General features: G+C 73.5%; 45 protein-coding genes and 2 pseudogenes (2 of these 47 cut by a window edge). 29 read left to right on the plus strand and 18 right to left on the minus strand.

The window, feature by feature from the left end:
* The 16 genes from ABT297_RS02325 to ABT297_RS02400 form a co-directional block, all read left to right on the plus strand.
* Nucleotides 1-109 carry the 3' portion of a hypothetical protein gene (locus ABT297_RS02325; RefSeq protein WP_350543693.1) on the plus strand. The gene continues 23 nt to the left of window position 1, outside the view, so the window shows 109 of its 132 coding nt (coding positions 24-132); the start codon falls outside the window, past its left edge; it ends in the stop codon at nt 107-109.
* 35 nt (nt 110-144) lie between these two features.
* Nucleotides 145-2913: an ATP-binding protein gene (locus ABT297_RS02330; protein WP_350543695.1), complete on the plus strand. Its 2769-nt coding sequence runs from the start codon at nt 145-147 to the stop codon at nt 2911-2913.
* Between the two features lie 129 nt (nt 2914-3042).
* A complete protein-coding gene (locus tag ABT297_RS02335; protein WP_350543697.1) occupies nt 3043-3297 on the plus strand; it encodes a DUF6412 domain-containing protein in 255 nt (84 codons plus the stop codon).
* 684 nt (nt 3298-3981) lie between these two features.
* Nucleotides 3982-4734 (plus strand): membrane protein insertase YidC, encoded by a 753-nt coding sequence (gene yidC / locus ABT297_RS02340; protein ID WP_350543699.1) that lies wholly within the window; start codon nt 3982-3984, stop codon nt 4732-4734.
* 171 nt (nt 4735-4905) lie between these two features.
* Entirely contained in the window at nt 4906-6039 is a 1134-nt protein-coding gene (locus ABT297_RS02345; protein ID WP_350543701.1) for an inositol-3-phosphate synthase, read from the plus strand.
* Complete coding sequence (locus ABT297_RS02350) at nt 6036-6890, plus strand: SCO3242 family prenyltransferase (RefSeq protein ID WP_350543703.1); 855 nt, start codon at nt 6036-6038, stop codon at nt 6888-6890. The genes ABT297_RS02345 and ABT297_RS02350 overlap by 4 nt, the downstream gene beginning before the upstream one ends.
* A gap of 307 nt (nt 6891-7197) precedes the next feature.
* The gene (locus tag ABT297_RS02355; RefSeq protein ID WP_350543705.1) at nt 7198-8064 is read left to right on the plus strand and encodes a sugar phosphate isomerase/epimerase family protein; all 867 of its coding nucleotides are present in this window, start codon (nt 7198-7200) and stop codon (nt 8062-8064) included.
* The gene (locus tag ABT297_RS02360; RefSeq protein ID WP_350543707.1) at nt 8061-8681 is read left to right on the plus strand and encodes an EboA domain-containing protein; all 621 of its coding nucleotides are present in this window, start codon (nt 8061-8063) and stop codon (nt 8679-8681) included. Before ABT297_RS02355 ends, ABT297_RS02360 begins: the two co-directional genes overlap by 4 nt.
* Nucleotides 8681-9532, plus strand: coding sequence for a TatD family hydrolase (locus tag ABT297_RS02365; protein ID WP_350543709.1), 852 nt, complete (start codon nt 8681-8683; stop codon nt 9530-9532). Before ABT297_RS02360 ends, ABT297_RS02365 begins: the two co-directional genes overlap by 1 nt.
* Nucleotides 9532-10686 carry a metabolite traffic protein EboE gene (eboE, locus tag ABT297_RS02370; protein ID WP_350543711.1) on the plus strand — a complete coding sequence of 385 codons (1155 nt, stop codon included), beginning with the start codon at nt 9532-9534 and terminating at the stop codon, nt 10684-10686. The genes ABT297_RS02365 and eboE overlap by 1 nt, the downstream gene beginning before the upstream one ends.
* 85 nt (nt 10687-10771) lie before the next feature.
* A complete protein-coding gene (locus tag ABT297_RS02375; RefSeq protein ID WP_350543713.1) occupies nt 10772-12148 on the plus strand; it encodes an alkaline phosphatase family protein in 1377 nt (458 codons plus the stop codon).
* Nucleotides 12149-12280: 132 nt separating this feature from the next.
* Nucleotides 12281-13237 (plus strand): ABC transporter ATP-binding protein, encoded by a 957-nt coding sequence (locus ABT297_RS02380; protein ID WP_350543715.1) that lies wholly within the window; start codon nt 12281-12283, stop codon nt 13235-13237.
* Nucleotides 13221-14087, plus strand: coding sequence for an ABC transporter permease (locus ABT297_RS02385; protein WP_350543716.1), 867 nt, complete (start codon nt 13221-13223; stop codon nt 14085-14087). Before ABT297_RS02380 ends, ABT297_RS02385 begins: the two co-directional genes overlap by 17 nt.
* A gap of 1 nt (nt 14088) precedes the next feature.
* The gene (locus ABT297_RS02390; RefSeq protein WP_350543717.1) at nt 14089-15003 is read left to right on the plus strand and encodes an ABC transporter ATP-binding protein; all 915 of its coding nucleotides are present in this window, start codon (nt 14089-14091) and stop codon (nt 15001-15003) included.
* Entirely contained in the window at nt 15000-15713 is a 714-nt protein-coding gene (locus ABT297_RS02395) for an ABC transporter permease (protein ID WP_350543718.1), read from the plus strand. Before ABT297_RS02390 ends, ABT297_RS02395 begins: the two co-directional genes overlap by 4 nt.
* Nucleotides 15714-15906: 193 nt before the next feature.
* Nucleotides 15907-17355, plus strand: a complete 1449-nt coding sequence (locus tag ABT297_RS02400) for an MFS transporter (protein WP_502885473.1) — start codon at nt 15907-15909, stop codon at nt 17353-17355.
* A gap of 72 nt (nt 17356-17427) precedes the next feature.
* On the opposite strand, the gene ABT297_RS02405 is transcribed toward ABT297_RS02400, so the two are convergent.
* Together ABT297_RS02405 and ABT297_RS02410 are read right to left on the minus strand one after the other, a co-directional pair.
* Nucleotides 17428-18183, minus strand: coding sequence for a 3-ketoacyl-ACP reductase (locus ABT297_RS02405; RefSeq protein WP_350543722.1), 756 nt, complete (start codon nt 18181-18183; stop codon nt 17428-17430).
* On the minus strand, nt 18180-19487 hold the full coding sequence (locus ABT297_RS02410) for a hypothetical protein (RefSeq protein WP_350543724.1): 1308 nt from the start codon (nt 19485-19487) through the stop codon (nt 18180-18182). The genes ABT297_RS02405 and ABT297_RS02410 overlap by 4 nt, the downstream gene beginning before the upstream one ends.
* 89 nt (nt 19488-19576) lie before the next feature.
* Between ABT297_RS02410 and ABT297_RS02415 the strand changes: the two genes are divergently transcribed.
* Both ABT297_RS02415 and ABT297_RS02420 read left to right on the plus strand, forming a co-directional pair.
* On the plus strand, nt 19577-19939 hold the full coding sequence (locus ABT297_RS02415) for a hypothetical protein (RefSeq protein ID WP_350543726.1): 363 nt from the start codon (nt 19577-19579) through the stop codon (nt 19937-19939).
* 141 nt (nt 19940-20080) lie between these two features.
* Nucleotides 20081-21022, plus strand: a complete 942-nt coding sequence (locus ABT297_RS02420; protein ID WP_350543728.1) for a putative endonuclease domain-containing protein — start codon at nt 20081-20083, stop codon at nt 21020-21022.
* A 119-nt stretch (nt 21023-21141) separates the two neighbouring features.
* On the opposite strand, the gene ABT297_RS02425 is transcribed toward ABT297_RS02420, so the two are convergent.
* From ABT297_RS02425 to ABT297_RS02450, 6 genes are all read right to left on the minus strand, one after another.
* Nucleotides 21142-22743, minus strand: coding sequence for a DUF2334 domain-containing protein (locus tag ABT297_RS02425; RefSeq protein WP_350543730.1), 1602 nt, complete (start codon nt 22741-22743; stop codon nt 21142-21144).
* Between the two features lie 10 nt (nt 22744-22753).
* Nucleotides 22754-23926, minus strand: a complete 1173-nt coding sequence (gene wecB, locus ABT297_RS02430; protein WP_350543732.1) for a non-hydrolyzing UDP-N-acetylglucosamine 2-epimerase — start codon at nt 23924-23926, stop codon at nt 22754-22756.
* A gap of 71 nt (nt 23927-23997) precedes the next feature.
* Nucleotides 23998-25308 carry a glycosyltransferase gene (locus ABT297_RS02435; protein ID WP_350543734.1) on the minus strand — a complete coding sequence of 437 codons (1311 nt, stop codon included), beginning with the start codon at nt 25306-25308 and terminating at the stop codon, nt 23998-24000.
* A gap of 3 nt (nt 25309-25311) precedes the next feature.
* Nucleotides 25312-25479 (minus strand): LPXTG cell wall anchor domain-containing protein, encoded by a 168-nt coding sequence (locus ABT297_RS02440; RefSeq protein WP_350543736.1) that lies wholly within the window; start codon nt 25477-25479, stop codon nt 25312-25314.
* A gap of 178 nt (nt 25480-25657) precedes the next feature.
* On the minus strand, nt 25658-26476 hold the full coding sequence (locus ABT297_RS02445; protein ID WP_350543738.1) for a serine/threonine-protein kinase: 819 nt from the start codon (nt 26474-26476) through the stop codon (nt 25658-25660).
* Between the two features lie 139 nt (nt 26477-26615).
* Nucleotides 26616-29618: a helix-turn-helix transcriptional regulator gene (locus ABT297_RS02450; protein WP_350543740.1), complete on the minus strand. Its 3003-nt coding sequence runs from the start codon at nt 29616-29618 to the stop codon at nt 26616-26618.
* Between the two features lie 63 nt (nt 29619-29681).
* Between ABT297_RS02450 and ABT297_RS02455 the strand changes: the two are divergent.
* Nucleotides 29682-30470 (plus strand): annotated as a pseudogene (locus ABT297_RS02455) (PP2C family protein-serine/threonine phosphatase); the annotation flags it as partial.
* Nucleotides 30471-30657: 187 nt separating this feature from the next.
* The gene (locus ABT297_RS02460) at nt 30658-33297 is read left to right on the plus strand and encodes a putative bifunctional diguanylate cyclase/phosphodiesterase (RefSeq protein WP_350543742.1); all 2640 of its coding nucleotides are present in this window, start codon (nt 30658-30660) and stop codon (nt 33295-33297) included.
* 43 nt (nt 33298-33340) lie between these two features.
* On the opposite strand, the gene ABT297_RS02465 is transcribed toward ABT297_RS02460, so the two are convergent.
* On the minus strand, nt 33341-35995 hold the full coding sequence (locus ABT297_RS02465) for an MGH1-like glycoside hydrolase domain-containing protein (RefSeq protein ID WP_350543744.1): 2655 nt from the start codon (nt 35993-35995) through the stop codon (nt 33341-33343).
* Between the two features lie 154 nt (nt 35996-36149).
* On the opposite strand from ABT297_RS02465, the gene ABT297_RS02470 reads away from it, so the two are divergent.
* The 4 genes from ABT297_RS02470 to ABT297_RS02485 all read left to right on the plus strand — a co-directional run bounded on the left by ABT297_RS02470 (nt 36150) and on the right by ABT297_RS02485 (nt 42321).
* Complete coding sequence (locus ABT297_RS02470; RefSeq protein WP_502885474.1) at nt 36150-38066, plus strand: amylo-alpha-1,6-glucosidase; 1917 nt, start codon at nt 36150-36152, stop codon at nt 38064-38066.
* A gap of 217 nt (nt 38067-38283) precedes the next feature.
* The gene (locus ABT297_RS02475) at nt 38284-39543 is read left to right on the plus strand and encodes a glycosyltransferase family 4 protein (RefSeq protein ID WP_350544101.1); all 1260 of its coding nucleotides are present in this window, start codon (nt 38284-38286) and stop codon (nt 39541-39543) included.
* A 155-nt stretch (nt 39544-39698) separates the two neighbouring features.
* A complete protein-coding gene (locus ABT297_RS02480) occupies nt 39699-41357 on the plus strand; it encodes a protein kinase domain-containing protein (RefSeq protein WP_350543748.1) in 1659 nt (552 codons plus the stop codon).
* 70 nt (nt 41358-41427) lie between these two features.
* A complete protein-coding gene (locus ABT297_RS02485) occupies nt 41428-42321 on the plus strand; it encodes a Gfo/Idh/MocA family protein (RefSeq protein ID WP_350543750.1) in 894 nt (297 codons plus the stop codon).
* A 120-nt stretch (nt 42322-42441) separates the two neighbouring features.
* Here the strand turns inward: ABT297_RS02485 and ABT297_RS02490 are convergent, their stop codons facing one another.
* Nucleotides 42442-46428, minus strand: coding sequence for an SCO7613 C-terminal domain-containing membrane protein (locus tag ABT297_RS02490; protein ID WP_350543752.1), 3987 nt, complete (start codon nt 46426-46428; stop codon nt 42442-42444).
* Between the two features lie 145 nt (nt 46429-46573).
* Between ABT297_RS02490 and ABT297_RS02495 the strand changes: the two genes are divergently transcribed.
* Entirely contained in the window at nt 46574-46837 is a 264-nt protein-coding gene (locus ABT297_RS02495) for a hypothetical protein (protein ID WP_350543754.1), read from the plus strand.
* A gap of 4 nt (nt 46838-46841) precedes the next feature.
* Here ABT297_RS02495 and ABT297_RS02500 read toward each other — a convergent pair whose 3' ends face one another.
* The 3 genes from ABT297_RS02500 to ABT297_RS02510 all read right to left on the minus strand — a co-directional run bounded on the left by ABT297_RS02500 (nt 46842) and on the right by ABT297_RS02510 (nt 50046).
* A complete protein-coding gene (locus tag ABT297_RS02500; protein WP_350544104.1) occupies nt 46842-47474 on the minus strand; it encodes a response regulator in 633 nt (210 codons plus the stop codon).
* Between the two features lie 201 nt (nt 47475-47675).
* The gene (locus ABT297_RS02505) at nt 47676-49370 is read right to left on the minus strand and encodes a DUF5931 domain-containing protein (protein ID WP_350543756.1); all 1695 of its coding nucleotides are present in this window, start codon (nt 49368-49370) and stop codon (nt 47676-47678) included.
* Nucleotide 49371: 1 nt separating this feature from the next.
* Nucleotides 49372-50046, minus strand: a complete 675-nt coding sequence (locus ABT297_RS02510; protein ID WP_350543758.1) for a uracil-DNA glycosylase — start codon at nt 50044-50046, stop codon at nt 49372-49374.
* Nucleotides 50047-50284: 238 nt separating this feature from the next.
* On the opposite strand from ABT297_RS02510, the gene ABT297_RS02515 reads away from it, so the two are divergent.
* Nucleotides 50285-51421, plus strand: coding sequence for a hypothetical protein (locus ABT297_RS02515; RefSeq protein WP_350543760.1), 1137 nt, complete (start codon nt 50285-50287; stop codon nt 51419-51421).
* On the opposite strand, the gene ABT297_RS02520 is transcribed toward ABT297_RS02515, so the two are convergent.
* Nucleotides 51408-52043, minus strand: a complete 636-nt coding sequence (locus tag ABT297_RS02520) for a class F sortase (RefSeq protein ID WP_350543762.1) — start codon at nt 52041-52043, stop codon at nt 51408-51410. The genes ABT297_RS02515 and ABT297_RS02520 overlap by 14 nt on opposite strands.
* Entirely contained in the window at nt 52040-52489 is a 450-nt protein-coding gene (locus ABT297_RS02525) for a GVDTG sorting domain-containing protein (protein ID WP_350543764.1), read from the minus strand. Before ABT297_RS02525 ends, ABT297_RS02520 begins: the two co-directional genes overlap by 4 nt.
* 250 nt (nt 52490-52739) lie before the next feature.
* On the opposite strand from ABT297_RS02525, the gene ABT297_RS02530 reads away from it, so the two are divergent.
* Together ABT297_RS02530 and ABT297_RS02535 are read left to right on the plus strand one after the other, a co-directional pair.
* Nucleotides 52740-54023 (plus strand): citrate synthase, encoded by a 1284-nt coding sequence (locus ABT297_RS02530; protein WP_350543766.1) that lies wholly within the window; start codon nt 52740-52742, stop codon nt 54021-54023.
* A 123-nt stretch (nt 54024-54146) separates the two neighbouring features.
* Nucleotides 54147-54806, plus strand: a complete 660-nt coding sequence (locus ABT297_RS02535; RefSeq protein WP_350543768.1) for a hypothetical protein — start codon at nt 54147-54149, stop codon at nt 54804-54806.
* 365 nt (nt 54807-55171) lie between these two features.
* On the opposite strand, the gene ABT297_RS02540 is transcribed toward ABT297_RS02535, so the two are convergent.
* Nucleotides 55172-55561, minus strand: coding sequence for an STAS domain-containing protein (locus ABT297_RS02540; protein WP_350543770.1), 390 nt, complete (start codon nt 55559-55561; stop codon nt 55172-55174).
* A gap of 35 nt (nt 55562-55596) precedes the next feature.
* Complete coding sequence (locus ABT297_RS02545; protein ID WP_350543772.1) at nt 55597-56562, minus strand: sodium:calcium antiporter; 966 nt, start codon at nt 56560-56562, stop codon at nt 55597-55599.
* A 500-nt stretch (nt 56563-57062) separates the two neighbouring features.
* On the opposite strand from ABT297_RS02545, the pseudogene ABT297_RS02550 reads away from it, so the two are divergent.
* Nucleotides 57063-57325, plus strand: a pseudogene (locus tag ABT297_RS02550) (SAM-dependent methyltransferase); the annotation flags it as partial.
* 23 nt (nt 57326-57348) lie between these two features.
* Here the strand turns inward: ABT297_RS02550 and ABT297_RS02555 are convergent.
* Nucleotides 57349-57671, minus strand: partial view of a P-loop nucleotide/nucleoside kinase family protein gene (locus ABT297_RS02555; protein ID WP_350543774.1) — the 3' portion only. It continues 304 nt past the right edge of the window; the window shows 323 of its 627 coding nt (coding positions 305-627); its start codon lies off the right edge, out of view; it ends in the stop codon at nt 57349-57351.

Here is a 57671-nt window from a genome sequence, read left to right on the forward strand (position 1 = left end):
CAACCAGCTCCAGCACCGTCAGCAGGGCCTGCTCGGCCTCGAACAGCGGGAGCGCCCGGCCGTTCGCGACGAGCGTCGTCCATGGTGGCGCAGGTCGCGTCCGTCATAGCCGGGGCATCGGCCTCCCGCCGGTAGGCTGGTCGCGTGCGGGCCAGCCGTAGCGGAATGAGCCAGGTGATGGTCGGCCGCGACGAAGAGCTGCGCCGGTTACGCCGCCTCGTCGACGGGTCCGAGCCTTCCATCGCCATGCTCGGCGGGGAGCCGGGCATCGGCAAGAGCCGGCTGGTCCAGGAACTGATCGCGGGGCTGCCCGAGACGGTTCCGGTGCTCGACGGGCAGGCCGATCCCGGCACCCTCAGCCGCCCCTTCGAGGTCCTGCTCGACGCGATCGACAGCTGCCACCGCTGCGAGGGCCTCGACCCGGAGGTGCTGCGGATCGTCACCGACGCGTCCCGCTCGATGATCGACCGGATTCAGGCCGGCCTGGAGATCGTGCGGCAGCTGACCACGCCCGGCTCGTCGATCGTGGTGTTCGAGGATCTGCACTGGGCCGACTCGGAGAGCGTCGCGCTGTTCGAGCGGATCGCCGACCTTCCTGGCAGCCGGCTGCTCATCGGCACCTACCGGCCCGACGAGGTCACCCGGCGGCACCCGCTCGCCGACCTGCTGACCCGGCTCGAGCGGCGATACACGGTCACCAATGTGCGGCTCGATCGGCTCAGCCTCGCCGACACGTCGATGTTCCTCAAGTCAGCCACCGGCCGCCCACCCGCCTACCGCACCGCGCTGTCGCTGCACAACCGCACCGGTGGCAACCCGTTCTTCCTCGAAGAGCTGCTCAAGGCCAACGGCGACGGCGACCTCGACACCCTGTGCGACCGGCCGCTGCCGTGGAACGTGGCCGAGGCGCTGCGCCGCCAGCTCGACGACCTCGACAACGACGAGAAGCGCATCGTCGAGGCCGCCGCCGTCCTCGGTCGCAAAGTCCCGTTCGACCTGCTCGCCGCCGTCACCGGCTTCGCCGAGAACGAGCTCATCGACGGCCTGCGCGCCCTGGTGCGCCGCGGCCTGATGGTCGAGACTGGCGACGACGAGTTCAGCTTCCGGCACGCCCTGACCCGCGAGGCGCTCGTCGACGAGATGCTCGCCCGCCAGCGGCGCCGCCTGCACGAGCTCGCCCTGGAGACGCTGCTGTCCACCGGCAGCAAGGACTACGCGCTCGTCGCGCACCACGCCCGGGGCGCCGGGCGCTATCTCGACATGGTCGAGGCCGCCCGCCGGGGGTTGCACGTCTACATGGCGATGGGCTCGCCGTACCAGGCGCTGCAGCTGGCCGAGACGGGCCTCGACGAGCTGCCCGACGACGTCGAGCTGCTGTCCTGCGGCGCGCGGGCCGCGTGGCTCGCCGGGCTGCTCGACGACGCGCAGGAGCTCGGCCGCCGGTGGCTCGACGCCGCCGCCACCCGCGAGGAGCGCGCCGACGCCCTGCGCCTGCTGGTGCGGCTCGGCTGGGAGGTCGGCAGCAGCGCGAGCATGCAGGAGCGCGCCGCGCAGTTGCGGGCCGAGATCGCGCACCTCGACGACGGGCCGGCGAAGGCGCACGCGTTCGCGGCGATCGCCCAGGCCTACATGCTGCACGACGACAGCGAGCGGGCCGTCGCCTGGGCCGACATGGCGATCTCCCTCGGCGAGGAGCTCGGCCTGCCCGCGGTCTGGCTCGCAGGCAAGGTCGAGAAGGGCTCCGCCCTGGTCAGCGTCGCGGCGGGCGTCGAGGAGGGCGTCAAGCTGCTCAACGAGGCCACGCGGGAGGCCGAGGAGGCCGGCGAGTGGCTGCTGGCCGCCCGGTCGCTCAACAATCTCTACAACCTGCTGCCCGGCGGGCCCGCCGACTGGGCCGCGGCGCTCGAGCGGATGCGCACGTTCGCGGAGCGGGCCGGGTTCGAGTCGCTGGCCGTCGCCGCGTACTTCCAGGGCCGCGCCCGGCTCGCCGTCCAGGAGGGCAACCTCGGCGCCGCCCTCGCCGAGCTGGAGGCCGCCCGGCGCCGCGACCGGGGCCTGCTGCGCACCCGCAACGGCAGCGACTACCACGGCGTGCTCGTCGCCGGCCTGCTGCTGGAGGCGGGCGAGCTCGACAAGGCCGACGTCGTCATCCGGGGCCTCGTCGAGCACTCCACCGACGTCTACCCGATGCTCACCCAGACCTCGGTCCCCGGCCTGCAGTTCCACCTCGCCTGCCGGCTCGGCCGCGCCGCGCAGGCCCGCGAGCTGCTGGGCACCATCCTCGACGCGGTCCGCGCCACCGGCGTCACCGGGCGCGACTTCGCCCACGACCTGATCTCCGCCGGCCTGTCCGCGGGCCTGTCCGCCGACGAGCTGCGCCCGATCGCGACCGCCATCGACCACCCGCTGTTCGACGACGCGTACCGCTGGCTCGCCGACGCCCAGATCGCCGAGGCCGCCGGCGACCCCACCGACGCGCTGCGCCTCTACCGCGCCGCGGTCGCCGAGCCCACCATGCTGCTGCCCGCCCAGCGCGGCACCGGCCATCTCGGCGCCGCCCGTTGCCTGCTCGCCCTGGGCGACCCGGAGGCGGCCCGCGACCAGGTCCGCGCCGCCGAACCCCACCTGGCCCGCTGGGCCGGCTGGCGCGTGGCGGAGCTGACCGGCCTGCGCGGCCGCCTGGGCCTGGCCGCCCCGGTCGCCACGGGCGCCGGCGACGAGGCCCTGACCCCGCGCGAGCGCGAGGTCGCCGCCCTGCTGGCCGAGGGCCTCACCAACGCCGAGCTCGCCCGCCGCCTGTACATCTCGCCCCGCACCGCCGCCGTCCACGTCTCGAACATCCTCAACAAGCTCGACCTGGAGTCCCGCACCCAGATCGCCGCCTGGGTGAAATCGCGCGCCACAGCTTCCTGATCCGCGCGCCGCGGTGGCCTCGGGCGGCCGGGCTCGCGGCCGGGCGAGGGCCGGCCGGGCCACGGCCGGGCGAGGGCCGGCCGGGCCACGACCGGGCGAGGGTTGCCCGGGCCGCGTAGCATTGCACGCATGTCGTGGTCATTGACCACCCTGTTCGCCGCGTGGGCCTCGGCCGTCACGCCGGCCGACGTCGTCGCTGTCGCGACGGCGGTGCTGGTCGCGCTCGCCGTCGTCCTCGCCGCGAGGCTTGTCGCCGGGGCGCCGGCTGCGGCCGCACAGCTGCGCGCCGTGCCAGCGCGCGCCCGTGCCGCCCGCGGCCACTCCATCCGCTCGGTCGACCCGGATGCGGCCGGTCGGCCGCGTCCCCGCGCACCGGGAATCTGACCCGCCGCGCTGGCCCGCGCCGCGCTGGCCCGCGCCGCGCACCTGTCTGGCCGCAGGGTGCCTTGCGGTAGCCGGTGTGCCCTGCGACGCGGCGATGCCACGAGCGGATTGCGCGCTGGGCGTGCACGTGCCGCGTTGCCGCATGCGGGTTTCGCGCCCTGACGTGCGGGTGCCGCGCCGCCGCGTGCGGTGTCGCGCTATCACGTCCGGGTTCCGCGTTGGGCGTGCGGTGTCGCGCCCTCATGTCCGGGTTGCGCTTTGACGTGCGGGTGCCGCGGCGCCACGTGCGGTGTCGCGCTGTCACGTGCGGGCTTTGCGCTGGGCGTGCGGTGTCGCGCCCTTATGTCCGGGTTGCGCGCCTTGACGTGCGGGTGTCGCGCTGTCACGTGCGGTGTCGCGCTGTCACGTGCGGGCTTTGCGCCGGGCGTGCGGTGTCGCGCTGTCACGTACGGGTTTCGCGCCGGCTGCGCGGGTGTCGTGGTGCCGCATGCGGTGTCGGGCACGACGTGACGTGCGGTGCACCGCATCGCCGCAGGACGCGAGAGACGCGTCCGCCTGAGACGAACTTCGTTGCCGGCTTGTCGACCGTGCGCTGATCCATTCGCGCGGGTCGCGGCCGGGGCTCATCAAACGCGCCATCGGGCGCGTCCGGTTTGCTTCGTTGACCGAGAAGGGTCACGTTCCGTGGTTGATCATGTTCTTGTCGTGCTGGCTGGGCTGCTCGGGTCCGTGCCGGCGGCCATCGTCGTCGCCACCCTGCTGCTGCGGGTGCTGTTGCTGCCGCTGAGCCTGCGGGCCTACCGGGCCGAGCGGGTTCGGGCCCGGCTCGCCCCGCGGATGGCCGAGCTGCGCGAGCGGCACTCGCACGAGCCCGTCGTCCTCGCCGAGAGGACCGCCGCGCTGATGCGGGGTGAAGGGTCCGGACCTTTTGCCGGTTTGCTGCCCTCGCTCGCCCAGGCGCCGTTCGTCTGGCTGCTGTACCGGGAGTTCACCGGGACCGCCATGCACGGGCACGCGCTGCTCGGCGCCGACCTCACCGCCCGGCTCGTCGCGTACCCCACGCTCCTGGCCGGGTGGCTCGTCGTCGCCGCGCTCGGCGTGATCGCGCTGTGGAACGTGCGGCAGCTGCCCGAGGGGTCGCCCAGGTTCGTTCGGGCGCTGTCGTTCGGAACCGTCCTCTTCGCGCCGTTCGCGCCGCTCGCCGCCGGGCTCTACCTCGTTACGACGGGTGTCTGGACGGCTGCGGAGCGGTGGGTGTTCCGCCGGCCGCTGCCGGGGGAGCCGGAGCCGCGAACCGGCGGAGCCGGGCGGAAAGCCGACGGGCCGGGGCCCGACGCCGGCGGTCCGGGGCGGAAGGGCGCCGGGAGCAGGGGGCGGAGGGCCGCGGAGCCGGGGCGCGAAAGCGGGGCGAAAAGACGGCGGGCTCGGCGGCCATGAGCAGGCTTTAGGGGTACGACGCCGAAGTTTTTTTGATCTCGGCAAAAGTTCGGTCGCCTATGGCGGAAGAGGGTGGAAGGGATCTAGGCTCGTAATCCAGCGACAATCGGCGATGTCGCCCTCACCATGACCCCCTATCGTCACACGATTCCTCACCACTAGGAGGAGCCCGTGCGTACGGGTGTGTGGCTGGTTGGCGCGCGCGGATCCGTTGCCGTCACCAGCATTGTCGGCGCCGCGGCGCTGCGGGCCGGGCTGACCGAGCCCATCGGATGTGTCACCGAGCATCCCGCCCTGCGCGGCGGGGCTTTACCCGGGTTCGCCGACCTCGTGTTCGGTGGCCATGACATCGCCACGACCGGGCTGCTCAAGCGGGCCGAGGCGCTGGCCGCCGCCGGTGTCCTGCCGGCGCGGCTGGTCGCCGCGCTCCACGGTGAGCTGTCCGCGGCCGACGAGGAGATCCGGCCGCTGCCGCACGCCGGGACCCAGGGCGGCGTCGCCGAGGCGATCGCGGCCGACCTGGCCGCGTTCCGTGAGCGGCACGGGCTGGAGCGCGTGGTCGTCGTCAACGTGGCGTCCACCGAGGCGGCCCCGGTGCCGCACCCGGCGCACGCCTCGCTGGAGGCGCTGCGCGAGGCATTGCAGACCCCGGATGTCGTACTCCCACCGAGTTCCCTCGTCGCGTATGCCGCGCTGACCGCGGGCTGCGCATACGTCGACTTCACCCCGTCGACCGGCGCCCGCCTGCCGGCGTTGCACGAACTGGCGCAGCGGCAGCGCCTGCCGTATGCGGGCCACGACGGCAAGACCGGCGAGACCCTGCTCAAGTCGGCGCTCGCCCCGATGTTCGCGATGCGCCGGCTCAGCGTGCGGTCCTGGTCGGGCATCAACCTGCTCGGCGGCGGCGACGGCGCGACGCTCTCCGAACCGGCCGCCAACGCGGCCAAGTCGGCGAGCAAGCAGCGCGTGCTCGGCGAGACCCTCGGGTACGTCCCGGACGGGCACACCCGCATCGAGTACGTGCCGGACATCGGCGACTTCAAGACCGCCTGGGACCTGATCACGTTCGCCGGGTTCCTGGGCACGCCGATGCGCATGGAGTTCACCTGGCACGGCTGCGACTCCGCGCTCGCGGCCCCGCTGGTGCTCGACCTCGCCCGCCTCACGGCCGCCGCGCACCGCAGCGGCCGGGTGGGGCCGCTGCCCGAGCTGGCCTTCTTCTTCAAGGACCCGCTCGGCGACGTCGAGCACGGCCTGGCCGCCCAGTTCGAGGCTCTCGTAGCCTTCACGGCGAGCCTGCGATGAGGTCGCATCCGAGCTGGCGGGACCTCGTGGAGCTGGTCCGGGCGCCCGCGGCGCTGTCGGTGCCCGGCGACGTCATCGCGGGGGCCGCGTCGGCGGGGCGGCTCGGGCCGCGCACGGCCGGGCTCGCCGGGGCCGGTGTGCTGCTGTACTGGGCCGGTATGGCCGCCAACGACTGGGCCGACCGCGAGGTCGACGCCGTCGAGCGGCCCGAACGGCCGATCCCGTCCGGGCGGATCCGGCCGGAGACCGCGCTCGGCGTGGCCGTGGGCCTCACCGCGGCCGGGGTCGCCGCCGCGGGACTCGCCGGCGGGCGGCGCGCGCTCGCCGTAGCGGTGCCGCTGGCCGGGGCCGTGTGGGCGTATGACCTGGGGCTCAAGGCCACGCCCGCGGGGCCGGCCGCGATGGCCACCTGCCGGGCCCTCGACGTGCTGCTGGGCGCGGCCGGCGGGCGGCTGCGCCGGGCCGCGTGGCCCGCGGCGACGGTGTTCGCCCACACGTACACGGTGACCGCCCTGTCCCGGTCGGAGGTCGAGGGGGCCACGCCCGCACTGCCGGCCGCCACGCTCGCCGGGACCGCGGCGGTCGCGGCCTCGGCGGCGGTCGGCGCGCGGGCGCCGGTGCCGGCGGCGCTGGCCGCGGTGTACGCGGTCCGCTACGGGGCGCCGCAGGTCGCCGCCCTCCGTAATCCAGACGCGGCCCGGGTGCGGGCGTCGGTGGGTGCCGGGATCCTCAACCTGCCCGCGCTGCAGGGCGCGCTGACCGCCAGGGCGGGACGCCCGCTGGCCGGGCTCGCCGTCGCCGCCGCGGCCCCGCTGGCCCGCCTGCTCTCCCGAAGGGTGTCGCCGACGTGAGCGGTTCGGAGCGGAGCGTAGAGGCCGCTCACGGTAGGCGCTGGTTTGGCTCATGCTGCGGCCGGAGCGGAGCGGAGGTTGACAGCGTGAGCGGTCCGGAGCGGAGCGGAGGGGCCGCTCACCGTAGGCGCTGGTTTGGCTCATGCTGCGGCCGGAGCGGAGCGGAGGTTGACAGCGTGAGCGGTCCGGAGCGGAGCGGAGGGGCCGCTCACCGTGGGCGCTGGTTCAGCTCATGCTGCGGCCGGAGCGGAGCGGAGGTTGACAGCGTGAGCGGTTCGGAGCGGAGCGGAGGGGTGGTGGTGACGGCGTGAGTGGTGGACTGCGGTTCGGATACGGGACCAACGGCTTCAGCAACCACCGGCTCGACGACGCGCTCGACGTCATCGCCGAGCTCGGGTATGAGGGCGTCGCGCTCACCCTCGACCACCACCACCTGGACCCGTTCGACGCGCACCTGTCCCGGCATGTGCGCGCCGTGGCCAACCGGCTGGACCGGCTCGGCCTGGGCGTGGTGATCGAGACCGGCGCGCGGTACCTGCTGGACAAGTGGCACAAGCACGCCCCGACGCTGCAGGACGACGAGCCGGGCCCGCGGCTGGAGTTCCTGCGCCGCGCCGTGCGCATCGGCTCCGACCTCGGCGCGGAGGCGGTCAGCTTCTGGTCCGGGGTACGCCCGCCCGGGCTCGATCCGGACGATGCCTGGCGGCGGCTGGTGGGTGGCTGCGCCGAGGTGCTCGCCGCGGCCGAGGGCGCGGAGATGATGCTCGGGTTCGAGCCGGAGCCGGGCATGCTGGTCGAGTCGATCGCCGACTGGGAGCGGCTGCGGGCCGACCTGGGCGCGCCCGTGCGCTTCGGGCTGACCCTCGACATCGGCCACTGCCGGTGCCTGGAGCCGGTGCCGGCCGACGAGTGCGTGCGCCGGGCGGCCGGATCGCTGGTCAACGTGCAGATCGACGACATGCGCCGGGGCGTGCACGAGCACCTGGAGTTCGGCGCGGGCGAGGTCGACTTCCCGTCCGTATTGCGCGCGCTGGCCGACATCGACTACGGCGGGCTCGTCGCCGTCGAGCTGCCTCGCCACAGCCACGCCGCGCCGAGCGTGGCCCGTGACTCGCTGGCGTTCCTGCGCGCCGCCGAGCAGCGGTCGCTGGATCGCTTCCAGGAGGTGCCATGAGGACCGAGGACCTGCACGCGGAGCTGGTCGCCGAGCTCGCCGACACCGCCTGGCTCGACACCGCGCTGGAGACCGTGGCGCGGCAGCCGGCGGCGATCGCGCGGCTGTTTCCCGCGGCCGGGCGCCGGTGCGGCCGCGGGATGCTGAGCGATCACGGCCGGATCCCGCCGGGCTGGAGCGTCGACGACGCCGCCCGGGTACTGCTGCTGGCCGGGCTGCCGCGCGAGTCGGCCGCTGCCGAGGTCGAGCAGCTGTACCGCTACGGCGACGCCGCCGAGAAGCGTGCCGTGCTGCGCGCCCTGCCGCTGCTGGACCTGCCCCCGTCCGTCGTGGAACCGCTGCTGCTGGACGCGCTGCGCACCAACGACACCCGGCTCGTCACCGCCGCGCTCGGCCCTGCCGCGCGGCACCTGGACGCCGCCGCCTGGCGCCAGGGCGTGCTCAAGGCCGTGTTCATGCAGCTGCCGCTGGCAGGCGTCGCCGACCTCGACGAGCGCGCGGACGCCGAGCTCGCCACCATGCTCGGCGGCCTGGCGCGGGAGCGCCGGGCGGCCGGGCGGAGCATGGCCGCCGACGCGACCGAGCTGCTGCACCGACTTCAGGAGAGGGTCTCGTGATGCGCATCTTCGACCCCCACATCCACATGACGTCCCGGACCACCGACGACTACGAGCGGATGGCCGCCGCCGGGGTGCGCGCGCTGGTCGAGCCCGCGTTCTGGCTGGGCCAGCCGCGCACGAACGTCGGCTCGTTCACCGACTACTTCGACTCGCTCGTCGGCTGGGAGCCGTTCCGGGCCGCCCAGTTCGGCATCCGGCACCACGCCACGATCGCGCTCAACCCGAAGGAGGCCAACGACCCGCGCTGCCGCGAGGTGCTGGGCGTGCTGCCGCGGTACCTGGAGAAGGACGGCGTCGTCGCGGTCGGCGAGATCGGGTACGACTCGATGACCCCGGAGGAGGACGAGGCGTTCGCCGCGCAGCTCGCCCTCGCCGTCGAGCACGAGCTGCCCGCGCTGGTGCACACCCCGCACCGGGACAAGGCCCGCGGCACCGAGCGCACCCTGGCCGTCGTGCGCGAGTCCGGCATCGACCCGGGCCTGGTCGCCGTGGACCACCTCAACGAGGTCACCGTCGGCGCGGTCGCCGGCAGCGGCTGCTGGATGGGCTTCTCCATCTACCCCGACACGAAGATGACCGCCGCGCGGATGGTGCACATCCTGCGTGAGTACGGCCTGGAGCGGATGCTGGTGAACTCCGCCGCCGACTGGGGGCGCTCGGATCCGCTGCTGACCCGGCGTACCGGCGAGGAGATGCTGGCGGCCGGGTTCTCCGACGACGACGTGGACCGGGTGCTGTGGCGCAACCCGGTGGAGTTCTACGGGCAGTCGAAGCGACTCGACCCGTCCGCGGTGGACGCGGGGCCGATGACGTTCGAGGGCAACTCGATCCTGCGCGGGGGATCCTGATGCGGCTGCGGCACCCCGACGGGCAGCTGGTGCACCTGGCGTACGGCACCAACGTCCACCCGGCCGAGGACCTGCGCGGGATCCTCGCCCAGCTCGACACGTACGCGACGCCGATGCGCGAGCGGCTCGGCACGGACGTGCTCGGCCTCGGGCTGTGGCTCGGCGCCGGCGTGGCCGCCGAGCTCGCCGCCGAGCCGGCCCTGCGCCGCCGGCTGCGCCGCGAGCTCGACGCCCGCGGCCTGGAGGTGGTGACGCTCAACGGCTTCCCCTACCGCGAGTTCCACGCCCCAGTCGTCAAGCGCGCCGTGTACCTGCCGGACTGGACCGACCCGGCCCGGCTGCGCTACACCCTCGACCTGGCGCGGATCCTGGTCGACCTGCTGCCCGACGACGCGGTGCGCGGCTCGATCTCGACCCTGCCGCTGGGCTGGCGCGACCCGTGGGACGGCCGGCGGGTCGCCCGGGTCCGGCGCGCGCTGGACGCGCTGGCCCAGGGGCTCGCGGCGCTGGAGGTGCTCACCGGCCGTACCGTCCGCGTCGCCTTCGAGCCCGAGCCCGGCTGCGTCATCGAGAACACGCTGCAGGCCACCGTGCACCTGTCCCGGGTGGACCGGCAGTGGGTGGGCGTCTGCGTCGACCTGGCGCACCTGGCGTGCGCGTGGGAGGACCCGGTCGCCGCGGTGCAGCGCCTCGCCCGCGCCGGGCTGCCGGTGGTGAAGATCCAGGTGTCGGCCGCGCTGGAGGTCGCCGATCCGGGCGGCGCCCGCGAGGTCGTGGCGCGCTACGCCGAGCCGAGGTTCCTGCACCAGACCCGCACCGCCGGCTGCCGGCACCAGTTCGACGACCTCGACGAGGCGCTCGAGGCGCGAGTCGACGGGCCGTGGCGGGTCCACTACCACGTGCCGCTGCACGCCGAGCCCGAGCCGCCGCTGCGCTCGACCACTGGCGTGCTGCGGGCCGGCCTCGGCGCGCTCGTCGGCGGGCCGATCGCCGCCTGCGACCACCTCGAGGTCGAGACGTACACCTGGAACGTCCTGCCCCCGGCGCAGCGCCCGGCCGGCCCGCAGGCCCTCGCCGACGGCATGGCCGCCGAGCTCGCCTACGCCCGGGACACCCTGCAGGACCTCGGCCTCAAGACCCTGGAGCCCAAGTGAGCGGTACGGAGCGAAGCGTAGTGGCCGCTCATCAGGAATGCAGGTGCGGCTCATGCCGCTGCCGGAGCGAAGCGGAGGTTTCGGCATGAGCAAGCCCCTGGTGGTACTGGACGTCGTCGGGCTGACCCCGCGACTGCTGCCGCACATGCCCAACCTGTCGCGGCTGGGCGCCGCCGTGCCGCTCGAGCCGGTGCTGCCCGCCGTCACCTGCTCGGTGCAGTCGACGTTCCTGACCGGCGAGACGCCGGCCGGGCACGGCATCGTCGGCAACGGCTGGTACTTCCGCGACCTCGGCGAGGTGCTGCTGTGGCGGCAGCACAACGCGCTCGTCGGCGGCGACAAGCTGTGGCACGCCGCCCGCCGCGCCGAGCCCGGCTACACGGTGGCGAACGTCTGCTGGTGGTACGCGATGGGCGCCGACGTCGACTGGACCGTCACCCCACGGCCGATCTACTACGCCGACGGGCGCAAGGAGCCCGACTGCTACACCTACCCGCCGGCGCTGCACGACGAGCTCACCGCCCGGCTCGGCCCGTTTCCGCTGTTCACGTACTGGGGGCCGAACGCCGGCATCGCGTCCTCGGCGTGGATCGCGCGGGCCGCGCAGCAGATCATGGCCGACAAGAACCCCGACCTGACCCTGGTGTACCTGCCGCACCTGGACTACGACCTGCAGCGCTACGGCCCGTCGGACCCGCGCGCGGCGGCGGCCGCGGCCGAGCTCGACGCGGTGCTGGGCCCGCTGCTCGACGCGGCGCGGGCGCGCGGGGCGACCACGGTGGCGCTGTCGGAGTACGGCATCACCGAGGCGAGCCGGCCCGTCGACGTCAACCGGCTGCTGCGCGCGGAGGGGCTGCTCAACGTCCACACCCAGGACGGGATGGAGTATCTCGACCCTTGGACGTCGCGCGCGTTCGCCGTCGCCGACCACCAGATCGCGCACGTCTACGTGCGCGACGCGCAGGACGTTGCCGTGGTGCGCAAGCTGTGTGCCGCCCTGCCCGGCGTCGGCGAGGTGCTGGACGAGGCCGGCAAGGCCCGGCACGGCCTGGACCACGAGCGCTCCGGCGAGCTCGTCCTGCTGGCCGAGCCGGACGCCTGGTTCACGTACTACTACTGGCTCGACGACGCCCGGCGTCCCGACTTCGCCAACCTCGTGGAGATCCACCGCAAGCCCGGCTATGACCCCGCCGAGCTGTTCTTCGACCCGGCCGGGCCGGGGGCGGCCAAGGGCCGGGCCGGCCTCGCCCTGCTGCGCAAGAAGACCGGCATGCGGTACCTCATGAGCGTCGTCGGCCTCGACGCCGGTGCCCGGGCCGTTCGCGGGTCGCACGGGATCTTGCCGGCGGCGGACGAGGACGGGCCGGTGTGGCTGTGCGACGACCCCGCCGTCGCGCCCGAGCGGGTCCGGGCCACCGAGGTCAGGTCGCTGCTGCTGGGGCTGGCCGGGCTGGCGGGGTGACGCCCGGGGGTACACCCCGCCGGCCCGGATGGAGCCAGAACCTGAGAAGAATCACAGGTAGAACCCCTAAGGTGCCGCCCTCAGGTGCGTTCCGGATGGTCCGGGCCGAGCACGTTCCGTAGTCTCGGCATCGTGACACTCATCGAGACGCGGGCGCTGACGAAGCGCTACGGGGGTGGCGTCACCGCCCTGTCGGATCTGACCCTGGCCGTACAGCCGGGGATCATCGGGCTCGTCGGGGCCAACGGCGCCGGAAAGTCCACCTTTATCAAGATCATGCTCGGCCTGCTGCCACCGACCTCCGGCGACCTGCGGGTCCTCGGGCTCGACCCGACGGAACACGCGGAGGAGGTGCGTGCCCGCGTCGGGTACATGCCGGAGCACGACTGCCTGCCGAGCGAGGTGTCCGCCGCGGAGTTCGTGACGCACCTGGCCCGCATGAGCGGCCTGCCCGCCACCGCCGCCCGCGAGCGCGCCTCCGAGGCGCTGCGCCACGTCGGGCTCTACGAGGAGCGGTACCGCCAGATCGGCGGCTACTCGACCGGCATGAAGCAGCGGGTCAAGCTGGCCCAGGCGCTCGCGCACGACCCCGACCTGCTGCTGCTCGACGAGCCGACCAACGGCCTCGACCCGGCCGGCCGCGACGCGATGCTGGAGCTGGTGCACCGCATCGGCACCGAGTTCGGCATCTCGGTCGTCGTGTGCTCCCACCTCCTCGGCGAGGTCGAGCGCATCTGCGACTCCATCATCGCCATCGACGGCGGGCGGCTGTTGCGCTCCGCGACGGTCGAGGACATGACCACCAGCCGCGACGTGCTCACCGTCGAGGTCAGCGAGGGCGTCGAGCAGCTCACCGCGCGCCTGGCGGAGCTGGGCATCCCGGCCACCCGCGACGGCGCCGCGCTCAGCGTGCCGCTGGACGGCGAGGACGTGTACGACCGGATCCTCATCGCGGTCGCCGAGCTCGACCTGCCGCTGCACCGGCTCGACCAGCGCCGGCACCGGGTCGCCGAGCTCTTCCAGCCACCGACCGTAACCGCACCCGCGCTCAGCGTCGCTCAGGAGGCCGGCCGTGGCGCCGCAGACTAGTGTCATCCACGACATCGGCTACCAGCGGTACACGGGACCGCGCCTGGGCCGGTGGTATGCCAACCGATCCCTCTACGAGCACAGCGTGCGCAGCGCGTTCGGCATCGGCCGGGGCGCCAAGGCGAAGATCTTCCCCTGGCTGATCATCGGCATCGTGCTGCTCGTCGCCGTGGTCGCCATCGCGGTCCGGTCGATCAGCGGCACGCCGCTGATGAGCTACCGGCAGTACGCCGCCGGGCTGAGCTACCCGGTGATGCTGTTCCTGGCGATCGTCGCGCCCGAGCTGGTCTCCCGCGACCTGCGCGATCGCACGCTGCCGCTGTACTTCTCCCGGCCGCTGGCCCGCACCGATTACGCGCTGTCGAAGTACGCCGCGCTGGTCACCGCCGTGTTCCTGCTGCTCGGCGTGCCCCAGCTGCTCATGTACATCGGTGCCGTGTTCACCCGCACCGACGGCTTCCACGGCGCGTGGGACGAGCTCGGCGACTTCGGCCCGGGGCTCGGCGCCGCGCTCGTGCGCGCTCTGGTCCTCGCCTCGCTCTCGCTGCTGATCGCCTCGCTGACCGGCCGGCGCGCGTTCGCCGCGGCGTTCATCGTCGGCGTCTTCCTCCTGACCTCGCCGATCGTCGGCATCCTCAGCGTGCTTGGCAACGAGACCGTCAAGGGCCTGGCGTTCCTGACCAACCCGATGACCCTCCTGCTCGGGCTGGAACAGTGGATGTTCGGCGTGGAGGCGAACAACCGGCTGCCGATCGGCGACTTCGGACCGGTGTACGGCCTCGGCGCGCTGATCCTGCTCGGCGGCTCCGTCGGGCTCCTGCTGCAGCGTTACCGGAAGGTGGCAGCCTGAGATGAGCACCGTCGACCTGCAGCACGTTTCGCGGTGGTACGGCAACGTGGTGGCCGTCAACGACGTCACCATGACCCTCGGGCCGGGCGTCACCGGCCTGCTGGGCCCGAACGGGGCCGGCAAGACCACCCTGCTGCACATGATGTCCGGGTTCCTCGCCCCGTCGCGGGGCACACTCACCGTCGACGGCGCGCCGACGTGGCGCAACCCCGACGTGTACCGCACCCTCGGTCTGGTCAGTGAGCGCGAGTCCGTGCACGGGTTCCTCACCGGCAAGGAGTTCGTGGTGGCCAGCGCCAAGCTGTTCCGCCTGGCCAACCCCGAGGACGCCGCCCGCCGGGCGCTTGCCCTCGTCGAGATGGAGCCGGCCCAGGACCGGCGGATCGAGACGTACAGCAAGGGCATGCGCCAACGCATCCGGGTCGCCGCCGCCCTGGTCCACGAACCGAGCGTGCTGCTGCTCGACGAGCCCTTCAACGGCATGGACCCGCGGCAGCGCTTCCACATGATGGACCTGCTGCACAAGATGGGCGACGACGGGCGGACCGTGCTGTTCTCCTCGCACATCCTGGAGGAGGTCGAGCAGGTCTCCGGCACCGTCCAGGTCATGGTCGCCGGCCGGCTCGCCGCCTCCGGCGAGTTCCGCACCATCCGGCGGCTGATGACCAACCGCCCGCACGTGTTCACCATCCGCTCCAGCGACGACCGGCGCCTCGCGGTCGCGCTCATGGCCCAGGACTCGGTCGCCGGCGTCGACATCGACGCGACCGGCCTGCAGGTCCGCGCGTCCGACTACGGCACGTTCACCCGGATCCTGCCGCGCGTCGCGCTCAAGGAGGGCGTGCGGGTGCGCCGCCTGCTGCCGGCCGACGAGTCCCTGGAAAGCGTCTTCTCCTACCTGGTGGGTGCCCGATGAACGCCACAGTCGCGATGATCACGGCCCGCGGCCTGCTCGGCCGGCGCCGGATCTGGCTGCTCGTACCGCTGCCGCTCATGCTCATCGGCCTGGCCCTGGTCGCCCGCGTGTCCGGCGTCGCCCCGGTCGAGTGGGGCGAGGGCATCATCGGGGGCCTGGGCTTCACGGCGGTACTGCCGGTGATCGCCCTCATCGTCGGCACCGGCGTGCTGGGCTCCGAGATCGACGACGGCACGATCACCCACATCCTGGCCAAGCCCCTGCCGCGCTCGGAGATCATCCTCACCAAGCTCGGCGTCGCCACCGGCGTCACCGCGCTCTTCGCCGGCGTGCCGCTGTTCCTCGTCGGCCTCATCGCCGGCGCGCAGGCCCTGGCGTTCGCCCTGGTCGTGGGCGCGGTGATCGGCGCACTGGCGTACTGCTCGCTGTTTCTGCTCATCAGCGTGGTGACCCGTCGCCCGGTGCTCGTCGGACTCGCCTACGTCGTGCTCTGGGAGGGCACGCTGGGCAACATCCTCTCCGGCACGCAGAAGCTGTCGATCCAGCAGTACGTCCAGGCGATCGTCGACTGGCTGGCCCCGACCGAACTGCTGCGCAGCAACGTGTCGGTCCCGCTGAGCTGCGTCATGGCCGGCGTGTTCATCGTCGCCTCGACCGGCTACGCGATCCAGCGGCTACGTACCCTCTCGGTCGCCGGCGAGACCGGCTGAGCCTCTGGGCCGGGGCCCCGCACCTGGCGCCGCCGCGAAGGTATCGCCGGCGGCGCCTCCCCGTAGGTGCGGGCCCCGGCGCCCAGTTCGGAGGACACCGAGACTCTACGAACCGGGCTGATAAAAACTCGATACACGCCGTACAAATGGCTCCGGCGGCGAGGTCAGGTGGCCAAGAGCGGGTCCGTGATGGTTGGGTGTGAGCGTGCGTCGGGTCTACAGCGTGGTCGTGTTCATCGTTCTGGCCTCGCTCGACAATGTGGCCATCGGCCTGGTGCCGCCGCTGTACTCGCCGATCAGCCGCTCCCTCGGGGTCGGGGAAGGCGCGCTCGGCGTCGTCACGGCCATCAGCTACCTCGTGACCGCGGTGGCCGCCGTCGCGTGGGCATACGCGGGGGACCGCACCGACCGCAAGCCCGTGCTGATGATCGGCACGCTGATCTGGGCCGCCGGCACGGGCGCCACCGTGTGGGCCAGCGGATACTGGGGGTTCCTCGCCGCGCAGCTGCTGGCCGCCGTCGGTCTCGGCGCCGTCGGGTCCGTCGGGTTCTCCGTGGTCAGCGACCTCATCTCGCCCCGGCGGCGCGGTCTGGTGATGAGCCTGTGGGGGCTGTCACAGGGGGTGGGGACGCTGGCCGGCGTCCTCGTCGCCAGCCAGCTCGGCGGGGCCGACTGGCGGACCCCGTTCTACGTGCTGGCCGGGCTCGGGGTCGCGGCCGCCATCGCGTACTTCACCACCGCCGACATCCGGCGCGGGCAGAGCGAGCCCGACCTGGCCGCGGTGTTCGCCGCGGGCGAGGAGTACGAGCACCGCATCTCCCGCGCCGACCTGCCGCGCATCGCCGCCCGGCGGACCAACGTCTGGCTGATCCTGCAGGGGCTGACGGCCCAGGCGGCGTTCGGCTCGCTGGTCTGGCTGCCGCGGCTGTTCCAGGGCCGGGCGGAGGCCCAGGGATACGACGAGCGGACCGCGATCGAGATCGGCGGGCTGCTGACGACGCTGTTCCAGCTCGGCGGCGTGCTGTCGATCGTCGGCGGGCTCATCGGCGACCGGTTGCAGCGGCGCGACCCGGGCGGGCGGGCCAAGGTGGCGGCGATCGGCATCCTGGCCGGCGTCCCGCTGTACGTGCTGCTGTTCTTCGCCCCGCTGCACCTGCCGGCCCCCGAGACCGCGACCGGGCCGGCCGCGGCGCTGGTGCTCCGCTCGCTGTTCACCACGCCGAGCCTGCTCCCCGCGTTTCTGCTGGCGCTGGTCGCCCTCGCGCTGACCTCGGCGAACTCGCCGAACTGGTTCGCGCTCATCGCCGACGTCAACCCGCCGGAGCACCGCGGCACGGTGTACTCCCTGGGCAACCTCGTCAACGGCGTCGGCCGCGCGGCCGGCAACGGCCTGGTCGGGGCGGTCTTCGCGGCGCTGGCGCGAAGCTTCCCGCCGCCGGTGAACCTGGCCGTCGGCCTGGCGGCGTTCCAGGTGTTCTTCGTGCCGACCGGCATCATGTACTGGCGGGCGTCGCGCACCGCGCCCCGGGACATCGAGGACGTGCGCGCCCTGATGCGGGCGCGAGCCGCCGCCGAGATCACCGGGTCGCCCTCGGGCCGGATCAGTCCGAGCCGAACGCCCGGAGGCGGCTCGGCGGCGTGAAGTCCACCACCGGCTGGCCACCGGCACCGATGGCAACCGGTCGGCGGCTTCGCCGCAGCGGCCCGGCGAGCCTCAGAGCGTGCGCAGGTGGAAGCCCCCGTCGACGTCGATCACCTGGCCGGTCGAGAACGGCAGCAGGTCTGTGGCGATCGCCACCACCGCGCGGCCAACGTCGTCCGGGGTGCCCCAGCGGCGGATCGGAGTGATGCCGTCGGCGTGGATCAGCCGGTCGTACTTCTCCTTCACCCCGTCCGTCATGTCGGTGGCGATGATGCCGGGGCGCACCTCGTAGACGTTGATGCCGTGCTCGGCCAGGCGGGCGGCGTAGAGCTTGGTCAGCATCGACAGGCCGGCCTTGGTGACGCAGTAGTCGCCGCGGTTCACGCTGGCCGTGTAGGCGCTCATCGACGAGATCGTCACGATCCGGCCCGCAGTGCCCGCCGCGATCATGCGGTTGGCGACGAGCTGGGTCAGGAAGTACGGGCCCTTGAGGTTGATGCCGACGAGCCGGTCGAACGACTCCTCGCCGGCCTCGAGGAGGTCCGCGCGCACGGCCGGCGCGACGCCCGCGTTGTTGACGAGCAGCCCGATGTCCCCGAACGCCTCGTACGCCTCGGCCACGAGCCGGGCGCGGTCGGCGGACAGCGCGACATCAGCGCGTACGATTGCCGCCTTTGCCCCTGTTTCTTCGACCGCCGCGGCGACCTCCTCCGCGGCGGCGGTGTTGCTCGCGTAGTTGACCACGACGTCGAGCCCGGCCCTCGCCAGGGCGAGCGCGATGCCCCGGCCGATGCCCCGGGACGCCCCGGTGACGAGCGCCGCGGTCATGCCGTCACCGCGGGAAGGCCGCCGAAGAAGGTGTAGTACGGCCCATCGTCGAGGCGCATGAGATACAGGCCGAGCTCGCGCAGGTGGTAGTCGCCCCACATGCTGGACTCGCCGTTGGGCACCCGCTGCCCCTCGTGGACCCAGTCCCAGCCGTTCGGCCGGTGGTAGACGGAGTGCAGCAGCAGCCCCTGGTGGCCCGGGTCCGCCGACAGGTACGGCTCGGTGAGCAGCGTCCGCGCGACCGTCAGCCCGGCCTGTGTGTACCGCGCCTCGCCGAGGTGCCGCCCCAGCCGTAGCAGCCCCTGCGCCGCGATCGCCGCCGCGCTGGAGTCGACCGGCTCGAAGTCGTTGAACGGGTCGGCGGGCGCGTCGAGGTCCAGCCGCGCGACGCCCGGTGCGCCGGTGTCCCAGTACGGCACCCCGTCGGCGGCGGCGTGCCCGATGTAGAAGTCGCAGGTCGCGCGGGCCGCCTCGGCGAACGTGGCGTCCTCGTGGAACTCGAGCAGCTCCGCGAAGCCGAGCATCGCCCAGGACAGCCCGCGCGTCCAGGTGGAGAACGGGGAGTAGCCCTGCTGCGTGCTCGGCGCCCGGAACCGCCCGTCGTTGACGTTGAACAGCGCCTCGTGCGCGGTGCGGCCCCGCACGTCGTAGGCGTCGCGCCCGGTGCCGAAGAAGACGTTGTACCGCGCGGTGTTGTGCGCGTGCTGCCGCAGCCGCTCGAGCAGGTCGATGCGCTCGTCGTGCTCGCCCATGAGCACGTGGCCGAGCGCGTGCGCCATCGCGAGCGAGCGGCACGAGCGGATCGTGTCGACGAACAGCGACTGGGGCCCGTTGAACGAGTAGATGTAGCCGGTGCCGTCCTCGACGCGCTGCCAGCGGGCCGCCTGCACCGCGCCGCTGACCTTCAGCGCCAGCTCCGCCGCGGCCCGGTCCCGCTCGTCGACGCGCCCCTCGCGGGCGAGGCGCAGCAGCGCGCCATACGTGCTGACGTTGTTGAACCCGTGGTCGTGCACGCCGACGTGGCTGACGTGCGGTGCCATCAGCCGCTCGGTCTGCGCGCGGCCGAGGTCGAGGAAGCGCCGCTCGTCCGTGGCGTCGAACTGCAGCAGCGCCGAGCCGACCTGGAAGCCCTGCGTCCACTCGGTCCAGCCGCGCGCCGTGTATCGCCCGTCGACCGTGAACACCGGCGACCCGCCGCGCCCGTCCGGGTCCAGCGCCAGGATCTTGCCGGCGGAAAGCTGCCACATCCGCTCCACGGCGGGCCGCAAGGCCTTGGCCGTGAGGCCCTCGTCGATCCGCAACATGCCCCGGATGCTACCGAGGAAAGCCCTTTCCTGGAACCCCGGCCCCGGGCGCGCGGCGGGGTGCGGGCGGCATGCGAGGATATGGCGCGATGGACATCGCGGTGGAGGACGTCGCCGGCCGCTGGGTCGCGGCCTGGACCACGGGGCGCACGACGGACCTGTTCCGGCTGCTCGCGGCCGCCCCGGCGATCGAGTCCAACCTCGACCCGGACGGCGACTTCATCGAGCTGCTCACGGCGTATGCCGCGGCCCTGGACTCGATCGCGGTCTTCTCCCGGACGGTGATCGACCGCCGCGCCGCGCTGATCTACGACTGCGCCCTGTCCGGCGAGACGTTCCGCCTGGCCGAGTTCCTGACGGTGAACGAGTCCGGCCTCATCACGGAGATCCGCCGGGTGTACGACCTCGACGCGATAGAGCGCCGGATGCCCCACCTGCTGCTCGGGTCCTGACGGCCGCTGAGTAACAAATGGCAGCCATGAGTAAGAAATGGCTGTCATGGCAGCCATTTCCTACTCCTGATCAACGAGCGTCTGTCCACAGGCAGCGGTGCGGGGTTTCCCCGGCGGTTCGCCGGCGGAAGGCTCGGGTTTGTGGAGAGCAAACGGATGGTGCAGATCCGGCTGTCGCAGGGTGGCCTGATCGCCCACCGCCAGCTGGCCGGGGCCGGCGTCACCCGCGGACGGCTGCGCTGGATGCTGACGAGCGGCCGGTGGCAGCGGGTGCTACCCAGGGTCTACGCGATGTTCACGGGCGGGCTGGACCGGCGGCAGCGACTGCTCGCCGCCCAGCTCTACGGCGGCGACGACGCGCTGCTCACCGGAGCCGCGGCGCTGGAGGTCCACGGCTTCCGGTACGTGCCGCGCGACGCGTTCGTCCGGGTTCTGGTGCCACGGGGACGGCGGCTGCGACCGGCAGGTTTCGCGCGTGTGCACCCCACCGCCCGTCCCGACCGGCACGCGAGGCCGAACGGTGTGCTGCGCCCCTCGTCCGCGGCCCGGGCGGTCGTCGACGCCGCGCGCTTCTGCGCCGACGCCCGGCGTGTCCGGGCGATGGTCGCCGAGTCGGTCCAGGCCGGGCATTGCACCCCGGACGAGCTCGTCCGCGAGGTCGCCGACGCCCGCCGCGGCGCCACCCCCGCGCGGCGAGCCGCGGTCGAGGAGGTCGTCGCCGGGGTCCGGTCGATCGCCGAAGGACAGGCTCGCGAGCTGCTCGCCGGCTCGACGGTGCTGCCCGCGGTGGCGTGGAACCCTCGGCTCACGGAGCCCGACGGGACGCGCCTGCCCACACCCGACGGCTGGATCGCCGAGGCCGACCTCGGCGTCGAGGTGGACTCGCGGGCGTACCACTTCTCGCCGGACGACTGGGAGCGGACGCTGCGTCGCCACGCCCGGCTGTCGGAGGCCGGAGCGGTTGTCCTCCATTTCACCCCGCGGCAGGTCCGCGACGACCCCCGCGGTGTGCTGGCAGCGGTCGAGCGGGCCTATTTGAGCCGCATGAGGTCGGGCTACCGGTCACGGATCAAGACCTCGTGAGACGGCGCGGGCCTATTTGAGCCGCATGAGGTCGGGCTACGGGTCGCGGATCAGGACCTCGTGAGACGGCGCGGGCCGGACCCCGCGGGTGCGGGATCCGGCGCTGGTCGTCGGGCGGGTCAGGACGTCATCGCCGCCGCGGAGACGAACGTGTAGCCCAGGCCCTGGATGCCCTCGACCGTCTGCTTCAGGTACGCCGTGCCCAGGTACGGGTGGTAGAAGAAGCTCGCCACGCCGTCACGGACCGCCAGGTTGGCCTTCGCGTGCGCGATCAGGTCGGCCGGCAGCACCGCCGGGTGCTGGTTGAACGGCTCGGGCTCGATGTTGCCGATGTTCTCCGGGATGACCGTCGAGCCGTAGACGTCGCGGACCGTGTACGGGAAGAACTGGCCGACCATGTGCGCGACGTTGTTGTCCACCGCCGTGCCCGACAGCACGCCCGGGAAGTACAGGCCCCGGTCGTACCGAACGCCGTAGAGCGTGTTGATGGTCCGGTAGGCCAGCGCGCTCGCGGCGTAGTGCGGCGGCTCGAAGATGGTCGGCTGCGACAGGCCGGCCGCCTTCCAGTCGGCACGGGCCGCGGTGATCCGCGCGGTCACATTGAGCGCCGAGTCGTTCTTGACCGGGCCGTCGTAGATGACCGCGTCGCTGGCGTCCACGTGGGCCCGGAAGAACTCGAAGTCGTTCGCGCTCACGCCGTCGTAGGGGTTGTCGAGCGCGTCGAGCTGGTGCGTGTATCCGTGCATGAGCAGCGTGCCGCCCTTGCTCTGCATGTACTTCAGGGCGCTGACCACCAGTGGCCGCTGGCGCAGCGTGTAGTCCTCGGCCTTGCCATTGTTCTTCACGCCCTTCGGGTCACGGTAGCGGCTGTAGACGGCGACGGTGAACGGGATTCGCTTGCCGGAGAGGTAGTCGGCGACGGCGCGCAGCTCGGCCGGGTCGGCGTCCGGGCCGACGTCCTCGATGCGCACCAGCGCCCGGTGCCGCGCCGCGGCCTTCGGGGCCAGCGCGTCGTAGAGCAGGTCGGCGAAGGCGAGGTACCGGTCGTTGGCGGTGATGTAGGAGAACGGGATCTCGCCGATGTAGGTGAGGTTGCCCGACCTGATGCCCCACGGGAACCTGGTGCCGTCGGCGCGCACCGCGTCGGCGACGCTGACCGCCTTGGCGGCGTCGTAGACGGCGTAGTCCATGATGCCGGCGGCGTTTCGCGTGTCGCGGGTCAGCGCGGTGCCCTTGTAGTCGACCTTGGCGACGCTGGAGACGTCGAAGCCCTTCCACGTGTACCCGTACTTCGTGGCGAAGCCGGTCGAGCGCGCGGTCAGCTGCCAGATGTTGTTGTACAGCCAGAGCACCGGTTTGGTCGTGGCGAGCACGTCGTCGAGGAGCGCGGTCGGGATCGGCTCGTCGTAGGTGGAGCCGACGTAGACGACGGCGCTGTACTTGGACAGCTCGCCGGCGGCGTAGGTGCCGACCGGGTGCGCGGTCCAGGCGCCGAAGTGCGAGACGAGGTTCGCGGCCATCATCCCGTAGTCCTCGCCGAGCCAGGCGTACGGGCCGGTGTTGTCGTACAGGACCAGGGTCTTGGTGGTGGCGCTGGACCCGGGCGCGCCGGCGCCGGAGGCCGGCTTCGCCGCGGTCGCGGCCAGGGCGGGCGCGGCCGGCACGGCGACGCCGAGCACCGCGGCCACCGCAAGGGCGAGCAGAGCTGACAGCTTACGCATGGAACACCAATCAGACGAGCGAGGCGGACGTGGGCATGGGTGAGGGGACCGGCGCGAGGCCGAGCAGCGCGGCGACCGCCTGCTCGGTGCGCCGCGACGCGAGGCCGTCGCCGTACGGGTTGCCGCCGGCGGTCATCGACCGCCGCAGCATCGGGTCGTCGAGCAGCCGGGCCGCCTTGGACACGATCAGGTCCTCGTCGGTGCCGACCAGCTTGGCGCAGCCGGCCCGCAGCGACTCGACGCGCTCGGTGACCTCGCGCAGCACGAGCGCGGGGACGCCGAAGGTGGGCGCCTCCTCCTGGATGCCGCCGGAGTCGGTCAGCGTCAGGTAGGCGTGCGAGAGCAGGCGGGCCAGGGCCGGGTACGGCAGCGGGTCGGTGATCGTCACCCGCGCCACGCCGGCCAGCCCGTGCTCGACCTGCGCGCGCACCGCGGGGTTGGCGTGCGCCGGGAGCACGACGCGGATGTCGGGGTATGCCTCGACCAGGCGGCGCACGGCCCGCAGGATGCGCTCCAGGGGCTCGCCCCACGACTCCCGGCGGTGCGCGGTGACCAGCACCAGGCGCGCCTCGCCGTGCTCGGCGGCGTCGACCGCGGCGGCCACGCGCGGGTCGTCGAACGGCAGCTCCTTCGCGGCGATCTCCAGCGCCGCGTCGACGACGGTGTTGCCGGTGATGAGCACGCTGGCCGGTGCCACGCTCTCGTCGAGCAGGTTGGTCGCGGCGAGCGCGGTCGGCGCCAGGTGCAGCGCCGCGAGCTGGCCGACCAGCTTGCGGTTGGCTTCCTCCGGGAACGGGGAGTCGAGGTCGCCGGAGCGCAGGCCGGCCTCGAGGTGCACGACCGGGATGCGCCGCCAGAACGCGGCCATCGCGCCGGCGAGGGTGGTGGTGGTGTCGCCCTGCACGACCACGGCGGCGGGCGTGCGGATCTCGAGCAGCGCGTCGAGCTGCTTGATCATCTCGGTGAGCAGCTCGGGCTGGCTGCCGGTGACGCGCCGCAGCGGCAGCGTCACGTCCGCCTCGGCGCCGAACGCGTCGAGCGCCTGGGTGACCATCGCCGGGTGCTGGCCGCTGGCGACCAGGACCGGGGTGAGCCGCCCGGCCGCGCGCATCGCGGCGGCGACGGGGGCGAGCTTGATGGCCTCCGGGCGGGTGCCGGCGATCAGGAAGACTTCAGGAAGCATGTTGCGTCACCTTGGGAGGAGTAAGTGCCGCATCCGTGCGGAGATTTCACGAAATTTCGGGTTTGCCGGGTTCAGGCGGTGGCGGGTTCCTCGGCCAGCCGCTCCGTCTTGGCCCAGGCCTGACGCCGGCTGATCTGCCGCCCGATCGCCCGCCAGGTCGCGACCAGGCCGAGCATCAGGAAGAACGGGTAGGCCAGCGCCGCCTTGAGCAGCGTCGGGAGCTTCTCGTCGCGCAACTGGACACGGTGTACCGCGGCCCAGACCACGCCCGGCGCGGTCATGCCGGCCGCCCAGACCACGGCGACCTCGAACAGCTGCCCCCACGAGTGGATCAGGAAGGTGTCGCCGTGGCCGGGGACGAGCCGCCACATCGCGTACCCCCACAGGCCGAAGACCGCGGCGGTACCGAAGGCGTTCATCCACGGCGCGAGCAGGTAGTACAGCATCTCCAGCAGCGCGTGGTTGCGGATGCGCCGGGAGGCGATCAGCCGCGGCACGTAGGAGACGCACTGCAGGTTGCCCTGCGCCCAGCGGGTGCGCTGGCGGACCAGCCGCTTGACGTCGACGAGCCCCTGCTGCTTGACGTAGGCCAGCGAGGTGTACCGAATCCGCTCGCCGCCCAGGTGCATGCGCAGCCCGAGCTCCAGGTCCTCGACCAGGCAGTGCGACCAGGGCGCAGCGCCCAGCCGCATCAGCGACGAGAGCCGGGCGAACTGCCCGTTGCCGCCGAGCCCGACGGTCCCCGCCGCGTCGCGCAGCAGCTGGCCGGCGTTGGCGACGGCGGCGAACTCGAGGTCCTGCACCGCGCCCAGCACCCGGTCGCGGTTGTGGATCCGCACGCGCACCTGCACCGCGCCGACCCCGCGGTCACGCATCAGGCGCGACACCTCCGACAGCAGGTTGGTGCTGCCGCGGCCGTCGCCGTCGATGACGCCGACCGCGACCCGCCGCGGGTCCTCGCCGGCCGCGAGCGAGAGGTCCCGGATCGCCCGGAACGCCGCGTTGAGCGCCTCGCCCTTGCCCTTGCGGGCGTTGGGGAACTCGCGGCGCAGGACGGTCAGGCCCGGGTGGTCGATGGCGGCCAGCACGTCCGGGGTGCGGTCGTCCGATCCGTCATCGACCACCAGAACCCTGGTGCGCGTGCCCACCGGGCCGGCCAGCGCCAGTGCGGCGGCGACGGTCCGGCCCACCACCCGCTCCTCGTTGAGGGCGGGTACGACGATCCAGAAGGTCAGCGGCTCGTTGCCGTTCGGCGCGATGGCATCGCGCCGCCGGCGGCGACCAGCAGTGGCCGCGTCGCCGGCGGAGAACGCCACCAGCGCCAGGTTGTACGCTGGCCACAACGTCAGCAGCGCGAAGCCGACCAGCAGGATCGCCGTCATGGGTCAGGCGGCGCGGCGGTTGAAGCGGGACGCCCGCACCATCAGCAGGCCGGTGACGACGAGCGCGACGCCGGCGACGACGATGGCGAGCACCGGGTTTCCGGTGACGGGCAGTGACCCGGCGGTGGCTCCGCCGGTCACGACCACGCCGGTGACCTTCGAACCTGACATGACAGCTTCCCCTCGGCTATCCGGTGATGGTGTCCGGCGGCTCCCTGCCGGCAACCGTCGTGCACCTTGTCCGAGAAGCTTGTCCCGCCCCCGCGACGATTACAACGGGTGATGGGCCTGTTCGGGCGAAGTCGGACCGAGCGCCCGACAGAGCGCTTACGCAGCCAAAACTTGGCAGCTACACAACGTGACGGGACGGTGTGTTGTAGCTCTCAGTGAGGGGTCGGGGCTGTTGCCAGTCGGTTGCGAACTCGGCCCACAGCGACAGCGCGACCGCCGCGCTCTCCGGCCGCTCGTCCGGGCGCTTGGCCATGCACTGCCGGCACAGCTCCGCTACCGAGCGTGGCAGCCCGGGCGTGAGCACCACCGGTGTCGGTGCCGCCCGCAGCAGCCGGGCGCCCGGCGCGTGCGGGGACCGGCCGGTGAGCATGTGGTACAGCAGTGCGCCCAGCGCGTACACGTCCCAGGCCGGCGCGTGCTTGACCCGGGCCGCCGCCGGGTGCGCGAACGGCACCGCCAGCCCGAAGTCGATGATCTTCACCCCGGCGGTGGTGAGCATGACGTTGTCGGCGGTCAGGTCGCGGTGCGCGACGCCCCGGCGATGCGCGACCGCGAGCAACTCCGCGATCGAGGCGGCGATCTCCACCGCCAGCTGCCAGGGCAGTGGCCCCTCGGCCAGGCGGGACGCCAGCGGCATCCCGTTGAGCAACTCCATGGCGACCGCCGGCACGAACACCCCGCCGGCCTCGATGTCGCCGTGCGCGAACACCTTCGGCACGGCCGGGTGCCGCACCCGCTGCATGAGGTGAGGCTCGCGTCGCGCCGCCTGGCAGGCGCGCGTGTTGCTGGAGAAGGCGGGCGCCAGGACCTTCACGGCGGCCGGGCGGAGCCGCTCGAGATCGACCGCCTCGTAGACCAGCGACATCCCGCCCCTGGCGATCGGGCGGACCAGCAGGTAGTGGTCGAGCACCCTGCGGCCAACCTCGATCCCGGACACAATCGTCGACTATTCCCTACTCGGCCGGGCTTGCGGTAGCCCTGGGGCGTTCGACATGGCGCGGTTTAGCCCGAATTGCAGCGACCGCTAGCGTGATCGAAACCGATAGTTGACCTTGCGGTAACTCGTCGTGCCGCGCTCAGCGCCCCGGGGCCAGGCGGTGGCGTACCGCCCAGAGCGCGGCCTCGGTGCGCGACGCGGCCCCGGTCTTGCGCAGCAGGTTGGACACGTGCACGGTCACGGTCCGGATGGAGATGCCCAGCGAGCTCGCCACCTGCTGGTTGGTCATCCCCGCGGCCAGGCAGCCGAGCACCTCGAGCTCCCGGGCGGTCAGGTCACCGCCGGCCCGCAGGCTGTGCAGCAGCGTCTCGGCCTCCGCATGCCGCCACCCCGGCCAGTGGGCCAGCAGCGCCACCGCGCGCTCCGCGTGCCGCCGCGCCTCGCCGGCCCGGCCCAGCCGGGACAGGGCGTGGGCCACCGCGGTGTGCACCGCCGCTTCCTCGGCGCGGCCGCCCGAGTCGCCGCCGGCCCTGGCTCCGTTCTCGTCGCCGGCCCGCCGGGCCTTGCGCGAGCCGCCGCGCCGGCCGGCGGACCCGTCCGCGGCGCCACCTTGGCGGGACGCCGGAGCGTCGGGCGCGGCGTCGACCGTGTCGGGGATGAGCGCGGCCGGCAGCAGCGCCACGGCCTGCGGGTCGCGGCCCGCGGCGACCGCCAGCAGCAGCCGCAGCCGCGGCGAGGGCTCCGCGACGTGCTCCTCGACGACGGCGGCGGGCACGCCGCCGTGCAGGGCCCAGCGCGCCGCCTCGGCCAGCCGCGCCGGGCCGCACCGGCCCACGCAGTCGCGCAGGGCCTCGGCGGGATCCACCGGGTGTACTCCCCGCGCCGCCACGGCCACGCGCAGCACCCGGACCAGGTCGCAGTCGCGGCCCTCCGCATCGGCGCGGGCCAGCATCCGCACCGCGAGCGGGTCGTCGCCGCGCTCCAGGGCGAGCAGCCCGGCGCGGGCGGTGAAGCGCACCAGCTCGACCGGGTCGCCCTCGATCGGCAGGCGCGACCACACCAGCGCCTCGGCCCGGGCCAGGTCCCCGGCGCGCACCGCGTGGGCGACGCCGAGGCTCGTGGTCCGGCCGGCGCAGAACTCCAGCCCGTAGCGGGCGATCGTGGCCATCGCCTCGTCGAACAGCCGCCAGCCGGTCACCTCGCCCAGCCGTGGCAGGCTGACCGCGACCAGGTTGTGCACCGCGCGCCCGATCGTGACCGGATCCTGCCCCCGCACGGCCAGCTGCCGGGCCGCCCGCAGGATCGCCACGCCGCGCTCGTAGGCGCCGGTCAGGGCCAGCGCGGTGCCGAGCGTCACCAAGGCCGACCCGAGCCCGGCCCCGGCACGCTCCGCCGCGGCGAGGGCGGCCTCGGCCAGTGGCAGGGCCGCCGGGGCGTCCTCGACGCACAGCGCGCGCTCGGCCTCCGCGGCCCGCTGCCGCGCGCGCGACGCCGCCGAACCACCGACGGCCGCGGCCCGGTCGAGCGAGCGCCGGTGCCCGTCCGGGTCCCCGAGGCACCACCGTACGGCGGCGAGCTGCCGGTGCGCGTCGGCGGTCTCGTCGGCGTCGTCGCGCTGCTGCACCTCGTTCAGCCAGTCGGCGGCGTGGTCCGCCGCGAGCCCGAACCGCCCGCCGACGAACCCGGCCGCCGCCCCGACCGCGGCGAGGGCCCGGCGCTGGCCGGGGGCGTCCTCCGGCGCCGGTGCGGGCCGGGAGTGGAGGCTCAGGCCGAGCGCGACCAGGTCCAGGGCGGCCTCCGGCAGGCCGCCGGCGAGGCTCGCGGCCGCGCCCCGGGCCGCGGCGGCGCGGGCCTCGGCGGTGCGCCCGAGCGCGGCGGCGTGGCGGGCGAGCGCCGCGTCGTCGCCGAGTTCGACGGCGATCCCGCGGGCCAGGGTGTGCACCTGGCTGCGCTCGCGCGGCAGGGCGCCGGCGGCGAGGGCCTCGCGCAGCAGCGGGTGGCGGAAGCGCAGCGAGCCGGCCGGGGCCAGGTCGGGGGCGATGAGCAGCATGCCCAGGTCGAGCAGGCGGCGCAGGGCGGGCTCGACGTCCCCGCCGCACACGTGGAACAACACGTCGTGCTCGACGGGGTCGCCGAGCAGGGCGGCGGCCCGGGCCACCCGCCCGACGAGCGCCGGCTCGTCCGCCAGCGGCTCGACGAGCAGGCCGACGACGTGCGCGGGGAGCGGGGCGGCGGTCAGGTCCTCGGCGGTGTCGTACGCGGCGAGCAGCTCGGTCAGCCAGAACGGGTTGCCGCCGGTGCGCCGCAGCGCGCCGCGGACGGCCTCGGGGGCGGGGGCGCTGCCGTACACGGCCTCGATGAGCTCGGCGGTCTCCCGCGCGGTGAACGGGGCCACGTGCAGGCGCAGCACGGAGGGGCCGCCGCCGAGGCGGCGCAGCGTGCGCGCCGCGGCCGGGGCGAACGCGGCCTCCTGCGGCGGCCGGCTTGTCACCAGCAGCAGCGCCGGAAGGGTTGCCGCGACGGCGGCGAGCTCGGCGACGAGCGCCAGGCTGGCCGGGTCGAGGTCGTGCAGGTCCTCCACGACGATGATGCCCAGCGCGTCCCCGGCTGGATCGGCCCCACCTTTCCCCTCGGCGGCGCGGAATCGCGTGAAGTGCCGGACCGGCTGGGACGCGGGCTCCGCCGCCTCGCCGTCGGGATCGCCGTCCGGCGTCGCGGTCGTGCCGGCCGTGGTCGCCGGGGCCGCCCGGAGCAGGGCACGGACCACGTCGACGGCGGCGCGCAGGGTGGTGGCCGGGGCCAGGCGCGGCCCGGCGGCGGCCGGGGTACCGTCCGCGGTGCGCTGGGCCAAGCGGTTCAGCAACGACTCCTCGACCGGCAGGCCCGCCGCCGCTCGGCCGCTGAGCACCGAGGCCAGCCAGTCGTGCGGTGCCGCGCCCAGCGAGCGCGCCGCGCCGCGCAGCACGATGGCCGAACCTCGGCCGGAGGCCAGATCGAGCCGGCCCAGAGCCTCCGCGACGAGGCGGCTCTTGCCGCTGCCGCCCTCACCGGTGATCAGTATGATCCCCGGCCGGCGTGCCGCCCACACCTCCGCGATCTCGGCGAGCTGCGCGGCTCGGCCGATGAAAGGGGCGGTTGGCATGCGGCCACGATACGCACAAGTGCGTAGAGACGCCTGCCGACCTCATACGGCACGCTGTTCGGCATGGCAGAGGGTGTCGCAGAGGGTGTGATCGACGGGGGACATCAACCGCTCGCACTGCATTGGGCGGCGCGCACCGACGTGGGGCTGGTGCGCGGCACCAACCAGGACTCGGTGTTCGCGGGCGACCGGCTGCTCGCCGTCGCCGACGGGATGGGCGGCATGGCGGCCGGTGACGTCGCCAGCCGGCTCGCCATCGAGGCGATGAGCCCGCTGGACGAGGAGTTCGCCGGCAACGACCTGCTGACCGCGCTGCGCACGGCGGTGTCCGACGCCAACCGGCGCATCCGCGACGAGGTCGAGGCCGACCCGGAGAAGCTCGGCATGGGCACGACGCTCACCGCGGTGCTGTTCTCCGGCGACCGCATCGGGATGGTCCACATCGGAGACTCCCGGGCCTATCTGCTGCGCGGCGAGGAGTTCGGCCAGATCACGCGCGACGACACCTACGTGCAGATGCTCGTCGACGACGGCCGCATCACGCTCGAGGAGGCGGCGACCCATCCGCAGCGCTCCCTGGTCAGCCGGGTGCTGCAGGGGCAGCCGACCGATCCGGTGTACTCCGTGACCGCCGCCCGCGCCGGTGACCGCTATCTGCTGTGCAGCGACGGGCTGTCCGGCGTGCTGCGGGCGGAGACCATCGAGGATGTCCTGCGCGAGTACGCCGACGTCGACGAGTGCGTCGAGCGCCTCGTCGACCTGGCGCTGCGCGCGGGCGGCCCGGACAACATCACCGCCGTGGTCGCGGACATCGTCGGCGACGACGTGCCCGAGCGCAAGGGCCTGCGCGGCCGGCTGCGCTCCTGGCTGGGCCGCGACGAGTTCAGCGGCGCCCGCCTGCCCGCGTGAGCGCCGGCGCCACGAACGGCTCGCCGCGATCGGCCGGATCGTGGCAACCGGCGAATAACCCCGGGCCGCTCCGGTCGTTGAGCACGATGAGCACATCCCTGGCGCTCCCCCTCGCGAAAGCGGCACCGTAGTGGTCGGCAACCTCCACACGTTCTGGATCGTTCTGCTCACCGCGGCGGCGGCACTCGCCGCCGCGGCCGCCATCGGCCCCGTCCCCGGCCTGGTCGCCGTCGCCGCGGTCGCGGGCCCGGCCGCGCTGGTGCGCGCCGGGGAGCTGATCCGGCTGGCGTTGCGCATCCACCGCGGGCGGGGCGGCTTCGGGCCGTGCCGCGGGGCCGGGTTCCTCGGTCTGGGCGCGCTGTTCACCGGTGCCGGGGTGAGCGTCACCGGCCTGCCGTGGTTCGATCCGGGACCGGTCGCCGCCGCGACGACGCTGGCCGCCGTTCCGGCGTACCTGCTGGGCCTGCTGCTCCTTCCGGGCGCCGCGCCGACCCTCGGCGCCCGGCTGCGCCGCCTGGTCGACGGCGCCGGCATCGGCGTCAGCCTGTTCTACTGCGCCTGGGTCCTGGCGCTGGACCGCTCGACGCCGGCCGCCGGGCCGCTGCGCCTGGCGGTCGCGCTGACCGGGTGCGTCGCCGTCGCGGTCGCCGTCTGCACCGGGCTGCGCGCGGTGCGCCACCGCTGGGCCGCCCTGGGCTGCGGTGGTGGCGCGGCCCTGTCGATCGTCGGCGTCGACGCGTACGCCCTGCTGCTCGGCCACCACCGCGCCTGGCCGGAGGCGCCGGGCGTGGTCGTGGCCGGGCTGGTCGTCGCGGGGCTGGCGATGATCGCCGGCCCCTTCCTCATCGTGGCCGGCGCCCGCCGCGCCGACGACGAGCCGACGAGGCCGCACGCCGCCGACGAGGGCGGTTCGTTCGCCGGGTATCCGCTGTTCATCGGCCCGGCCCTGCTCGCGGTCGCGGTGTCGGTGTTCCACCTGCTCACTGGCGGCCGCTTCGACGGCACGTCCGTGGCCCTGGGCAGCGCCGCCTTCGCCGCGCTCGCCGTGCGGGAGTTCCTCGCCGCGCGGGACATCCGGCGATACGCGCAGGCCCTCGCCGGCCGCGAGGCGCGCTTCCGCACCCTTGTCTCCGGATCGACGGACGTGGCGATCGTGCTGGACGCGGACCTCGTCGTGCGCTGGCAGTCGCCGGCCGCCGCCCGCCAGTTCGGCCTGTCCGACCAGGACACGCTCGGCCGGCCCCTGACCGACCTGCTGCACCCGGCCGACGCCGCGCCCGCCATCGCGGCCCTGCGGGCGGTGCTCGACGGCCACCAGCACGCGCTGGTCCAGGCCCGGCTGCGTGACGGCTTCGGCCGCTGGCGGGACACCGAGTCCACGGTCAGCGACCAGCGCGCCGCGCCGGAGGTGGGCGGGCTCGTGGTACACGTGCGGGACATCGGCGACCGCGCCCAGCTCCAGCGCACCCTGGACGAGGTCACCTGGACCGACGACCAGACGGGCCTGGCCAACCGGCGCAAGTTCGTCGCCGCCGCGAGCGAGGCCCGCGCCGGTGGGCGGGACGGCTCACTGCTCGCGCTGGAACTGGAGCGCTTCGAGAGCGTCGCTGACCTGCACGGCCCGGCGGTCGCCGGCGCGGTGCTCATCGAGGCCGCCCGCCGGCTGCGCGTCGCGACCGCCCGCGACGACCTGCCGGCCCGGCTCGGCACTGCGGCGTTCGCGGTGCTGACGGAGGCGCCGCTGGTACACGCCTTCGCCCTCGCCACCCGGTTGGCCACGGCCCTGGCCGAGCCGTTCCACCTGCCCGGCCACACCGTGCACCTGGCCGCCGACGTCGGCGTGGCCGACCTGCTCGGCGCGGGCAGTGTGGAGGAGGCGCTGCGCCACGCCGACGTGGCCCGCCGCCGGGCCCGCCAGCTCGCCCGGGGCCGCGGCGGCGGCCGGGTCGAGTGCTACGACAAGTCGTTCGAGACCGCGCTGGTGCGCCGCACCGAGATCGAGCAGCAGCTACCCGGCGTGATCGGCCGCGGCGAGCTGGACCTGGTCTTCCAGCCCGTCGCCGACCTCGCCACCCGCCAGCCGGTCGGCGCGGAGGCGCTGCTGCGCTGGCGGCACCCGCGGCTGGGCTCGATCCCGCCGGCCGAGTTCCTGCCGATCGCCGAGGAGCTCGGCGGCGGCATCGCCGACGAGATCGGGGAGTGGGTGCTGCACAGCGCGTGCCGGCAGCTGTCCCGCTGGCGCCGCGACGGCCGGGAGCTGTGGATCTCCGTGAACGTCACGGCCCGCCAGCTCACCGGCGACGGCTGGCTGGCCACGGTCGCCACCGCCGTGGACACCCACTGCGTACCCGCCGAGGCACTCGTCGTCGAGGTCGCCGAGGCGGCGCTGCCCGACGACGCGTTCGCGGTCGACCAGCTGGCCGGCCTGCGCGCCCTCGGCGTGCGGACCGCCCTCGACCACTTCGGCACCGGCCCGACGGCCCTGGCCCACCTGCGCCGCCTGCCGATCGATGTACTGAAGATCGACCAGGCCCTGTTCAGCGAGCCCGCCGGCCGCCGCGGCCCGGCCACGCCGATCGTGGACGTGGTCGTGGGGCTGGCGCGGCGCCTGGGCATCGACGTGATCGCGTGCGGCCTGGAGACCGAGTCGCACGTCGACGTGGTACGCGCCGCCGGCTGCCCCCTCGGTCAGGGCTTCCTGATCAGCCCGCCGGACCACGCCGAGCACGTCGAGGCCTACCTGGAGCGGCACCGCATCCCGCTGCTGTAGCGGCACGCCCCTTCGACGGCGCCGAGCCGCGACGGAGGGCGGCTCAGGCCCGGGCGTCGCCGGGCGGCGGCGTCCGCAGCGTCAGGATCAGGTCCAGCACGAGCGCCGTCCAGCCCGTCTGGTGCGCCGCGCCCAGCCCCGCCCCGGTGTCGCCGTGGAAGTACTCGTAGAACAGCAGCAGGTCGTGCCACGCCGGGTCGTTCTGGAAGAGTTCCACGTCGCCGAAGACGGGGCGGTGGCCGCGCTCGTCGTCGAGGAACAGCCGGACCAGGCGGCGGGACAGGTCGTCGGCCACCGCGTCGAGCGTCGCCATCCGGCCGCTGTTCGCCGGGTACTCCACCTGCAGGTCGTCGCCGAAGAACTCGGCGAAGCGGCGCACCGCCTCGATCAGGATGTAGTTGACCGGCATCCAGATCGGGCCCCGCCAGTTCGAGTTGCCGCCGAAGAGGCCGCTCGTGGACTCGCCGGGCTCGTAGCCGACGGTGTACTCGTGGTCACCGAGCTGCACCGTGAAGGGCTCGTCCTTGTGCGCCCGGGAGAGGGTGCGCAGCCCGTACGGCGAGAGGAACTCCTCCTCGTCCAGCATCCGCTGCAGGATGCGGATCAGCTGGTCCGGCCCGACCATCGACAACAGTCGCAGCTGCTGGCCGCCGCGGCTCTTCTTCGCCCCGACCACGTCGCCGTACTCGGGCTTGTTGGTCAGGAACCAGCGCAGCCGGGCGGCCACGTCGGGCAGCCGGCGCAGGGTCGAGGAGCTGATGATCGTGGTCGCGGTCAGTGGCAGGAGACCCACGACGGAACGCACCTTGAGCGGGATCTGTTGCCCGTCGGCGGTGCGCAGCACGTCGTAGAAGAACGCCTCCTGCTCGTCCCACAGCCCGAACTCGTAGGCGGCGTCGGCGATGTAGGCGAAGTGCTCGAGGAACTTGGCGGCGATGTCCTCGTACACCCGGTCGTGCACGGCGAGGGTGAGCGACATGTCGAGCAGGTTGAGGGCATACATCGCCATCCAGGCGGTGCCGTCGCTCTGCTCGAGCCGGCCGCCGACCGGCAGCGCGGCGGAGCGGTCGAACGGCCCGACGTTGTCCAGGCCGAGGAAGCCGCCCTCGAAGACGTTGTTGCCCTCCGCGTCCTTGCGGTTGACCCACCAGGTGAAGTTCAGCAGCAGCTTGTGCAGCACCCGGGCGAGGAAGTCGAAGTCGCGCGAGCCGTCCAGCACGAACACCCGCAGCGCGGCCCAGGCGTGCACGGGCGGGTTGACATCCCCGAACGCCCACTCGTAGGCCGGGATCTGCCCGTTGGGGTGCATGTACCACTCGCGCAGGAGCAGCAGCAGCTGCTCCTTGGCGAAGCCGGGGTCGACGCGGGCGATCGCCACACAGTGGAAGGCCAGGTCCCAGGCGGCGTACCAGGGATACTCCCACGGATCGGGCATGGACAGCACGTCGCAGCTGTTCATGTGCCACCAGTGGCTGTTGCGCCCGTAGCGGCGGCTGTCCGGCGGCGGCTCGGAGACCGGGTCGCCCTGTAGCCAGCGCGCCACGTCGAAGTGGAAGAACTGCTTGCCCCACATGAGCCCGGCGACCGCCTGCCGGACGATCATCTTCTCCTCGGCGCCGGCCGCGGCGGGCACCAGCGCGTCGAAGTACGCGTCGGCCTCGGCCTTCCGCCTGGACATCGTGGACTCGAAGCCGGCCCTCAGGTCGGCCGGGGCGAGGTCCTTGGCGCCGGGGGCGTTGAGGTTGAGCCGCAGCCGGATCTCGTGCGAGCCGCCGGCGGGCACCGAGATCTGGTAGTACAGCGCGGCCTTGGTGCCCACGCCGTCGGGGTTGACGCTGTCGGCGCCGTGGATGACGTGGTCGCCGATGCCGTCCTTGGGATACTCGCGGCCGGGCTTGCCCCAGATCCGCAGCCCGTTGGTCTCGTTGTTGCAGAACAGCGGGCGCGGCGTGCCGTCGCCGGTGAGCGCGAGGCGCCCGAGCAGCCGGTGCTCGGCCAGCAGGCCGTTGTCCTTGGCGCGGATCTCCGGCATGTAGTCACGGCCGGGCAGCCCCCACGCCCAGGTGTTGCGGAACCACAGCGTCGGCAGGAGGTGCAGGGTTGCCGGGTCGGGCCCCATGTTCCGGATGTGGATGCGGATGCACATGTCGGTCGGGCCGGCCTTGGCGTAGTCGACCTCGACCGCCCAATACCGGTCCTCGCCGAAGATGCCGGTGTCGACGAGCTCGTACTCCGGCTCGGCACGCCCGCGCCGGCAGTTCTCCGCCACCAGGTCGTCGTATGGGAACGCCTGCTGGGGGTAGTGGTAGCGCCACTTCATCCACGAGTGCGTCGGCGTGGAGTCCAGATACCACCAGTACTCCTTGACGTCCTCGCCGTGGTTGCCGAGGTCGCCGCCGAGGCCGAACATCCGCTCCTTGAGGATCGCGTCCTTGCCGTTCCACAGGGCGAGGGCGAAGCAGAACGTCTGCCGGTCGTCGCAGATGCCGGCCATGCCGTCCTCGTTCCACCGGTACACCCGGGACCGCGCGTGGTCGTGCGGGAAGTGGTCCCAGGCCGTGCCGTGTGCGCTGTAGTCCTCGCGGACCGTGCCCCAGGCGCGCTCGGACAGGTAGGGCCCCCAGCCCCGCCATGGACGCTCCCCGCTGTCGGCTTCGGCCAGCCTCCGGCGCTCGGCGTTCCCATCGTCCTCGATCACGCGGCTATTCTCCGTTGTTCATGTCTCGGTCAAGTAGAGACCCGACCCTTCACCCCTTACGTGGCATTTGTTACTACACCAAGCCGCCCCTTGATCAATAGTTTTGTGGCGAACCGCTCGCCGATCGCCACCCCCAGCCACCAAGATTGTGCGCATGGTGGTGTTCGGTGTCCAGGTATGTGGTGATTTGTCGTTTGGAGCGTCGCATGAGTGGCTTGTCCCGGATGGGGCCGGCGGCTACGCGATGGGCACCGTGCCCGGGCTGCGGACCCGGCGGTACCACGGGCTGCTCGTGGTCGCCGAGCCCGGTCAGCCCGGCCGGCGCCACCTCGGCCTGGCCGCGCTCGACCCGGTGCTCACCCTGCCCTCCGGCGCCACCGTCGAGCTCGCGGTGCACGAGTGGGCCGGCGGCGTCGTCAGCCCCGCCGGGCACACCCTGCTGGAGCGCTTCGATCTCGTCGACGGGCTGCCCCGCTGGCGCTGGCGGATCGGCCCGGTCGTGATCGAGCGCGAGTTGGCCATGGTGCACGGCCGGGCGCACCTCGGCGTCGTGCACCGGCTCGTCAGCGCGCCGGGCCCGGTCACGCTCGCCCTCAAGGCGCTGGTCACCTGGCGCGACGTGCACGGCGAGCGCACCGCCGGCGGCCCCGCCCCGCACGTCGAGGCGCACGACGCCGGGGCGGTGATTGAGCGCTCCTTCAGCATCGCCGGCCCCGGGTTCACCGGGATCGGGCAGTGGTATCGCGGGGCGCACGCCCGCCTGGAGCGGGAGCGCGGGCTGGCGGCGCAGGAGGACCTGTGGTGCGCCGGGCAGTTCACCGCGCGGCTGGAGCCGGGGGAGAGCATCGAGGTCGAGGCGTGGGCCGGCACGGACGCGGCGCTCGGCGCACAGCGCATCGTCGAGCGGGCCCGGCGGCGGGCCCGGGCGCTGACCCACGACGCCGCCGACGGGGTGGACCGCGCCCTGGTGCTCGCCGCCGACGCGTTCGTGGTCGCCGGCGCCGCGGGCGCGCCCGACGTCATCGCCGGGTACCCGTGGTTCGGCACGTGGTCGCGCGACACGATGACCTCCTACGAGGGCCTCTTCCTGTCCACCGGGCGGTACGACGAGGGCCGCGAGCTGCTGCGCGCCTACGCCGCCACGCTCGACGACGGCATGCTCGCCAACACCGCCGACACCGGCCGCACCGAGCACAACACCGTCGACGCCACCCTGTGGTTCCTGCACGCCGTCGAGCGGCACGTGGCCGGCAGCGGCGACGACGACCTGGCCGCGGAGATCCTCCCCGCGCTCGACGAGGTGGTCGCCGCCCACCTGCGGGGCACCCGCTACGGCATCCGGGCCGACGCCGACGGGCTGATCACGCAGGGCGCCCCGGGCGTCGCGCTCACCTGGATGGACGCCCGGGTCGACGGGGTCCCGATCACGCCGCGGGCCGGCAAGCCGGTCGAGGTGAACGCGCTGTGGATCAACGGGCTCGGCGCGATCGCGGCGCTGCGCGAGCGCCTCGGCCGCGACGCCGGCGACACCCTCGCGCTGCTGCGCCGGGCGCGGGAGAGCTTCGAGCGGCGCTTCCCGTTGGAGCGGGGGGCGCGGCTGTACGACGTCGTCGACGGCCCGGCGGGCGACGACCCCTCGCTGCGGCCCAACCAGCTGCTGGCGTGGAGCCTGCCCCGCGGCCCGATGCGTGGCCGGCCGGCGCCCGGGGCCGCGTCGGCTCTGCTCACACCGCTCGGGCCGCGCAGCCTCGCGCCATCGGACCCGGCCTATGTGGGTGCCCACGCGGGCGGGCCGGCGCAGCGTGACGCCGCCTACCACCAGGGCACGGTGTGGCCCTGGATGATCGGTCCGTACGCGGACGCCCACCCGGCCACGTCCGCGCACCAGCACGACGAGCTCCTGCGGGGCCTCGAGGCGCACCTGTGGGAGTGGGGTGTCGGTTCGGTCAGCGAGACGGCGGACGGGGACCCGCCGCACCGGGCGACGGGCTGTCCGTTCCAGGCCTGGTCGGTCGCGGAGACCCTGCGTGTGCGAAGGAACGCCGAGCCCGTACGGCGGAATGTCGGCTGACCGTTACACCGAAGAAACCAGATTTGCCGCAGCGGTAACCCTCGCCGGGCAGGATGAGACGCAAACCCACCCAACAGCTCACACGCGGGGGCGAAAACGCGTGTGTACCCGCTGTCGCGCGTGGGTATTTAGGCGACCGTTTTGATCAACGATCTGTGGGGGCGGCCACGTGAGCGAGACCATCGGGACCGGGAATCGACAACCGTTGCGCATTCTGATGCTCTCGTGGGAGTACCCGCCCGTGGTCGTGGGTGGCCTTGGCCGCCACGTCCACGCCCTGGCGACGTCCCTGGTGACGGCGGGACACGAGGTGACGGTCGTGACGCGGCACGCGCCCGGCGCGCCGCTGGAGGAGTACGCGGAGGGCGTGCGGATCGTGCGGGCCGCCGAGGACCCGCCGCTGTTCCCGCTGACGACCTCGACGCTGCTGGCCTGGACCATGGCGTTCAACCACACGCTGACGCGGGCCGCGTTGCGCGCCGCGTCCACCGGCGACTACGACGTGGTCCACGCCCACGACTGGCTGGTCACGCACACCGCGGTGACCCTCAAGGAGTCCCTCGACCTGCCGCTGGTGGCGACGATCCACGCCACCGAGGCCGGGCGGCACCAGGGCTGGCTGCCCGACGAGATGAACAAGTGCATCCACTCCGTCGAGTGGTGGCTCGGACACGAGGCGTGCCGCGTCGTCGTCTGCTCCGAGTACATGCGCTGGGAGGTCACGCGGCTGCTCGACCTCGCGCCGGCGCGGGTGTCGGTCGTGGCCAACGGCGTGGACGCGAGCGTCTGGCGGGCGCCGTCCCGGGCGGTCAACGCGGCCCGGGCGCGGTTCGCCGCCGACGGGCCCCTGCTGGGGTACGCCGGGCGGCTCGTCTATGAGAAGGGCGTGCAGGACCTCATCGCCGCGCTGCCGGAGCTGCGGGCCCGGCACAACGGACTGCGGGTCGTCATCGCCGGCGACGGGCCGCACCGCGCCGAGTTGCAGGAGGAGGTGCGCCGGCTGCGGCTGCAGCGCGCGGTCAGCTTCACCGGCTTCATGGGCGAGGGCGAACTGCCCGCGCTCATGGCCGCCACCGACGCCCTCGTCGTGCCGAGCATCTACGAGCCGTTCGGCATGGTCGCCCTGGAGGGCGCCTCCGCGGGCGCGCCGCTCGCCGTCGCGGCCACCGGCGGGCTCGCCGAGATCGTCGAGCCCGGCGTCACCGGCGTGACGTTCCCGGCCAAGACCCCCGACGCGCTGGCCGCGTCCGTCGGCACCCTGCTGGAGGACGAGCCGTTCGCGCGCCGGGTCGCCAAGCGGGCGCGCTCGATGGTCAGCGAGCGCTACGGCTGGTCGACGATCGCGAACAACACCGCCGACGTGTATGCCACCGCGATCACCGAGGCGCCGGGCTTCGCGGCGAGGCAGGCCGCCGCGTTCCTCGAGCACGGCCGACCACGGATCGTCGTACCGGAGGGTAATCTCCTGACGCTGTGATCGAGCGGCGGACGGATCGAACGGATATATCGGATTTCTGACGGTCCCGGCGATGCGATTCGCCGGGGTCGTCGCATTTGGGTCTCGCCACGGCGTTGCTTCCCCGGTACGGTTCCCACGTACAGCGACCGGAGTCGATCAGGACGGCAACTGGGTTGAGCGGCAGCGCCGACGAGGTACTCGGCAACAGGTACCGGCTGATCGCACCCGTCGGCACCGGCGGCATGGCCGTGGTGTGGCGGGCCCGCGATCTCGTGCTCGACCGCGACGTCGCCGTCAAGCTGCTCGCCGGGGAGCTGGCGAGCAAGGCCGGCAACCGCGAGCGGATTCGCGCCGAGGCCCAGGTGGTCGCCCGGCTGCAGCACCCCAACATCACCGCCGTGCACGACTACGGCGAGGCCGGCGACCTCGCCGCCGGGCGCAACGGCCGCCGCCCGTACGTGGTCATGGAGCTGCTGGAGGGCGAACTGCTCTCCGACCGGCTGCGCTCGGGGGCGATGTCGTGGCGCCGCGCCACCCAGATCTGCGCCCAGGTCGCCGCCGGGCTCGCCGCCGCACACGAGCGCGGGGTCGTGCACCGCGACATCAAGCCCAGCAACGTCATGCTCACCCGCGCCGGCGCGAAGATCCTCGACTTCGGCGTCGCCGGGCTCGCCGGCTCCTTCGACCCCGACGACGAGCGCGACGGCACCGTCTTCGGCACGCCCGCGTATCTCGCCCCGGAGCGGCTGCTCGGCGGCGGCGTCGTCCCGGCCACCGACGTGTACACCGTCGGGCTGCTGGTTTACCGCTGCCTGACCGACCGGCTGCCCTGGCACGCGGATACGCCGACGCAGATGATCGCCAACCACGTGTACGAGCCGCCGCACCCGCTGCCGGAGATCCCCGGCCTGCCGCCCGAGGTGGTCCGCCTGGTCGGCCGCTGTCTGGCCAAGGACCCCGCCGCCCGGCCGCCCGCCGTCGACGTGGCCCGGGTGCTGGCCGGGGCGACCGGGATCCACGTCGTGCTGCCCGGCGAGGACGGCTCCTCCACGCAGGAGGTGCACGCGCCGCCGGACGCCGAGCCCCGGTGGGGGCTGCCCGGTCCTCGCCGGCCGCGCAGCGCCCGCTGCAACGCCCGCCGCACGTGGGTGGCCGTCGCGGCGACCGTGGCGGCGGCCGGCGCCACCACCGGCATGATCGTGTGGAAGCCGTGGGCACCCAAGCCCGGCTGCAACGTCGACTTCTACATCCACCCGCAGTTCGGCCCCAAGGTCGACAGGCCGTTCGAGGCCCGGGTCACCGTCGCCAACGTCGGCAATCGCACCCTCGACCGGTGGACGCTGCGCTTCGTCTTCCGCGGCGGCCAGACGGTCGACCGCGTCGAGGGCGCCGGCCAGTACCAGCCCGGCGTCGGCGGCCAGGTGGTCACCGGGCAGGCGCCGCTACCGCCCGGCAAGGCGGTCACCTTCGGCGTGTGGGGCCACGGCGGCACCCCGCGTCCGCCGAGCGACTTCATGCTCAACGACGTCCCCTGTGACCAGCGCACCGCCCATCGCGGGCCGCAGGACTCGCTCCCGGCGATCACCGAGATCGTCGACGCGCCGGCGGAGAAGTCCCGCCCGCCGACCAACCAGCAGGGCCCGCCGCCGGGCGGCGACCCGAACAATCCTGGCCCGCCGCCGCCCGGCGGTGACCCGAACAACCCCGGCCCGCCGCCCGGCGGCGACCCGAACGACCCGGGCCACCACACCGGCCGGCCGGGCCTGCCGCCCGGCTACGTCGCGACCACCCTGCCGGCCCAGCGCGCCCGCCGCAAACCGGGCCCGGGGTGAGGCGAAGAGTCCGCTGAAGATCGTCGCGGGTGGTGATCGGCGGCGCCGCCGCATGGGGGACAATGGTCCGATGCGATTCGGTGTTTTGGGCACGGGACACTGGGCGACGGTCACGCAGGCGGCCGCTCTCTCGACACACCCCTCGGCGACACTCGCCGGCGTCTGGGGCCGCAGCCCTGACAAGACGGCCGACCTGGCGTCGCGATACGGGGTGCCCGCGTATGACGACGTCGACGCGCTGTTCCGCGACGTCGACGCCGTCGCGATCGCGCTGCCGCCGGACGTGCAGGCGCCGCTCGCCGTGCGGGCCGCCAGGGCCGGCAAGCACCTGCTGCTCGACAAGCCGGTCGCCCTCGACCCGGTCGCGGCCGATCAGGTCGTCGCCGCCGCCAAGGAGGCGGGGGTCGCCTCCGTCGTGTTCTTCACCAACCGGTTCGTGCCGTCGATCGAGGCGTTCCTGGACGACAATGCGGCCCTCGGCGGCTGGTATGCGGCCCACGGCACGATCTACACCTCGATCTTCCAGCCCGGGAGCCCCTACGCCGAGTCGGTCTGGCGCAAGCAGCACGGCGGCCTGTGGGACCTCGGCCCGCACGCGCTGTCCGTGATACTGCCGCTGCTCGGCCCCGTGGTCGACCTCTCCGCCGCCGAGGGGCCGCGCGACACCGTCCACCTGCTGCTGCGCCACGAGGGCGGGGCGGCGAGCACGCTCTCCCTCACCCTCGACGCCGCGCCGGACGCCACCAGCTTTGGCTTCTCGTACTTCGGCGAGCACGGCGCCACGACCCTGCCCGAGTCGGACATCACCCAGGTCGAGGCGTTCGGCGCCGCGGTGTCGGCCCTGCTCGACTCGGCCACGACCGGCGTGCCGCACGTGTGTGACGCCGCCTTCGGCGCGCAGGTGGTGCACATCCTCGCCGCCGCCGAGAAGGCACGGAGCACGTCGACGATCGTCGCGGTCTGAACCGCCGGATCGGCGCGGTCCCGACCGCCGGGGCCGCGCCGGACAAGTCACGATGCCCGGCGGCGTCGTGACTTGTCCGGAACGTCATCACTCGGCCATAGGCGGCCGAGTCGAGCCGTCTCAGCGCATCCGGCCGATCGTGGCGCGCAGGCGGCCCAGGTCGCGCAGGCGGCGCTCGTACGTCACCGCGAACCCGACCAGCAGCGCGCCCCCGATCGCGAGCGGCGCCCACCTCGGCAGGTAGTCCCAGTACACCCGGATCTCGTGGCCGACGAGCACCGCGAGCACGGCCCCGCCGACCCCGATCGGCGCCTTCAGCCGCAGCCGCGCGCCGGCCAGCACCACGCCGATCGCGGCTGTCCCCAGCAGCAGCCGACGCCCCGGATCGCCCGGCGTGACGAGCACCAGGGCCAGGCTGGGCACGAACCCGGCGAGCAGCCCCGGCCCGAACGCCGACCAGCTGGTCAGCTCCGGGTTGCGCCGCGCCGCGAACCACCCGGCGACCACGGCGGCCGCCCCCACCGGCACCGTGTACGCCTCGGTCAGGGACACATTCCCGGCGATGAGCACCAGCTCGTACGCGAGCAGCTCGGCCACGATCGCCGCCGCCGTGTAGGCAATCCGCGCTCCGCCGGCGAGCGCCCGCAGGCCGAGCGCCACGCCCCAGAGCCCGGCGACCCCGGCCGCCGCTGCCGCGTCGCCGGCCGTGAGCAGCGCCGCCACCAGGGCAGCGGCGTGCGCGACGGCGTCGAGCAGGCGCCCCTCGGCCCCCGCCTTCCGAGCGCCGCGTCCGCCGGTGGACCCGGCCGGCAGCGGGCGGCCCCGCAGCAGCCGGCCGGCGGCGAGGGCGATCGCGGCGGCGAGCAGCACCCAGTACGCCGCCGCGCGTAGCGGGAGGTCCGCGGCCCGCGCGGCGGCGAACGCCAGCCACACGCCGCTCACGCCGGCGACCGGCCAGGCCAGGACGCGGGCGACGGCGGTGCGCCCCAGCACGCCGGCGAGCACCGCGGCGGCGACGATCGCGCCGAGGGCGGACAGGGTCGTCGCCGGCGCGGCCAGGCAGCCGGCCAGGCCGGGCACGATGCCGGACCAGCAGGTCACGACGCCGAGCGCGGCGCCTCGCGAGGGGCGGCGCAGCGCCGCGGCGAGCGCGGTGACCAGGCCCGCGGCGAGGGTGACCGCCGGCACCACGGGCCACGGTGCCCCGGCCGCCACGCACGCCAGGACCAGGCCGAGGGCGGCGGGCGGCGCCGCGAGGTTCCAGGCCGCCGCGCCGACCCGCCGGGCGACCAGCACCGCCAGCACGGCCAGCACCGCGAGGGTGACGGCCGCCGCGGCCGGGCCGAACGCGGGCGGGGTAGCGGCCCACCATTCGCCGCCGCGAGGGCTCAGCCCCACGCCCGCCGGCGCGCCCCGCCAGACGGCGCCGAGCCAGGCCAGCGGCTGCAGCAGCGCATCGGCGGCCGCGGGGACCAGCGAGACCGCCGCCAGAATCACCGGCACCACCGCGGGAGCCGCATGGCCGAGCCGGACCGCCCCGCGACCGTCACCCGCGAGCGGCGGCGCCCCGCTGGGAGAGCGCTCGGCGCCCGTGTCACCGACGGCAGACGATCCGACGGCGCTGCCGGCCACCGGCGTCGAGCCGGGCGATGGTTGGGCGTCGCCGGTGTGCGGCAGGGTCCGGGCCGGCTCGCCGGTCGGTGGTGTCCAGCTCGCCTCGCCGGTCGGTGGCGTCCTGTCGGGTGATGGTTGGGCGTCGCTGGTGTGCGGCGGTGTCCGGGCCGGGTCGCCGGTCGGTGGTGTGCTGGTGGCATCGGCGGCGGCTGGTGGTGCCGTGGCGGGCAGTGGCGCCACGGCGTTCTCGGTGGCGGCCGCCGTCTGCGGTGGGCGGAAGCCGCGGGCGGCGAGCCAGGTGCCGGCGAGGGCGGCGGCCGCGTACGTGCCGAACCAGGTCGTGCCGTCGTTGTCCGCCGACACCAGGGTCGCCGCGAGCGTCACGCCGGCGCCCGCCGTGGCGGTGGCGATCGTGCCGGCGACGCGGGCGCGGTTGCCGAGCAACAATGCCGCGGCGGTCAGCATCGCCAGGCCGGCCGCGGCGCCGAGCAGGGCGGACGGGAGGGGGCCCGATTCCGCGGTACCGAGGCGGAGGAGGCGGAATGCGGCGGCGGTCGTGACGGGCAGGCAGAGCAGGGCCACGGCGGCGGCCGGGAGGCTCAGGTAGCGCTCGGTCGCGCGGACGGCGACCACCGTGGACAGTCCACCGAGGACGGCGTACACCAGCAGGGTCGCGAGCGGGGTGGCGAGGCCGGCGAGCGCCAGATGCGTGGCCACGAACGGGATCGCCACGGCGGCCCCGCGGACGGACGTGAGCGCGATCGCGACCAGCGCCGCCAGTGTCACGGCATCCACAGTGGCCACCAGGGCGGTGGTGGGGGCCGGAAGCGCCGCGGGGGCGGCGAAGGCGACCAGCACGGCGGCTGTCAACGGTACCGCGCGGTGGCGCAGCGACAGCCAGAGCGCGGCGGCGAGCAGGACCAGCGCGACCGGCTCCTGCCAGTCGAACAGGGGCTGCGGCGGGCCCCCGAGCGGCGCCTCGTCCGGGTGCCATGCCGGCAGCGCGCGGACGGCGGTCCGGATGGCGGCGAGGGCGGCGAAGTGCACGTACGGCGCGGCGAACCCGCCGGCCACCACCAGGGCGCCCACCCGGACGCCGCGGCGGACCCGCTGCGGCACGACGATCGCGGCCGCGGCGATGAGCAGCGCGAGTGCGGCGAACGCGACGTAGCGCTGGTGCGGGAACACCTCCGCGACCAGTCGCGCCCCGGCCACCGCGACGATGCCGGTCGCCACCCCGGCGCCCGCCTGCGCGGTGCGCTCGTGGGACAGCCCGGCCACCACGACCAGCGCGGCGAGCAGCACCATGGCCCCCGCGGCGCGCGCGGCCGCGGGCACACTGTCCGCAGTGGCCAGCGCGTGCAGCCCGGGCGGCAGCGCCGACAGGACCGCGAGGCCCGCCGGGATCCAGGCGGCCTTCTCCACGGTACGGCCCAGCAGCACGCCGATCGCCGCCATGCACACGAACACCAGCGTCCAGCCGGCCGCTCCGAAGCCGCGGTGCACCGCGAGCAGCGGCAGCACGGGCTGGAGCGCCGCGACGGCGGCCAGGCGCGGCGCGCGCAGGCGGGTGAGGGCCGCGTACCCGCCGGCGACGGCGGCGGTGAAGGCGAAGGTCAGCCCCGCGTACGTGGCCGGGGTCGTGGCCCGCGCGAGGCCGGCGAGGTCGACGTACCAGGCGGAGTACCCGTCGAGGAGCACCAGCAACACCCCGAGCGCGGCGAACGTCTCCGCGGTGGCTCGCAGCCGCCGGCCGAGCGCGACCGGCGGGACGGCGAGCGTGATGAGCGTGACGACGGCGAGGATGGCGGCGCGGCCGAGGACGCCGAAGCTGGCCCAGGCCACGACGGCGAAGACGATGGCGGCGCTGCCCAGCAGCAGGCCGCCGAGGACGAACAGGATGTTCTGGACGGTGCGCGGGGTGGCCTCGGGCCGCTGCCCGAGGATCGTCTCGTGAGGCGGCAACGGCCCGACCGGGCTCCCAACCGCCGCTCTCGCCGGCATGGCACCGGCCCCCGCCATCGCCGGCGCGGGTGCGCTGCTCGTCCCCGCTGCCCTTGCCAACGCGGCGCCGGCCCATGCCCCTGCCGGCGCGGCGCCGGTCCCCGTTCCTGCCGGCGTGGGGCCGGTCCCCGTTCCTGCCGGCGTGGGGCCGGTCCCCGCGGCTGCCGGCGTGGCGCCGGCGCCATGCACCGGAAATTTCGCGATATCAGGCGCTATAGTGGCAATTTCCGGTTTCATGGCACGCGCGGCGGCGACGACGGCGTTCACCCGGGCGGCGAGCATGTTGCGCTGCGACTGGATGTCGTTGAACCGCTGCACGGCGGCGCCGTAGCGGGTGCGGGCCGCCTCTACCGCGGCGTACAGCTCGAGGGTTCGTTCGTTGAGTCGCACGACCTCGGCGGCGTCGGGGTAGGGCGGCCGGCCGCAGCCGCTGCAGCCGGCCTCGAGCCCGGCGGGCGCGCCGCAGAACGGGCAGGGGTAGCTCACCATGTCGCACAGCATGAGGCCTGGCGGCGACGGGGCGAATCGGTTGGGCTACTCAACCGTGTCTGAGTACCGACCGCTTTCTGTGCCGCCGCCGTACCGGCATGCTGACGTGATGCGTTTGCTCACCGAGGCTGAATACAGGGCGACGATGGAACCCGAACCGATACGCATCGGTCCGCAGGACGAGCCGCCCTTCGACTTCTGGCCGTACTTCGACGAGGTGCCGGAGGCGGACCTCGGCGGCCACGACTTCTCGGCGGGCAGCGTCACCTATGCCTGGCACATGCCACGCGGCAATCTGCAGCACGTCCTGGTCAACTGCGAACAGCCGAACGTCTTCCTGGTGCTCGTCCTCGACCTGAACACCTCGTCCGTGCTCGGCCACCACCTGCTGGACATCTACGGCGTGTGACCGGTCACTCGTCGAGCCCGCGCTCGATCGCATACCGCACCAGGTCGACCCGGCTGTGCAACTGCAACTTGCCGAGCGTGTTCTGCACATGGTTCTGCACCGTGCGGTGGGACAGCACCAGCCGCTCCGCGATCTCCTTGTACGTCACGCCCTTCGCCACCAGCCGCAGCACCTCGGTCTCGCGCTCGGTCAGTCGCGGCGCGTCGGGGTCCTCGGCCCGGGTAACGCTCGCCAGCCGCCGGAACTCGCCGAGCACGAGCCCCGCCAGCCCCGGCGTGAAGACCGGATCACCCTGCGCGGTCCGCCGCACGGCCGCGAGAAACTCCGCCCGCGCCGCCGACTTCACCAGATAGCCCGTGGCCCCCGCCTTGACGGCGTCGAGCACATCCTGCCGCTCCCCGCTGGCGGACAGCATGAGAATGCGCGCGTCCGGGCAGGAGGCGAGAATGCCTTGGATGACCTCGACCCCGGACCGGTCCGGCAGCTGCAGGTCGAGCACCACGACGTCGGGCCGGACCGACCCGGCGATCCGCACCGCCTGAGCCCCTTCCCCGACGGCCGCGACCACTTCGTATCCACCCTCGGCGAGGTCGCGGGCAACCCCCTCGCGCCACATTGGATGATCGTCGACCACCATCACCCGCAGCTTCGCCCCGACGTCCACCCAAGCACCATAAACGTCCCCACGTCCGGATTCCCGCCCGCGGCGCCGTGATCCCGTGAATGTATCTCGCTCGCCAAGCCCCACGCCCACAGGACGACGGTTGCGAATGCGCGGCCTCCGGTTCGCGGCGGGCCCGGCAGCCCATCGTTGGCGGCCCCGGCGGACGGGCCGGGATCAGCGAGGGATCTGCAGCTCCACCTCCACGCCGGCGCTCGGGCCCGACGTGACGGTGACCGTGCCGCCCAGGTCGCGGATGCGGCCGCGGATCGACTGGGCGACGCCGAGGCGGCCGGCGCGCTCGGCCTCCGCCAGGCGGCCGTCCGGGATGCCGGGGCCGTTGTCGCGCACCGTGACCGTGACCGTGTCGTCCAGCTCCTCCAGCAGCAGCCAGGTGTGGGCCTCGGGGCCGGCGTGGCGGGCGACGTTGTCCAGGGCCGCGGCGACGGCGGCGGCGATCTCGGCGGCGACCGCCGCGGGGAGCAGCACCGGGGTCGCGGGTGAGGCGATCGTGACCGCGGTCGAGGCGTGCGCGTCGAGCAGCGTGCGCAGGTCGACGAGGTCCGGCGGCGGGGGAGCGGGAGCCGCGCGGGAACCGATGCCCCCGCCGCCCCAGCGGAACGCGACCCGCCGGCCCAAACGAGCCCGGGGACGGCCGGCACGCCGGGCCAGGGCCGGACCCGAGACCGGCGAACCAGGGGCACCAGCCGGCTCGGACCGCTGCTGTCGCGCCGGGCGGCCGGCGAATCCCGCCGGATCGACGGGCCGGGCGGCGCCTGCGGCTCCGGCCGCGTCGGTGGACGAGGGTGCGCCAGTAGACCCGGCCGCCGCCGCCCGGGGCGCGGCCGCCGCCGGGTCGGTGGGCGCAGAAGTGCGGGCCGTTCCGGCCAGGTCGGGAGAGCCGGCGATCGGCGCGGGGTCGGTCGAAGCCAACAGGGAGAGGGACGGCGCGCGGGCGGGGGACGCCAGCGGGGAAGGGGACGCGCCGGAAGCGGGCGACGCGGGCGGAGCGGGCGACGCGGGCGGAGCGGGAGACGCCGAGGGGGAGAGCGCCGCAGTCGGAGAGAGCGACTCGGCTGGAGAGGGAGACGCGGCCCGAGAGGGCGGCGCGATGGGGGTTTGGGTCGGCTGGTGTGGCGGTGGGGGTGTCGAAGTGACCAGGGCGCGGAGCACGGCCTCCTGCTCGCCGGCCAGGCGGCCCAGGTCGGCGGCCTCGCCGCCCAGCTCCGCGCCGCGGCGCTGGACCAGGGTGAGGACCTGCAGGACCGAGTCGTGGATGCCGCGGGCCAGGCGTTCGCGTTCGCGGGTGGCGGCCTCCAGCTCGATCGCCCGCTGCATGCGGGACTCGGCGTCGATGGCCAGGCGGGCGATGTGGCCCACGCCGATGCCGGCCAGGATCATCAGGACCGGGCCATTGGCGGTGGCCTGGCTCAGGCCGTCGCGCACGACCACATCGGCCGCGCTGAGCAGGATCGCGGCGATCGCGCCGCGGCGGCGGCCGCCGGAGATGGCCCAGGCCACCACCGGGCCGGCGACCCAGGCCATCGGCAGGGTGGGTGCGCCGAGGCCCAGGCCGGCGGGGTTGACGATCCAGCGGGAGGCGAGCAGGCAGCAGGCCGCGACCGCGAGGTCGGCGGTGAGCAGCGGCCAGCCGCGGCGCTCGGGGCGCGCGTAGGCGAGGCTGCTCACCGCCGTCCAGACGACCATCACGCCGATGATCAGCCAACCGCCCGCGGGCCACGCGTAGTGGTGGAAGTTGTTGATCATCAGGACGGCGGCGTAGCCGAGCGCGGTGATGCGGAAGACCATCAGCGCCCGCCACAGCGGACCCTCCAGGCCCGGCACCGTGTCCCGGTCGCCGCCGCGGACCATGTCAGACCCAGTGCACCGGCGGCAGGCCGGCCTCGTCGAGCGCCGCGTTGACCTTGCTGAACGGGCGGGAGCCCAGGAATCCGGCCGGGTTCATCGGGCTGGGGTGGCCGGCCTCGATGACCCGGTGCTGCGGGTTGGTGACCAGCCCGGCCTTCTTCCGCGCATATCCGCCCCAGAGCACGAACACGACCCGCCGGTCAAAGGAGTTGAGTGCGTGGATGGCGGCGTCGGTGAAGTGCTCCCAGCCGCGGCCGGCGTGCGAGGCGGCCTTGCCGGCGCGCACCGTGAGCACCGCGTTGAGCAGCAGCACGCCGTCGGCCGCCCACGGTGTGAGGTCGCCGTTGGCGGGCGGGGTGACGCCGAGGTCGTCGCGCAGCTCCTTGTAGACGTTGCGCAGCGACGGCGGGACGGACACGCCGGGGCGCACGGAGAAGCTCAGCCCGTGGGCCTGACCCTCCTTGAAGTAGGGGTCCTGGCCCAGGATGAGCACCCGGGCCTGGTCCGGCGAGCACAGCCGGAACGCGGTGAAGAGGTCGGGCAGTGGCGGATACACGGGGCCGGCCGCATATTCGCTCTCCACGAACGTCTGCAGGCGTTGCACCACCTCGAGGTCGAGGTGCGGCTTCATCACGTCACGCCAGCCGGCGGGGAGGAGCTCCAGCAGATCCAACGACATGCACGGCACTCTACGAGGCGAGTACGACATTTTTGGTACCGGCTGAAAAGAGTATCTATCCGGATAAAATGGGACCATGACGCAGGTCGGACCCGTGGGCAGCGACGGTGAGCCGCTCACCGCGCTGTGGACCTGGCGGCAGCGGCTGGAGCAAGCGGACGCAAGACAGCAAAGGCAACAATCGGGCGAACACGGAGAAAATGCTGGTCCAAGGGACAGCATCGCACAGGACGGCCCCGTGGACGGGCCGAAACAGGGCGATCAGGGCTACCTTCCGCAGCTGCAGACCCGCCTGCGAGACGCCCTGGGCGACGTGCACCGCGTGATCGCGCGCATCGCCGCCGTACCGCCGGAAAACCGCACGGTCCTGCACCGCGCCATCGCCGCGGACCCTGCGGCGGCCGAGCGCGGCCTCGCCTGGCTGGTGGAGCGCTTCGACCAGCCCAGCGCCGTGGTGCCCGCGCTCGGCCGGCTCGCACCCGCGCTCGACGCGCTGATCGGCCCGCGCGGCCGCCAGCTCGACCTGTTCGGCGACGCGCTGCTCGCGGCGGCGCGCGAGGTGCGCGGCGAGCGGTGGAGTGACGAGGACGCCACCGCCTGGCGCGACGGCTGGCGCTTCGCGGTCGGCTGGCTGCGGCAGGGCGCCCAGTTGTACCAGGGTGAGACGCCGTTCTGGACGGGCACCGTGCTCGCGTACGACCGGCGCCGCGACGACGTCGCCGTGCTCACCGTCGCCACCGACCTGCCGTACCCGTTCCGCGCCGGCCAGTGCGCGATCGTCGAGAGCCACGAGGTGCCGGGCGTATGGCGGGCCTGCTGGATCGGCGACCCGCCGGGCGCGGACAACCATCTCGAGATCCACGTCCAGGCCGCAGCGGGGGATCACGCCACGGCCGCCCTGGTCCGCGGGTCGCGGGTGGGCGACCCGATCCGCCTGCACCGGGCCGAGGGCGACTTCGTCATCGGCGGCGGCGCGGCCCGCGCGGTGCTCATCGTCGCTGAGGACGTGCACGTCACCCCGGTCAAAGCGCTGCTGTCGGAGCTCGCCGAGCAGCGCGACGAACGGGTCGTGCACCTGTTCTGGGGCGTGTCGACCCGCGACGACCTCTACGACCTCGAGTCGCTGCGCGAGCGCGCGGCCCGCTGCGCCCACGCCACCGTGCACCCGGTGGTCGCGCGCGGGCCCGCGCACCCCTACCTCAGCGGCCCCCTGCCCCAGGTCGTCGTCGACTTCGGCGAGTGGACCTCGCACGACGTGTACCTCAGCGGCAGCCCGCTCGCCGTCGGCGTCATGCGCAACATGCTGCTGCAGTGCAACGTCTCACCGCGCCGGATCCGCGCGGTGACGCTGCGGGAGCCGGTCAGCTCGGCGTAGCCGAGAGCAGCGAGGCGGTGACGACGGTGTTGCCGAGGTATCCGCCGCGCTGCCGGTCGAACCTGCCCCCGCAGGTCACCAGCTCCAGGCGGGCGTCGGGGACCGGTCCGTACACCTGCCCGGCCGGAAAGTCCGCCTTGTCGAACAGCCGCACCGCGTCGACCCGGAACGTGGCCGACGAACCGTCCTGCCGGGCCACCGTCACCGCGTCGCCGGGTTGGAGCCGGCCCAGCTCGTAGAAGACCGCCGGGCCGGTGGCGGCGGTGTCGACGTGTCCGACGAGCACCGAGTTCCCGCGCTCGCCGGGGCTCGGACCCCTGCCGTACCAGCCGACGGTCTTCGGCTCTTTCAGCGACGGCGGCTCGAGTATGCCGTCGGCGTTCACGTCGACGCGCTCCACGGGCGCGTCGACCGCGATCGCACCGATGGAGACTCGGACCGGCGGCGACGATCGGCTCATGTAGGCCCCCGACGCCCCGGAGAAGTCGGACCCGGCCGGCACGACAGGCGGCGCGGATCCCAGCGAGCTGCCGATCATCCACACCCCGGCGACGACCAGTGCGATGATGAACAGCGCGGGCAGCCCGCGCCACCGGCCGTCCGGCCGAACAAGAAACTTCAAGCCGGTCGGCGGCGCCGCAGCAGCAACGCGCCCGTGGCGCCGATGACCAACAGCCCACCGCCGGCGGCCATGAGCATGTGGTTGGGCTCGTCCGCCGTGGCGCCGTCGCCGGTGGGCACGCCGCCCGCCGGCGAGACCACCAGCTGCACAACCGTCGACGTGCCGTCCCCGCAGTCGATGCTGACGTTGAACGTCCCCTCCTGCGTGCTGGTCGGGATGTTGACCGTCACGGAGAAGGCGCCCGAGGTCTTCCCCGGTTCCATCGGGATGCGCTCCGCAAGCCCCAGTGCCGTGCCGGCCACGTCGGCCGAGCGAACCCCGTCGGCACAGACGACGCTGAACGTGACCGGGCTGCCCGGCGTGACCGTGTTCGGCGTGACCGCGCCACTCGGGCTGGCCGAAGGGGCGATCACGACGGCGCCGAGCGCAGCGAGGAGAGTCTGCATGTGGTACATCTCACCGTAAACCCGGGTGAAAGCCGCACACCCGTCCAGGGCGACCATACCGTCGGCCGTATCCCGGTGCGACGATGGGAGCAGGGCTGTCACGAGTTGGAAATGTCGCAGTGACGCGCCCCGGCTGCCCATCGGGCGCGTTCATCTGAAATCCTGGCGCGAAGGGCGCCATAAGCGCCGGTCGCGGGCAATGGGGCCGCGGCCAGGAGCCGGCCTGCGGGACGAGACGGGAACGACGCGCATGAGTGAGTACAACATCACATACCCGGACGGTGAGCTCGAGCTCAAGACCCGCAAGGCGACAGAGGGACCGTCGGGGCTGGAGATCGGTTCGCTGCTCAACAAGACCGGTCACGTCACACTCGACACGGGCTTCGTGAACACGGCCTCATGCGTCTCGTCGATCACCTATATCGACGGTGACGAAGGGATCCTGCGCTACCGCGGCTACCCGATCGAGCAGCTCGCCGAGGGCTCGTCCTTCCTCGAGACCTCCTACCTGCTCATCCACGGCGAGCTGCCCAGCCCGGCGCAGCTCGAGCAGTTCACCACCCGCATCCAGCACCACACGCTGCTGCACGAGGAGATGCGCCGGTTCTTCGACGGCTTCCCGCGCGACGCGCACCCGATGGCGGTGCTCTCCTCCGCGGTCAGCGCGCTGTCGACGTTCTACCAGGACAGCCTCAACCCGTTCGACGAGGAGCAGGTGGAGATCTCCACCATCCGGCTCCTGGCGAAGGTGCCGACCATCGCGTCGTACGCGTACAAGAAGGCCATCGGCCAGCCCATGCTGTACCCGGACAACTCCCTGGGCTATGTCGAGAACTTCCTGCGCATGACCTTCGGCGTGCCCGCCACGCCATACGAGATCGACCCCGTCGCGGTCAAGGTCCTCGACATGCTCCTGCTGCTGCACGCCGACCACGAGCAGAACTGCTCGACCTCCACGGTCCGCCTCGTCGGCTCCAGCCACGCCAACCTCTTCGCCTCGGTGTCGGCCGGCGTCAATGCGCTGTTCGGCCCGCTGCACGGCGGCGCCAACCAGGCCGTGCTCGAGATGCTGCAGCAGATCCAGGCCGACGGCGGCGACGTCAGCTCGTTCGTGCGCAAGGTCAAGAACAAGGAGGACGGCGTCCGGCTCATGGGCTTCGGGCACCGGGTCTACAAGAACTACGACCCGCGCGCGGCGCTGGTCAAGAAGGCCGCTCAGGAGGTCCTGGGCCGCATGTCCCAGCCCGACCCGCTGCTCGAGCTGGCGATGCAGCTCGAGGAGATCGCGCTCGCGGACGACTTCTTCGTGTCCCGGAGGCTGTACCCCAACGTCGACTTCTACACGGGCCTCATCTACAAGGCCATGGGCTTCCCGACCACCATGTTCACGGTCCTGTTCGCGCTCGGCCGGCTGCCCGGATGGATCGCCCAGTGGCGCGAGATGATCAAGGATCCGGAGACCAAGATCGGTCGTCCCCGCCAGGTCTACACCGGCTACGGCTCCCGGGATTACACCCCGATTTCGGCTCGGTAAAGACCCGCTGCGCGGAGCGGTTCTTGCTCGTTTGTCTACTTGACGGAGATCGACCCCAGCTGTCTCATACATGAGTCCGTCTGGGGTCGTTGTCCGTTTTCGACAGGGAGCAATCGGAGCAGCATGAGCGCGCCAACGTTGTCGCCGCTACTGACCGCGGCAGTGCAGGACCGCACGTCCGGAGCCACCGGCGTGGCCCGGCAGGTGCTCGACGGCCTGGCCGAGTTCGTGCACGACCCCGCGACCCTGCGCGCGATGGTGGCGCCGCTGCCCGGGCTCCTGCCCGGGTATGCCTCGATGTGGCACATCGCCCGGGCGGCCAACGGCCCCGACCCGGGCCCCGCCCTGCGCGCGATCCGCGAGCAGCTCGACCAGGACGTCCACCGCTCGGTGTCCGTGGCCACGCGCCTGCTGCGGCAGCGCGGCGGCTGGGTGCGTACCGCACCGAGCAGCGCCCTGGTGAAGGCCACGGTCGCGGGCCTGTCCGCCGGCACCGTGGACGCTCCCGGCACCCGGGGCCTGGAGCCGGTCACCGGCCTGGCCGGCGCCGACGCGGTCAGCCCCACGCGGGTCCTCAACATCAAGGGCACCCTGGCCTTGGCCGCCGGCATCCCGACGATCGTCGTCACGACGTCGCTGAAGCTCGTGCCGGAGGACGTGTTCGAGGGCCTCGGCTCGCCCCTGTTCGAGCGCATCCCGCTCGAGGCCTTCTGGGCCGTGGTCCTCGACGGCGAACTGCTGACCCCTTCCGAGGCCGGTCGCCGCGCCGCCCAGCTGAGCTGACCCATCACGGAGGCGGCCGGAAACCCTGGCGAGGCAACGGCTTGTGCGATCGTGTGCGGTAATGTGCTCCACATTGGACAGATCCACACGGTCGGGAAGACGGCACGAATTGGGGGGTGTGCAGGGGCGCGCCGGGGGAGTACATTTCCTGCAACCCAAGGACGGCCGGGGCCGCCGCTTCCCCCGTGGCGGCGGCCCCGGTCCTTGGTTCCAGAAGTTGCGTCGTTCCGTACCGCGAGACCGTGACCGGCCGGCATGGCTGGCCTCGACGCGCCGTCCGCACCGTGATGCCTCGTCGGCTGGCTCCCTCGTCGCACTCGTTGTCGCCGTAGCGCGGTCGTAGCGGGAAACGGCGATCCGAACGGTCAGGACTTCTGGGGGCGACCGAGATCCGCGGGAGCGCCCGACACCGGGGCGTCCTCGGGCAGGTCCGGCAGCCCGAACAGCTCTGTCAGCCCCGTGATCTGCAACAGCCGGTGCACGAACGGCGACGGGCTGCTTACCTCCATCGTGCCGCCCACCTCGCGCGCCTTGTTGTCGATGGCGACGAGCGTCCCGATGCCGATGGAGTCCATGAACGGCACCCGGCGCAGGTCGACGGTCAGCACCCGGGGACGGTACGTCTCCACGGCGTCCAGCACCACGGAACGGAGCGCTCCCACGGTTGCCGCCTCCAGCGGCCCCAGCACTTCCACCACGATCGTGCCGCCCGGACCGTCGCCGGAGCGGTGTGTCCGGACCATTGCGTCGCCCATTCAAGCCGCGTACCCGACCCGCGAGCCGGGAAACGTCACGGACTGGCTGAGATCAACAACGGCAGGATGAGCGCGTAGGCGCACAGCAGCACGCACGCCTCCAGGCGGGTGATTCGGTTGCCCCGCTTGAGCAGCAGCCACGCGAGCACCCCGGCGCCGACCATCGCGCTGACCGCAGCGAAGCCGAACGGGGCGATGGTCTCCCGGCCGGCCGCGAGCCCCACCACCGCCCCGCCGATGAGGCTGTTGAAGAGGTTGCTGCCCAGCAGGTTGCCCACCATCAGGTCGCCCTCGCCGCGCCGCTGCGCCTGCACCGACGTCATGAGCTCGGGCAGCGCGGTGCCGCCGGCGACCAGGGTGAAGCCGATGACCGTGTCGCTGACGCCCCACCGGTGCGCCAGCGTCGAGGCGTTGTCGACGACCAGCTGCGCCCCGCCGAGCGTCGCGGCCAGCCCGAGCCCGGTCCGCGTCACCTCCACCCACCAGCGGCCGGGCCGGGGCGGCGGCTCGACGAACGCGGCGACGTCGTCCGGCAGGGGATCATCCGGCGGTACCCGGGACAGCCGCACCAGCAGCATCAGCGCCCCGATGCTCAGCGCGGCCAGCAGTACACCGGCCACGAACTTGAGCCCGACCAGGGCGAACGCCCCGAACACGGCGACCCCGGCAACCATCAGGGGTGCCTCGCGCACCGGCACCGAGGAGCGCACGAGCACCGGCGACACGACCGCGACCACGCCCAGGATCAGCGTGACGTTGAGGATGTTCGAACCGACGAGGTTGCCCAGCGCCAGCCCCGCATTGCCCTGCACCGCGGCGGTCCCCGAGAGCACGAACTCGGGCGCGCTCGTGCCAAGCCCGATGACCACGACGCCGATGATCACCGGCGCCACGCGCAGCACCATGGCGAGCCGGCCGGCGCCCACCACGAGCTGGTCGGCGCCGACGGTCAGCAGTACCAGGCCGACGATGCCGAGCCCGGCCACGAACAGGGTCGACATCCGCCTCCTCCCGATGAGCGCCTGGCACGACACGATACCGGCCCCGCCACGTGCAGGACGCTCCGTGGCGCGGCCGGAGGCCCGGACAGCGCGCACCGTCACCGCGCGGTGGCGCAGCAGAGTCGCTGGAAAGATCACCGAACGTCGTGGTCGGAAATCCGGGCCAGTTCCAGTGGATTGACCCCCTCCACCGCTGGCGGAAATCGGCGGAGGGCTCTACAGTTCTCAACGAGACCGGCGTCTTCCCCCGTGGATGCCGGTCTCCCTATTTTTGCAGGCCGTTTCCGGTGCCCGCCGCACCGCAGCGAGCCGGGTGCGGCCGTCGCCCGGGCGGGCCGTCTCCACAGTGGACGCCGGGTCGAGTGCGTTGTCCAGTTGCGGCGCCGAGGGCACCGGCGGCGCCGCTACTGTGGCTTTTTCCCTATTAGATCCACGTGTGACGACTCTCAGTGTTGCCCCGTTGATCTCCCAGTGGCGTGTGCATTGGGTGCCGAGGCCGGGTGGTGTGCTGCTTCTCGCTGATCTACCTGGCCCCGGACGCCAGGGTTCCGGCCTTCGCCGAACTCGCCCGGATAGTAAAAGCCGGGCGGATACCTGGTGACAGCCTTCAAGCACGGCGACGGCACCCTGCACCGCAACGCTCCCGGCAGCCGCGTCGAGAGCTTCGGCATCGACTTCGACCGGTACTGGCTCTCCGCCCGAGAGATGGAAAGAACGCTTCGCCGCCGCCGGGTTCGCAATCCCCGTGGACGGCCAGTTGTGAACTACAGAAGGTAACTGGTCGCGTCATCGGCCGGCGTTCACGAACGCGACGATCTCGACGAGGCCTGGCCGGTAGCCGTCGCTGGTGTCCACCTCCAACTCCGGCACATCGAGCTGGACCCGGTCGAACCCGTCGTGGCCTACCGCGTGAACCTCACGATCGCTAAGGTGGGAGTCCGCATGCGCGCGCCGCGCCGGGTTCTCCTCCTGCCGCCGCCGGATCCGCGCCAGGGCCGTCTCAGCCGTGACCTGGCAGTGCACCACGCGAATGTTCGCGATCTCACCAAGCGGCTGCAGGCGCGGACGCCAGACACGGTCCTGGAAGGCCGCCTCAGCGACCGTGGTGA

This window comes from Dactylosporangium sp. NPDC000555 (assembly GCF_040300025.1).
In the GTDB taxonomy this organism is placed as follows: domain Bacteria; phylum Actinomycetota; class Actinomycetes; order Mycobacteriales; family Micromonosporaceae; genus Dactylosporangium.

Bases quoted from the DNA above. Each gene is read 5' to 3' on its own strand.
- ABT297_RS02335 (WP_350543697.1), top strand. From the start codon at position 3,043: ATGTCGTGGTCATTGACCACCCTGTTCGCCGCGTGGGCCTCGGCCGTC.
- ABT297_RS02350 (WP_350543703.1), top strand. From the start codon at position 6,036: ATGAGGTCGCATCCGAGCTGGCGGGACCTCGTGGAGCTGGTCCGGGCG.
- ABT297_RS02360 (WP_350543707.1), top strand. From the start codon at position 8,061: ATGAGGACCGAGGACCTGCACGCGGAGCTGGTCGCCGAGCTCGCCGAC.
- ABT297_RS02365 (WP_350543709.1), top strand. From the start codon at position 8,681: ATGCGCATCTTCGACCCCCACATCCACATGACGTCCCGGACCACCGAC.
- eboE (WP_350543711.1), top strand. From the start codon at position 9,532: ATGCGGCTGCGGCACCCCGACGGGCAGCTGGTGCACCTGGCGTACGGC.
- ABT297_RS02375 (WP_350543713.1), top strand. From the start codon at position 10,772: ATGAGCAAGCCCCTGGTGGTACTGGACGTCGTCGGGCTGACCCCGCGA.
- ABT297_RS02390 (WP_350543717.1), top strand. From the start codon at position 14,089: ATGAGCACCGTCGACCTGCAGCACGTTTCGCGGTGGTACGGCAACGTG.
- ABT297_RS02395 (WP_350543718.1), top strand. From the start codon at position 15,000: ATGAACGCCACAGTCGCGATGATCACGGCCCGCGGCCTGCTCGGCCGG.
- ABT297_RS02405 (WP_350543722.1), bottom strand. From the start codon at position 18,183: ATGACCGCGGCGCTCGTCACCGGGGCGTCCCGGGGCATCGGCCGGGGC.
- ABT297_RS02410 (WP_350543724.1), bottom strand. From the start codon at position 19,487: ATGTTGCGGATCGACGAGGGCCTCACGGCCAAGGCCTTGCGGCCCGCC.
- ABT297_RS02415 (WP_350543726.1), top strand. From the start codon at position 19,577: ATGGACATCGCGGTGGAGGACGTCGCCGGCCGCTGGGTCGCGGCCTGG.
- ABT297_RS02425 (WP_350543730.1), bottom strand. From the start codon at position 22,743: ATGCGTAAGCTGTCAGCTCTGCTCGCCCTTGCGGTGGCCGCGGTGCTC.
- wecB (WP_350543732.1), bottom strand. From the start codon at position 23,926: ATGCTTCCTGAAGTCTTCCTGATCGCCGGCACCCGCCCGGAGGCCATC.
- ABT297_RS02435 (WP_350543734.1), bottom strand. From the start codon at position 25,308: ATGACGGCGATCCTGCTGGTCGGCTTCGCGCTGCTGACGTTGTGGCCA.
- ABT297_RS02440 (WP_350543736.1), bottom strand. From the start codon at position 25,479: ATGTCAGGTTCGAAGGTCACCGGCGTGGTCGTGACCGGCGGAGCCACC.
- ABT297_RS02450 (WP_350543740.1), bottom strand. From the start codon at position 29,618: ATGCCAACCGCCCCTTTCATCGGCCGAGCCGCGCAGCTCGCCGAGATC.
- ABT297_RS02470 (WP_502885474.1), top strand. From the start codon at position 36,150: ATGGTGGTGTTCGGTGTCCAGGTATGTGGTGATTTGTCGTTTGGAGCG.
- ABT297_RS02475 (WP_350544101.1), top strand. From the start codon at position 38,284: ATGCTCTCGTGGGAGTACCCGCCCGTGGTCGTGGGTGGCCTTGGCCGC.
- ABT297_RS02485 (WP_350543750.1), top strand. From the start codon at position 41,428: ATGCGATTCGGTGTTTTGGGCACGGGACACTGGGCGACGGTCACGCAG.
- ABT297_RS02490 (WP_350543752.1), bottom strand. From the start codon at position 46,428: ATGGTGAGCTACCCCTGCCCGTTCTGCGGCGCGCCCGCCGGGCTCGAG.
- ABT297_RS02495 (WP_350543754.1), top strand. From the start codon at position 46,574: ATGGAACCCGAACCGATACGCATCGGTCCGCAGGACGAGCCGCCCTTC.
- ABT297_RS02500 (WP_350544104.1), bottom strand. From the start codon at position 47,474: ATGGTGGTCGACGATCATCCAATGTGGCGCGAGGGGGTTGCCCGCGAC.
- ABT297_RS02505 (WP_350543756.1), bottom strand. From the start codon at position 49,370: ATGGTCCGCGGCGGCGACCGGGACACGGTGCCGGGCCTGGAGGGTCCG.
- ABT297_RS02510 (WP_350543758.1), bottom strand. From the start codon at position 50,046: ATGTCGTTGGATCTGCTGGAGCTCCTCCCCGCCGGCTGGCGTGACGTG.
- ABT297_RS02525 (WP_350543764.1), bottom strand. From the start codon at position 52,489: ATGCAGACTCTCCTCGCTGCGCTCGGCGCCGTCGTGATCGCCCCTTCG.
- ABT297_RS02530 (WP_350543766.1), top strand. From the start codon at position 52,740: ATGAGTGAGTACAACATCACATACCCGGACGGTGAGCTCGAGCTCAAG.
- ABT297_RS02535 (WP_350543768.1), top strand. From the start codon at position 54,147: ATGAGCGCGCCAACGTTGTCGCCGCTACTGACCGCGGCAGTGCAGGAC.
- ABT297_RS02540 (WP_350543770.1), bottom strand. From the start codon at position 55,561: ATGGGCGACGCAATGGTCCGGACACACCGCTCCGGCGACGGTCCGGGC.
- ABT297_RS02545 (WP_350543772.1), bottom strand. From the start codon at position 56,562: ATGTCGACCCTGTTCGTGGCCGGGCTCGGCATCGTCGGCCTGGTACTG.